The sequence below is a fragment of the Serratia sp. H1w genome (genome assembly GCF_000633355.1).
Lineage (GTDB): Bacteria > Pseudomonadota > Gammaproteobacteria > Enterobacterales > Enterobacteriaceae > Chania.
On record NZ_AYMQ01000019.1, the window covers coordinates 1 to 57,671 of the forward strand.

Here is a 57,671-nt window from a genome sequence, read left to right on the forward strand (position 1 = left end):
GTCCCCGGTCTGTACACTCCCAAAGGGAGAGGGAGCTGGTACGGTGTTGTGGTCAGGTACGGCAATAAAATTGTGGCACGATCGGTCCCCTCTCCCTGTGGGAGAGGAGCAATCCTTATTCGGATTCTGCGTCTTCCGGTAACTCCACCATTGGCACTAAAGACGCTAACGGCTGCGGTTTACCGATGAAATACCCCTGCATATAATCCACGCCCAGGCTTTTCAGCGCATCACGCTGCTCGGCCGACTCGACATATTCCGCCACAATCGACAGTCGTCTCATCAACGCCACCTTACAGATTGACGAAATGATCTGATAATCCACCTTGCTGGTCAGCATATCCTGCACAAAGCTGCCGTCGATCTTCAAGATATCCACATGCAGCTCTTTCATACGATCGTAGGTAGCATAGCCAGTGCCGAAATCGTCCAAGGCAATGCGGCAACCTAGCTGACGCAGCTCTTTCAGCGAGTTTTTGGCATATTTCACGTCCTGCACCAGATGAGACTCCGTCACCTCCAGCACCAGTTGATAAGGTTCAATCTGGTATTGGCGCAGAGCGTGGCGTATGTCTTGGCACAGGCTCGGACGACACAGCGAGGACGGCGACAGATTCACGGCAAAGCGTGCGCTAGGCATGGCTTCGCGGTGCTGTTCCATAAACTGCAACGTTTGGCGCAGTACCCACATGTCCAACTGATAAGCCAAACCAAACTCATGCACCACCGGAAAAAATTCGTTGGGGGGGATAACGTTGCCTTCATCATCCAGCATGCGCAGCAGGATCTCGTGGTAAGCATCGCCACGCACTCCGACAATCGGTTGAGCCATCAGCAGAAAACCGTCGTTATCCAGCGAGCGCTGTACCCAGTGCAACAGGGCGACCTTGCGCTTGATTTCATCCTGCACCACATGATGGTCGTTCTGCACGTTTTCAGGCCGCCCACTGGTCAGCGACATTTCCGCTAGCGAGCTTAATTCCCCCAGCAGCAGATGCAGATGTTCCACTTCCGAATAGACGCCACAGTAGCTAATCCCCAGCGGTGGGTGAATTGGCAGACCGTTCCACACCAGACGGAACTTCTCCAGCGTGCTTTGGATTTTGGCCACCCGGGCCTCACCATCGGAGCCATTCAGCCGCAGCACCAGATCGTACCCTGGCAGGTGGTAAACATCTTCGCCTTCCTCCAGCACCGTGCGCAGGCTACCCGCCAGCTTCTGTTTAAAACGGATCCGCAACTGCATACCATAGTTACGGCTGAGCAAATCCAGTTCGGAAATGCGCAGGAAGCACAGCGTTGAGCGCGGCACCTTGGCCAGATCGCGCTTCAATGCCCGCAGGTTCGGTAAACCAATGACCGGATCTTTCAGCGACGCGTTTTGTGCCTTGGCATGATCCATCCGCTGGCGAGTATGCACCGCAGAGGTCAGCAAAATACTGAGGGTAAACGCTAGCATCATTGACGAGATCATGGTCAGGTTATGCAGCAGACTATCCCACTGCACATAACCCGGATAGTTAAAGAACAGCACCAGCAGGGTTGCCGCCCAGATTATACAGTTGAACAAGTAGCCAAAGCGCATAGCGCTGTACAGCATGACCGGCAGCAACAACGTCAGGCTGTAATCGGGTACCTGCATCGCGTTGGTGTCTGCCGTGTGGTAGGCAAGTATTACCACCAAGACTATCAGTACCACCAACCACAGTTGCAACTCGCTCTTTTTGACCGAAGGCGCCATCTCACGGCTGATCCGCCCCCAGAGTACGCGGGCAAACTTGGGATTCTTCAGGATCCGCAAGGCAAAGTAGAACAACTGCATGGAGGACAGGCAGCCAATCAATATCGCCTGGAAGTTGATCAACGCATGCAGGCGATTACCGCTGCCGGAAAGCATACCGAGTTCGTCCGGCAACAGATCGAGACCAATAATCAACTGTAAGCCAAAGATAAACAGTACCGGCGGCATTAGCACCAGCCAGATCAAACGGTGTCTGCCCAGCTTCAGCTCGGTGAGCCCTACACACCAGCGGCGCTGCGACTGACAGCGATAACCCCACCAGCAAATGCTCAGACATCCGACATACAGCAACGTCATGATCACATCGACTTCGGTGCTTGAACGATTGGAGTAGCGGATAAGAATAGCCAAAGCGATGCCCGGCATTGCACGCCAGTCATACACCATCAGCAAGGAAAAGCAGACCACCAGCGGCAGATAGACCAGATACACTTTGCCATCGGGCAGCATCAGGCGCGGCGAAAGCCAGCCAGCAAGCGGCAACAGCAGCAGGCTCAGCACAATAGGCTGCCCCCACCAACGGTCACGTAAATTATTCCAGAACTTTAAAATACCCATCAAGACACTGTATCCGCTAAGGCGTGATTCACTTCGTCGCTTAAGCGTTTTAAATCGTAGAGAAGGCAGGATCCGATCCCGCCACAGAACCATTCAGGGAACCGGTTGAGGCAAGCGGTTCCAGCATCAAGAATGGCTGTGAATTCTATTCTCTGCGATAGCTTAAGATTTGACCACGATCAAGTAATTGAGAAAAGGCTAATAAAAATCCATAAGACACTTTATGGGCCGATAATAACCTATTAATACACAACAAAAAATCAGACAAAATCTATATCTTGTGGATTTTGAGAAACCGCCTAAAAAGCGACGTACCTAAACTCCAACTAAATAACTCGGCCAGGCTTTCGGAAATAAATGGACATCTTTTGTCATCAGAGCCTAGAATTCCATTTACAAATTTAATCAATGTTAGCCGTGGCTGACATTGGTAAGGCAACCGTAATCGCCGTCATCATTCCAGCGGCAGCACTAAGCTTGAACAATGCCAATGGGAAAATCCAACGGGCTCAATCAACCATGAGAAAGACCACGACCGGGCGCATGACCAAAGTAGTGCTACTGATCAGTTTTATCATTTTAGTCGGCCGTCTGCTGTATGCCGCCATTGCCGCTATCCCCCACCATCAGGAAAAAAGATCGCTGCCTGAGCCGCAGACCCAAGAGGCCCGCGTGGATAATCGGTGATTATCCTGACCGACCAAGCGTTCATCACCCTGAGTCACTGGCACGCCAAAGCTTCTGACCCTGCGCCATCAGATTGATAAAAATCACGCCAACCGCCGCTATGCTCTATCTTTTAAAGATAGTCTAAAAGGAACCCGGTGTGCCAAGTCAGCGTTAAGGAATTCCATGTCCGCCGCAACACATAACGTCAAAAAAGTCGCTGAATCTCGTCAGCGTATTCTGAGCCTGTTGTTAAATAACGCCCCTTTGATTGATGGCATTCTTGGCCGCTCAGGGGATGAAAAACAACTCAGCGAAGGCGAACTGCTTAATCATACCGCCGAAATCACCCACTTGCTGCAAGATATGCACGCTGCTGACCTCGCAGATCTGCTGGAGGCCTTGCCGCAAGACGAGCGCCTGGCGCTGTGGCGGCTGGTAGACAACACCAAACGCGGCCAAACCCTGGTCGAAGTGGCCGAACCCGTCTGGGATAGCCTGATCGAAGAGATGAGCGATAAGGACCTGCTCAAGGCGATCAAAACCCTGGATGTCGATGAACAGGCCTATCTGGCGCAGTACCTGCCACGTAACCTGATGGGCCGCCTGCTGACCTCACTGGATCCTGAACAGCGTGAGCAGGTCCGTGAGATGGTGCATTACGGTAAAGATACCGTCGGCTGGATGATGGATTTCGAACTGGTCTCGGTACGCCCGGACGTTTCTTTGGGGGCCGTACACCGTTTTCTGCGTCAACGCAAAACCATTCCGGATGCCACGGACAAAATCTTCGTCACCGATCGGAAAAATACTCTGCTAGGCGAACTGCCGCTGACCGCAATTCTGCTTAACGATCCGCAAACTCCGGTGTTTAAGGTGATGGACAGCGATCCCACCACCTTTCAGCCCGAAGACAAAGCCGAATCCGCGGCCAGCGCGTTCGAACGTTATGACCTGATCAGCGCCCCGGTAATTGATGCCAAAGGCAAACTGATGGGCCGGTTGACCATCGAAGAGATCGTTGACGTGGTTAACGAAGAGAGCGACACCACCCTGCGTCGTATGGGGGGGTTAAGCCCGGAAGAAGACGTGTTTGCCCCGGTCAGCAAGGCGGTGAAAACCCGTTGGGCCTGGCTGGCGATCAATCTGTGTACCGCGTTTGTCGCCTCCAGGGTGATTGGCCTGTTTGAACACACCATTTCACAATTGGTGGCACTGGCCGCGTTGATGCCGATCGTTGCCGGTATCGGCGGTAATACCGGTAACCAGACCATTACCATGATTGTGCGCGCTCTGGCGCTGCACCAGATCGAAGAAGGTAACATTTCACGCCTGTTGTTCAGAGAACTGGGTGTCGCCATCATCAACGGCGTGGTCTGGGGCGGCATCATGGGGTTCGTCACCTATCTGCTGTATGGCGATCTGGCGATGGGGGGCGTGATGACGCTGGCGATGATGCTCAACCTGCTGGTCGCGGCGCTGATGGGGGTGATCATACCGATGACCATGATCAAACTGGGGCGTGACCCTGCCGTGGGCTCCAGCGTACTGATCACCGCCCTGACCGATACCGGCGGCTTCTTTATCTTCCTGGGGCTGGCGACGATTTTCCTGCTTTAATAGATTGGTTAACCAAACGGTCGCAGCATGCTGCGACCCTACGTTTTGAGACTGATGAGAAATCTCAGTAAAGTACGGATGCCAATGGGTAACACGTTCGGCTCCCTCTTCCTGTGGGAGAGGGTTGGAGTGAGGTGTACCAAATCGAGCGCAATGGTGCGCCTTGTTAGAGGTTGAGTATATAATTGAATAGGTATTCCTCGCGCGCTGTACTACCCTCTGATTAGTCACATGCGGCAGGTTATTCGTAGTCAATAGCTCAGTGAAGGTTACCGATGGATCTCAGCGCAGCGCAGCCCCCAATCAAAGCAAAAGGTACCTTGTTCACTCACTCGTTGCTGAGCGCGATAGTGGTATTTCTGCTGGCCTACCTGTGCCTGACGCTGTCTGCGGAATCCAGCCATTTTACCCCGCTGTGGTTCCCGACGGCGGCGATCGTCATGGTGTTGTACCATCTACCTCCGCGCAATTGGCCGCTGCCCTTGCTCCTTAGCGGTATCGCCATCTGCTCCGCCAGTTTTGCGCTGTTCGGCCCCAGTTGGTTCCCCGTCAAACTGACGTTGATCAACTTGCTGGAAGCCAGCGTCTGTACCTTACTGCTGCGGCGGATCCTGCAACCCAACGATCCGCTAAACGGCTTGGCCAGTTGGGTGAAATTTGTCGTCTGCGCGGTGATCTTCACGCCCATGTTCAGCGCGTTGCTGGCTGCCACGCTGGTCCCGAGGCAGGTCAGGCGTTCTGGAAGCCGTTCAGTACCTGGTTTATTTCCGAAGCGATTGGCGTGCTGGCCCTGGCCCCGATAGGTCTGGTTTATCGCCGTTCGATGTTGGCCAACTTGAATCTGTTCGAGCTGCTGTTGGCGATGATGGGGACCCTGGCCTTCAGCTATCTGGCGCTAACCCATCTGCCCTTCCCCTTTACCTTCGTGATCCTGCCGTTATTGTGGGCCGCCATCGGCCTGCCACGGCTCGAAGCCTTTATCATCTGTTTTACCACTACGCTAATGATTACGGTGATGATCTCGCTCGGGCTGCTGCATTTTCTGGACCGCGGGCGGTTTTTAAGCGATGTGGAAATCTACCTGCCACTGATGTTGATCCTGATCCCGGCCCACGCCATGGCGATGGTGATGCATGCGTTCCGGGTGGAAAAAGGGCATATCGTGGAGAGCGAAGCGCGCTTTCGCAATGCCTTGGAGTATTCCGCCATCGGCATGGCCCTGGTGTCACCAGAAGGGAAATGGCTACAGGTCAATCAGGCCCTGTGCAAACTGCTGCGCTATGCCCCGGAAAACCTGCGCCGTCTGACGTTCCAGGAAATCACCCACCCCGATGATTTAAATGCCGACCTGACACAGTTACAAGATCTGCTTGATGGCCATATCAGCAGCTATACCATGGAAAAACGCTATATCCGCAGCGATGGTGAAAGCGTCTGGACGTTGCTGGCGGTTTCACTGGTGCGCGATCCCCAAGGCCAGCCGCTGTACTTTATTTCTCAAGTAGAAGACATCAACGAGCTAAAACGTACCGAGGCGGAAAACCGCAGCCTGGTGGAACGCATTACACTAGCCAATCAGGCTGGAGGGATCGGCGTATGGGAATGGATGCTCGACGGGGATAAGCTCACCTGGGACAAACGGATGTTTGAGCTGTACGAACTGACGCCGGACCAAACGCCCACCCTGGCATTGTGGAGTTCCTTGTTGTTGGAAGAGGATCGCGAGCGCATCGGGCGGCAAATGGCGACGCTCACCGACCGGCACCGGCCGTTTGTCATGGAGTTCCGCATCAAAACCCGGCTGGGGGGCATTCGCCATATTCGCGGCCAGGGTAATACCATTATGGATGAGCACGGTGAGCCGAAGCGCATGATCGGTACCAATATCGATATGACAGAAATCAAATCGCTGGCCGAAGCGCTGCATGAAGAGAAGGAACGCTTGCACATTACGCTGGACGCCATCGGCGAAGGGGTGATCTCCACCGATCGCGACATGCGCATCACCTTTATGAACCCGATAGCCGAACAGATGTGTGGTTGGACGCTGGAGTTGGCACTCGGAATGCCGATCAATGGTGTAGTACGGATGACCAATGGTAAAGACGGCCCAGAGGTGGAAAATCCAGTACAATCCTGCCTGCAAGAGGGCAAGCCCCTACCTGCAGAGTACGCACTGGTACTGCACAGCCGCGATGGCCGCCGCTTCGACGTCCAACAGTCGGTATCGCCACTGAAAACCATTGAGGGCGAGGTGATGGGGGCGGTGATGGTGTTGCAGGACGTCAGCGCCTCACGCGAACTGATGAAAAAGCTCAGCTACAACGCCTCTCACGATGCTTTGACCAACCTGCAAAACCGTACCAGCTTCGAGAAACGGCTGAAGGGTGCCATTGCCAGCGCGTCCGATCATCAACAACAGCATTCGCTGGTGTTCCTCGATCTCGATAGATTCAAGGCGGTTAACGACAGCGCCGGACACGCGGCGGGTGACGCATTACTCAGGGAAATAGGCCAGTTGATGCAACGCCAACTGCGTAACAGCGATTGCCTGGCAAGACTCGGTGGCGACGAATTCGGCCTGATCCTGTTCGACTGTTCGCTGGAACAGGCCAAGATACTTGTACAGCAGATGATCTCGCAGATTGGGGAGCATCCTTTCTACTGGGCAGGCAAAATTTATCATGTCGGTGCCAGTGCTGGCATTACGCAAATTGGCGCTACCAGCGGCAAGAGCAGCGAACTGTTGGCGCAGGCAGATATCGCCTGTTACACCGCCAAACATCACGGTCGCGGGCAGGTTTATATTTATGAAGCCCGGCAAAAACAGCAGATGGAACGCCAGCATGAATTGCTGACGCGCCAGGAAGTACTGAATATTATCGATAATCAGCAGCTGTTGTTACGTGTCAGGGCGGCTTCTCCACCTAGAACCCCCCAGGCGGTCTGTTTCTACCAGCTAAAAATGCATGTCACCCCGCCTGATGAGCGTATGTTGACCTCCGAGGCGTTCTTCGCCGCTGCCCAGCTTTACGGTCTGCTGCCAGACATCGATCGCTGGCTGGTAAATCAGGTGCTAACGAGGCACGCGGAGGCCCTGCTTCATAAAGGAACGGCCATCACTCTGCCACTAGCCACGGACAGCGTGCTCGATCTTGATTTTCAAAATTATTTGCGCGAGCAACTGGCAGCTTCGCGGCTACCGGCCAGTACGTTGTATCTGATGGTAGATGAAACCATCGTTCTCGATCATCCCGATGACGGGGGTGCCTTCATACGTAGTTTGCAGGCACAGGGCTGCAAGCTGATCGTCAATGGTTTTGGCCGTAATCTCAACGCCTTCGATCACTTGAACGGCCAGACCATTGATTACATTCGCATCGACGAACGCTTTATTACCGACGTGCACTGTAATCAGATGGATGAGTTGATGGTTTCCATGCTGCACGGTGCGGCACATCGGGTTCAGGCCCAAACGCTGGCAGGACCCGCGCATCAGCAAGTCACGCTGAGTGCGTTGACGGCGATCGGTATCGATCTGGTAGACGGCGACACGATTGCGCTCGAACTGCCGCTGAACGACCTACTCAGCGGCGGCTACTTCGGCGTCCGTTGAGGGTGCCCAACGATCGTTATGCCACAGATGCAAGGTGGCGTAAGAACGCCAAGGCCGCCAGCGTTCGGCATAGCGTTCAATCTGGCGTGGCGTCATGCCGGGAAAACGCTGTTTGATCAGATAGTCCCCCGCCAGAAAAACGTCCGGCCATGACCAGGCCCGCATGGCGATATAGTTGGCGGTCCAACTGCCTATCCCCGGCAATGCGGTCAGATCCTTGATGCCCTGTTCGATATCCAGCACGTTATCCAGCTGCAAACGCCCTTCTGTCACCCTGCGGGCTATTTCAATCAGCGCCGCCGCACGCTTCAGTTGAACCCCCAATGGACGCAGATCTTCCGGCTCCAGTTGGGCGACCCGCGCCGCCTGCGGAAACACATGAGTAATATCGCCATACGGTTGATCCAGTGCCGTTCCCCAACGCTCCGCCATCCGCCCGGCAAAGGTGGCCGCCATTTTGACGCTGACCAACTGCCCCAACACGGCACGAGTGGCCTGCTCAAAGCTGCTGACACAGCCTGGCAAGCGTAAACCGGGGGCATCCGCCGCCAGCTCGCCCAACGCCTCGCAAATACGGTCTGGTGCGGCATCCAGATCGAACAGTTGACGAATGCGTCGCAGCACTTCGGTCGTCACCCGGCTGAGTGACGGGGCAATTTCCACCCGCACCCGATTACGCGCCTCTTCCGGCTGGACGCTGACCCAACCGCAATAATCAACGCCAGCCTGATTCACCGCGATGGAACGGCAATACTGTTGCCCAACCACGCTTTCCACACCGCTGACCGCACGCGCCTGCAAGAAGCCCAACATGCGCGACCAGTCGTAAGGTGGCCGATAGCCCAGATGAAACACCAGCCCGCTGGTGGCGGCACGATCGCTGCGGCCAGTGGTACTACGTAAGGCCGAAGGGATCAGGCGATAGCGGGCTTTAAACAGCTCATTGAAACGCCGCAGGCTACCAAACCCGGCAGCAAATGCCACCTCGCTCAACGGCAGATCGGTATCCGCCAGCAGTCGTTTGGCCTGTAACAGGCGATGCGACTGGGCGTAATCGATGGGAGAGGCACCGAACTGCTCGGCAAAAATACGCCGCAGATGGCGATCTGAAATCCCCAGGCGAGTGGCGAGCTGTTCACAGCTGTGCTCGGAAAGATAACCCTGTTCTATCAGCTGCACTGCAACCTGAGCATAGCGATTTCCAAGATCGATCAACGCCAGTCCCGGAGCCAATTCGGGTCGGCATTTCAGGCAAGGGCGAAAACCAGCCAGTTCGGCGGCAGCGGCGCTGGGGTAAAACGTACAATTTTCGATTTTCGGCGTACGGGCGCTGCATACCGGCCTGCAATAGATACCGGTGGAGGAAACACCGACAAAAAATCGCCCGTCAAACTTGCGGTCACGTGCACTCAGTGCGCTATACAGCGCCTGTTGTTGATTGTTCATGGCATCGCTCGGAGTCAGTTTTTTGTTCATTATGGCGCTCGACCCTGTGGCTGACGTGCGGGAATCGGACATTAACCTGTTTGACAATACTCCAATCCGATTATCCCTGCTGCTGCGATTACCGCTAAATTTTTCGCCAGTTAGCGGCCCACTCGTTGCTCAGCAGGCCAGTCTCGGGTAAAGTCGCCCCCCTTCATCGGCATGGGGAATGAAAATGTTTATTGGCTTCGACTATGGCACCGCCAACTGTTCGGTCGCAGTTATGCGCGACAACGGCCCGGAATTACTGACGTTAGAAAATAACGAGCCGTACCTCCCTTCAATGCTGTGTGCGCCGACGCGTGAGGCGGTAAGTGAGTGCCTGCATCGTCACTGGCAAGTGCCCACCGGCAGCGAGGAAAACCAGCAGTTGCTGCGCCGCGCCATCACCTTCAACCGCGAAGAAGATATTCCGGTCAACGGCGATAGCGTGTTGTTCGGTCTACAGGCACTGGCCCACTACGTCGAAGATCCGGAAGAAGTGTATTTCGTCCGTTCGCCGAAATCCTTCCTGGGCGCTAACGGCCTGAAGCCGCAGCAGATTGCACTGTTTGAAGATCTGGTGTGCGCCATGATGTTCCACATCAAGCGCCAGGCGGAAGGCGTGTTACAGGCCAGTATCGATCAGGCCGTGATTGGCCGCCCGATCAACTTCCAGGGCACTGGCGGTGAAGATGCCAACCAGCAGGCGCAGGGAATTTTACACCGCGCTGCACAACGGGCAGGTTTCAAAGAGATCGAGTTCCAGTTCGAGCCGGTTGCCGCCGGGCTGGACTTTGAGGCGACGCTGAGCGAAGAGAAAACCGTGCTGGTGGTCGATATCGGCGGCGGTACCACCGACTGCTCGGTACTTCTGATGGGACCACAATGGCGCGATCGTGCCGATCGTCAACAGAGTCTGCTGGGACACAGCGGTTGCCGCGTGGGCGGTAACGATCTGGATATCATGCTGGCGTTCAAACAGCTGATGCCGCTGTTCGGCATGGGCGGCGAAACCGAGAAAGGCATCGCCATGCCTGCATTACCCTACTGGAATGCGGTGGCGACCAACGATGTTCCGGCGCAAATCGATTTCTACAGCACCGCCAATGGCCGTATGCTGCGCGATCTGATCCGTGACGCTGCCGAACCCGAAAAGGTCAAACGCCTGCTGAAAGTGCACCAGCAACGTTTGAGCTATCGGCTGGTGCGGGCGGCGGAAGAGAGTAAAATCGCCTTGTCTGGGCAGGAAAGCATCAGCGCCCAATTGGGCTTTGTGCAACCGGAGCTGGCCGAAATCATCAGCCAGACGCAGTTGGCCGACTCGATTGCCCAGCCATTGCTGCGCATTCAGGAACAAGTCACCGCCGCGTTGGCTACCAGCCAAAGTACGCCACAGGTTATTTACCTGACCGGCGGTAGCGCACGTTCACCGCTGCTGCGTACCGCTCTGCAACAGCAACTGCCGGGGATCCCGATCGTCGGCGGCAACGATTTTGGCTCGGTCACCGCCGGGTTGGCACGCTGGGCGCAGACGCTGTTTCGTTGATCCACACAGGGGCGGTCCACGTCCCTGACAATGGAGCTCTCATGACCCTGATCACTTTTGATACACCCCGATTGCTACTGCGTGGCTGGCAGGATAGCGATCTACCCGCTTTTGCCGCGCTGAATGCCGATCCCGAGGTGATGAAATACTTCCCGGCTCCCCTCAGCCGAGCGGAAAGTGACGCTCAAGCCAGCCGCATACGTCAATTTATGCAACAGCACGGTTGGGGGCTGTGGGCCGTTGAGGTGAAGCAGCAGGCAGCCTTTATCGGCTTTGTCGGGCTATCCGTTCCCGGTGACGATCTCCCCTGCTCACCCTGTGTGGAAATTGGCTGGCGGTTGGCGAAAGAGTATTGGGGTAAAGGCTATGCCAGTGAAGCAGCACATGGCGCGCTGGACGTGGCGTTCAATACGTTGAAACTGCCAGAGGTGGTGTCTTTTACCGCTGAAATCAATCTTCCTTCTCGCCGGGTGATGGAACGTATCGGGATGACCTTCAGCGGTGAAACCTTCGAGCATCCCCGCTTACCGCCGGGCGATCCGTTACGTACGCATGTATTGTATCGGAAATCTCGCTAACATTTGAATTAGCCACATTTTCCCCCTCACCCTAACCCTCTCCCGCAGGGAGAGGGGACCGATCGAGTATGTTTGAAATGATAGTGATCTACTTTGGATGAGGAGCAATCGGATTTACTGATGCGAACTCTTTACTTCCAAAAGAGCAGGGGCTAACAACTCCCTCTCCCTGTGGGAGAGGGTTGGGGTGAGGGGGATCGACTAGCCTTGTCCAGAAGAGAATTACCAGGCGCTCGCTTCATCCAACGCCTTGATATCCTCGGCAGTCAATTGCAGGCGTGTTGCACTCACCAGCTCATCCAACTGGGCTAGCGAGGTGGCACTGACGATCGGCGCGGTGATACTCGGGCGGGCGATCAGCCAGGCCAACGAGATCTGTGCGGGTGTGGTCTGGTGTTTCTCCGCCAGCAGATCGAGCGCCGCCAGAATGCGGAAACCGCGCGGGTTCAGATAACGTGACACGATAGTATCCCCACGCTGGCTTTTACCCACATCCTGCTCGCTGCGATATTTGCCGGTCAGGAAGCCGCTGGCCAACGAGAAGAAGTTGATCACTCCCAAGTCATGCTGCTGCGCCACCGCTTCCAGCGCTTGTTCGTAGCCTTCACGGGCATACAGATTGTATTCCGGTTGCAGGGTTTCATAACGCGCCAACCCGTTCTGCTCACTGACTTTCAACGCTTCCACCAGCCGATCCGCCTGATAGTTGGAAGCGCCAATGGCTCGCACTTTCCCGGCCTTGATCAGTTCATCGAACGCCGCCAGGGTTTCCGCCAGCGGAGTGTCCTGATCATCATCATGGGACTGATAAAGATCGATATAATCGGTTTGCAAACGGCGCAATGAAGCTTCGACCGCCTGACGAATATAGCGCGGTGACAGGCCTTGCTTGCCCTCACCCATCGGTTTGCCCACTTTGGTCGCAATGATCACCTGATCGCGCTTGCCGCTTTTCTTCAGCCAGTTACCGATCACCGTTTCCGATTCACCACCTTGATTGCCCGGCGCCCAACTCGAATAAACGTCGGCGGTATCGATAAAATTCAGCTGATTGGCCACCAGCGCATCCAGCAGGCTGAAAGATGTAGCAGCATCAGCCGTCCAACCAAATACGTTGCCGCCAAAAGTCAGCGGTGGAACCAGAATGCCGGAACGGCCCAGCTCTTTCTTGCTCATGATGTTGCTCCTGAGGGAAAAGGGAAAATGTCCCCTGAATTATTAGCGCGAAAACGGCCGGAATGCTAAAACCAATCGGTTATATGTCAGAAAATGTATAGATAAGCGTAGTTTCGGTTAAATAGACATTCTCCTCCGATAAACCTGACGTTTCCTCCATATTTCCTTCATTTTTACACCGCGCCTGCTCGCTAAACTAGTATCCTGTAAGGAGTATCACTTTTGGCAATTGATTGCCCGCACGACTGTCTCTGGAGAGAATGTTCAACGTCATGAATACAAAATCAAAACGCCGCTCACTGTTACTGCGCCTACTGGCCATCGTAATCGCGGTACTTGCCGCCATTCTGCTCTGGCGCCACTTTAGCGCGCCACAAGCTACCGACGCAGCGCCAGGTGCACACCAGGCGGGCTCAAGCCCAGCAGGTGCCGCAGGTAGGGCCGGTGGTAGACGAGGCGCCCCGATGTCTCCGGTACAGGCAGCCACCGCCGTAGAGCAAAGTGTGCCACGTTTCCTCTCTGGGTTAGGTACCGCCATCGCAGCCAATACCGTCACCGTGACCAGCCGTGTCGATGGCCAACTAATGGCCATCCACTTTACTGAAGGCCAGCAGGTCAAAGCTGGCGATTTGCTGGTTGAGATCGACCCACGTCCTTACGAAGTGCAATTAACCCAGGCACTGGGGCAGTTAGCCAAAGATCAGGCAACGTTGGCCAATGCCAAACGCGACCTAGCCCGTTACCAGCAGTTGGCAAAAACCAATCTGGTCTCACGCCAGGAGCTGGATACCCAGGAGTCGCTGGTACGCCAGACCGAAGGAGCGATCAAGGCCGATCAAGGCGCGGTCGACAGCGCCAAGCTGCAAATAACCTACAGCAAGATCACTGCGCCAATTGATGGCCGCGTGGGGCTGAAATTGGTGGATGTGGGCAATTACATCGCCAGCGGCAGCACCACCGGCATTGTGGTGATCACCCAAACGCATCCGATCGATGTGGTATTCACCCTGCCTGAGAGCAATATCGCCGATCTGGTCAAAGCACAGAAGGCGGGCACGGTAAGCGTTGAAGCCTGGGATCGCACCAATCAGCAACTGTTAACCACCGGGGAATTATTGAGCCTGGATAACCAGATCGATGTCGCGACGGGTACCATCAAACTGAAGGCTCGCTTCGCTAACCAAGACGATGCGCTGTTCCCCAATCAGTTCGTTAACGCCCGCCTGAAGGTCGCCACCCTGCAAAATGCGGTGGTGATCCCGACCGCTGCGCTGCAAATGGGCAACGAAGGCAACTTCGTCTGGATCCTGAGCGCAGACAACAAGGTCAGCAAACATCTGGTGACCGCCGGTATTCAGGATAGCCAGCAGGTGGTGATTAGCACCGGCGTCAATGTGGGCGACCGCGTCGTTACCGATGGTATCGATCGTCTGACCGACGGCATGCAGGTTGAGGTGGTGACGCCTCATAACACCGCTGCCGCACCAACCACGGAACCACCGAAACACCGCGGCAAACCTCAGGGGAATTCCTGATGCAGTCGATGCCTCCTCATAGCGGTGGCGGGCCTTCCCGCCTGTTTATTCTGCGTCCGGTTGCCACCACGCTATTTATGTTGGCGATCCTGTTGGCCGGGATTATCGGCTATCGTTCACTGCCGGTTTCCGCCTTACCGGAAGTGGATTACCCCACCATCCAGATCGTCACACTCTACCCTGGTGCCAGTCCAGACGTGGTCACTTCGGCGATCACCGCACCGCTGGAGCGCCAGTTCGGCCAGATGTCCGGCCTTAAGCAGATGGCTTCACAGAGTTCCGGCGGCGCATCGGTGATCACCCTGCAATTCCAGCTTGAACTGCCGCTGGACGTTGCCGAACAGGAAGTACAGGCGGCCATCAATGCCGCCACCAACCTGCTGCCCAGCGATCTGCCCTACCCGCCGATTTACAGCAAGGTTAACCCTGCCGATCCGCCTATTCTGACGCTGGCCGTCACCTCAACCGCCATGCCGATGACCCAGGTAGAAGACATGGTGGAAACTCGGGTGGCGCAAAAGATTTCTCAGGTCACCGGGGTCGGTCTGGTCACCATTTCCGGTGGTCAACGTCCGGCCGTGCGGGTGAAACTCAATGCCACGGCGGTCGCCGCCTATGGGCTCGATAGCGAAACCATTCGCACCGCCATCAGTAACGCCAACGTCAACTCAGCCAAAGGTAGCCTGGACGGCCCGACGCGTTCGGTCACGCTATCCGCCAACGATCAGATGAAAACCGCCGAGGATTACCGCCAGCTGATTATCGCCTATCAGAACGGCGCGGCTATCCGCCTGCAAGATATCGCCACCATTGAGCAAGGGGCTGAAAACAACCGTCTGGCGGCCTGGGCCAATAAAGAGCAGGCCATCGTGCTGAATATTCAGCGCCAGCCGGGCGTCAACGTAATCACCACCGCCGACAGCATCCGCGAGATGCTGCCAGAGCTGATCAAGAGCCTGCCAAAGTCGGTGGATGTGAAAGTGTTGACCGACCGCACTACCACCATCCGCGCCTCGGTCAACGACGTGCAGTTTGAGCTGTTACTGGCGATCGCCCTGGTGATCATGGTCATCTACGTCTTCCTGCGTAACGTTCCGGCCACCATTATCCCAAGCGTGGCGGTCCCGCTTTCCCTGGTGGGCACCTTTGCCGCCATGTATTTCCTCGATTTTTCCATCAACAACCTGACGTTGATGGCGCTGACCATCGCCACCGGCTTTGTAGTGGATGACGCCATCGTGGTGATCGAGAACATCTCCCGCTATATCGAAAAAGGCGAAAAGCCACTCGATGCGGCACTGAAAGGGGCCGGAGAGATCGGCTTTACCATTATCTCGCTGACCTTCTCGCTGGTGGCAGTGCTGATCCCGCTGCTGTTCATGGGCGATATCGTTGGCCGTCTGTTCCGCGAGTTTGCCGTGACGCTGGCTGTGGCGATCCTGATTTCCGCACTGGTCTCGCTGACGCTGACGCCGATGATGTGTGCCCGCATGCTCAGCCATGAGTCGCTGCGTAAGCAAAACCGTTTCTCTCGCGCCTCTGAGCGCTTCTTTGACCGGGTGATCGCCCAGTACGGCGTATGGCTGAAAGTGGTGCTGAACCATCAATGGCTGACGTTAGGCGTCGTCTTCGGCACCATGGCACTGACCGTGTTGCTGTACCTACTGATGCCGAAAGGCTTCTTCCCGGTGCAGGACAACGGCATCATCCAGGGCACGTTGGAAGCGCCGCAGAGCGTTTCATTCAGCAATATGGCCGAACGCCAGCAGCAGGTGGCAGCCGAAATCCTCAAGGATCCGGCGGTAGAAAGCCTGACCTCCTTTGTCGGTGTGGATGGCAGTAACGCTACGCTCAACAGTGGCCGTTTGCAGATCAACCTGAAGCCGCTGAGTGAACGTAGCGATCGCATCCCGGCGATCATTGCCCGCCTGCAACAACAGACAACACAGTTCCCCGGTGTGAAACTCTATCTGCAACCGGTGCAGGATCTGACTATCGATACCCAAGTGAGCCGTACTCAGTACCAGTTCACCCTACAGGCCATGTCGCTGGATGATCTCAGCCTGTGGGTACCGAAGCTAATGGCCGAATTGCAGCAGGCACCGCAACTGAGCGAAGTAACCAGCAACTGGCAGGATCAGGGGTTGGTGGCCTATGTGAATGTGGATCGAGACTCGGCCTCACGCCTTGGCATCACCATGAGCGATGTCGATAGCGCGCTGTATAATGCCTTCGGGCAGCGCCTGATCTCGACCATTTACACCCAGGCCAACCAATATCGGGTGGTGCTGGAACATGATGTCTCCACCACGCCGGGGCTTAGCGCGTTAAATAATATCCGGCTGACCAGCAGCAACGGCACCATCGTGCCACTGAACACCATTGCCAAAGTAGAAGAGCGCTTCGGTCCGCTGTCGATCAACCATCTCGATCAGTTCCCGTCCGCCACGGTGTCATTCAACGTGGCCGGTAATTACTCGCTCGGGGAAGCGGTGGAGGCGATCACTCAGGCAGAGAAAGACCTCAACATGCCGAAAGATATCACTACCCAGTTCCAGGGCGCCACGTTGGCGTTCCAGGCCGCGCTTGGTAGCACGCTATGGCTGATCCTGGCGGCGGTGGTGGCGATGTATATCGTGCTGGGCGTGCTGTATGAGAGCTTTATCCACCCGGTGACCATCCTTTCCACCCTGCCGACTGCCGGTGTCGGGGCGCTGCTGGCGCTTATGCTGTCCGGCCATGAACTGGATGTGATCGCCATTATCGGCATCATCTTGCTGATCGGCATCGTCAAAAAGAACGCCATCATGATGATCGACTTTGCGCTGGCCGCCGAGCGTGAACAAGGGATGACTCCGTACGACGCCATCTATCAGGCTTGCCTGCTGCGTTTCCGGCCAATACTGATGACCACGCTGGCCGCACTGCTGGGGGCATTGCCACTGATGCTGAGTACCGGCGTCGGGGCCGAACTACGCCGTCCGCTGGGCGTCTGTATGGTCGGTGGTCTGGTGATGAGCCAGATCCTGACGCTGTTCACCACGCCGGTGATTTACCTGCTGTTTGATAAATTGGCGCGCAACACTCGCCGCCAGCCAGAGCCGCAGGAGTTGCCGTGAAATTCTTCGCCCTGTTTATCTATCGGCCGGTCGCCACCACGCTGCTGACGCTGGCGATCGCTATCGCCGGGATAATTGGCTTTAAGCTGCTACCGGTGTCGCCATTGCCGCAGGTGGATTTCCCGGTGATCTCCATCAGTGCTTCCTTGCCGGGTGCCGATCCAGAGACCATGGCATCCTCAGTGGCTACGCCGTTGGAACGTGCATTAGGCCGCATCGCCGGGGTCAATGAGATGACCTCGATGAGCTCGCTCGGCAGCACACGGGTGATTTTGCAGTTCGATCTCGATCGCGATATCAACGGGGCAGCGCGTGACGTACAGGCGGCGATTAACGCCGCCCAAAGCCTGTTGCCTACCGGTATGCCAAGCCGCCCAACCTACCGCAAGGTCAATCCGTCCGACGCGCCGATCATGATCCTGACGCTGACTTCGGATACCTACAACCAAGGGCAGTTGTATGACTTCGCTTCGACGCAGCTGGCGCAGAAGATTGCCCAGACTGAGGGGGTGGGCGATGTCTCGGTCGGCGGCAGCTCCTTGCCTGCCGTTCGCGTGGAACTCAATCCCGGCGCTCTGTTTAATCAGGGGATCTCACTGGATGCGGTGCGGCAAACCATCGCCAACGCCAACGTGCGCCGCCCACAAGGCGCGGTAGATGACCCACAGCAACGCTGGCAGATCCAGGCCAACGACGAACTGAAAACCGCGGCGGCTTACCAGCCGTTGGTCATCCACTACAACAATGGTGCCGCGGTGCGCCTGAGTGACGTGGCCAACGTCATCGATTCGGTGCAGGACGTACGCAACGCCGGGATGACCAACGCCAAACCGGCCATCATTCTGGCCATCAGCCGCGCCCCCGACGCCAATATCATTGAAACCGTGGATCGTATCCGCGCCGAGTTGCCCGCGCTGCAAGAGAACATCCCCGCCTCGATCGAATTGAGTATCGCCCAGGATCGTTCACCAACGATCCGTGCCTCGTTGGCTGAGGTGGAGCAATCCCTGGTGATCGCCATCGGCCTGGTGATCCTGGTGGTGTTTATCTTCCTGCGTTCTGGCCGCGCGACGCTGATCCCTGCAGTGGCCGTGCCGGTATCCTTGATTGGTTCGTTTGCCGCCATGTACCTGTGCGGCTTCAGCCTGAATAACCTGTCGTTAATGGCGCTGACCATCGCCACCGGTTTTGTGGTGGATGACGCCATCGTGGTGCTGGAAAACATTTCGCGCCACGTCGAGGCCGGAATGAAACCGATCAAGGCCGCCCTGCAAGGGGTGCGAGAGGTTGGTTTCACCGTGCTTTCCATGAGCGTATCGCTGGTGGCGGTGTTTATACCATTACTGTTTATGGCCGGTTTGCCGGGGAGGCTATTCCGCGAATTTGCCGTGACGCTGTCGGTCTCGATCGGGCTTTCACTGCTGGTTTCACTGACGCTGACGCCGATGATGTGCGCCTACCTGCTGCGTTACCAGCCCGCGCGTGAACAGCGACGTATCCGGGGTTTTGGCCGCCTGTTGCTGGGGTTGCAACAGGGTTATGGACGTTCGCTCAACTGGGTGTTGGGCCATTCGCGCTGGGTATTGGCAGTGTTCCTGGCCACCATCGCCATCAACGTCTGGCTGTATATCAGTATTCCCAAAACCTTCTTCCCCGAGCAGGATACCGGACGCCTGATGGGCTTTATCCAGGCCGACCAGAGCATTTCGTTCCAGGCGATGAGCGTCAAACTGCAAGACTTTATGCGGATCGTCCGGGAAGACAAGGACGTGGATAACGTCACTGGTTTCACCGGCGGTTCACGCACCAACAGCGGCTCGATGTTTATTTCCCTCAAACCGCTGTCGGAACGTACCGATGACGCCCAGAAGGTGATTGCCCGCCTGCGTGCCAAGCTGGCGAAAGAGCCGGGAGCCAGCCTGTTCCTGATGGCGGTGCAGGATATCCGCGTCGGCGGCAGACAGGCCAACGCCAGTTACCAATACACGCTGTTGGCCGACGATCTGGGCGCACTGCGCGAATGGGAGCCGAAGATCCGGGTTGCACTGGCAGCACTGCCGGAGCTGGCGGACGTCAACTCCGATCAGCAGGACAAAGGCTCGGAAATGGATTTGACCTACGATCGCGAAACCATGTCGCGGCTGGGCATTTCAGTTAGTGACGCCAACAACCTGCTCAACAACGCTTTCGGCCAGCGCCAGATCTCCACCATTTATCAGCCGCTCAACCAGTACAAAGTGGTGATGGAAGTCGCTCCGCCGTATACCCAGGACGTCAGCTCGCTGGATAAAATGTTTGTGATTAACAGCACTGGCCAGGCGATCCCACTATCTTACTTTGCCCAATGGCGGCCAGCCAACGCTCCGCTGTCGGTCAACCATCAGGGTCTGTCGGCAGCTTCGACCATCTCGTTCAACTTGCCGGACGGCGGCAGTCTGTCCGAAGCGACGGCGGCCGTCGAACGCACCATGACCCAGTTGGGCGTACCTTCCACCGTGCGGGGTTCGTTTGCCGGTACCGCCCAGGTATTCCAGGAAACGCTGAAGTCACAGCTGTTCCTGATCGCGGCGGCTATCGCCACGGTGTATATCGTGCTGGGGATCCTGTATGAGAGCTACATCCATCCGCTGACCATTCTGTCCACGCTGCCTTCTGCCGGCGTCGGGGCATTGTTGGCGCTGGAGCTGTTTGGCGCGCCCTTTAGCCTGATTGCGCTAATAGGTATTATGCTGTTGATTGGTATCGTCAAAAAGAACGCCATCATGATGGTCGACTTTGCCCTGGATGCACAACGCAACGGTGGGATCAGTGCCCGTGAGGCGATCTTCCAGGCTTGCCTGCTGCGTTTTCGCCCCATCATGATGACGACGTTGGCAGCCCTGTTCGGGGCATTGCCGCTGGTGCTGTCGAGCGGTGACGGGGCAGAACTGCGCCAACCGCTGGGGATCACCATCGCCGGGGGCCTGATAATGAGCCAATTGTTGACGCTGTATACCACTCCGGTGATCTATCTGTATTTCGACCGCCTACAGATGAAGTTCCGTCGTGGCAAAAAACTGGCACCGCTGCCTCACTAACCGGCAGCAACATGAGAGATAAAGAGCCAATGAGATGAACATCAAACCAAGTGCCCCGATAGGCTCTACCTCGGTGCAATGGCAGCTGTGGATCGTGGCGTTTGGCTTCTTTATGCAGACGCTGGATACCACCATCGTCAATACCGCGTTGCCCTCCATGGCCGCCAGCCTGGGGGAAAACCCACTGCGCATGCAGTCGGTGATTGTCTCCTATGTGCTGACGGTGGCGGTGATGCTGCCTGCCAGCGGCTGGTTGGCGGATCGGGTAGGCGTCAAACGGGTGTTCTTCAGCGCCATCGTGCTGTTCACGCTCGGCTCAATCCTGTGTGCCCGTTCGGAAACCCTCAGCGAGCTGGTAGCCTCCCGCGTAATACAAGGTATCGGTGGCGCGATGATGGTACCGGTTGGCAGGCTGACGGTGATGAAAATCGTGCCACGCGAGCAGTATATGGCGGCGATGACCTTCGTCACCCTACCCGGCCAGATCGGCCCGTTGATGGGCCCGGCGCTGGGTGGCTTTTTGGTGCAATACGCCAGTTGGCACTGGATCTTCCTGATCAACATTCCCGTCGGTATCGCCGGAGCTATCGCCACCGCGCTGCTGATGCCCAATTACACTATGCAGACCCGACGCTTCGATATCAGCGGCTTTATCATGTTGGCGATCGGCATGGCCACGCTGACGCTGGCGCTCGACGGGCATAAAGGTATGGGGCTTTCTTCTGCCACCATCACCGGGCTGGTGGCGATGGGTTGCGCAGCGCTGGCTGGCTACTGGTGGCACGCCCGTGGTAACAGCCGGGCCCTGTTCTCCCTACGATTATTCAAGACGGAAACCTACCGCGTCGGCCTGACCGGTAGCCTGTTGGGGCGCATTGGCAGCGGTATGTTGCCGTTTATGACTCCGCTATTTCTACAGATCGGCATGGGATTCTCCCCGTTCCACGCCGGGCTGATGATGATCCCGATGATCATCGGCAGCATGGGCATGAAGCGCATCGTGGTACAGGTCGTTAACCGCTATGGCTACCGTAACGTGCTGGTAGCCGCCACGCTGATGCTGGCGCTGGTCACCCTGAGTTTCCCACTGGTAGCCATGCTGGGCTGGGTGTATCTGCTGCCGGTAGTGCTGTTCTTCCAGGGGATGGTAAACTCCCTGCGTTTCTCCGCCATGAATACCCTGACGCTGCAGGATCTGCCCGATCGGCTGGCCAGCAGCGGCAACAGCCTGCTGTCGATGGTAATGCAGCTTTCCATGAGCCTGGGCGTCAGTATTGCCGGGATCCTGATCGGCAGCTTTGCTCATCATCAGGTGGTGGCCGATAGCCCGGCCATCCACAGCGCCTTTATCTACAGCTACGGCTGTATGGCGCTGATTATCGCCCTGCCCGCACTGGCCTTCGCCCGGGTTCCGACCGACATCGCCCCCAACCGCACGTTGACCAAAGAGCCGGGCACCGGCTCGACGAGGATGCAATGAGAATTGGCATTACCGGCAAGCTGTTTATGGCGATCCTCGCCACCTGCATGTTGGTGTTAATCACCATGCACTGGGGCGTACGCGTCAGCTTTGAACGGGGTTTTATCGACTATATCAAGCACAGCAATGAGCAGCGCATCAGCATGCTCGGCGACGCATTGGAAGATCAGTATCGCCGCCATGGCAACTGGGAGTTTCTGCGTAACAACGATCAGGTGGTGTTTCAGATCATGCGCTCGTTTGAACAGAACAGCGACAGCAGCCACAATCTGCCGCCCAAAGGTTGGCGCACCCAGTTCTGGGTAGTGGATAGCCAGTATCACAAACTGGTCGGTTCTTCAGCCCCGATCCCCAGAGAGAATGAGAGCACCCGCCATCCCATTCATTTCAATAATCAGATCGTCGGCTGGGTGGTAGCTACCCCGCCGGAAAAACTGACGCGCAACGCGGATATCAACTTCGATCGCCAACAGCGGCGCACCAGTTGGATGATCGTCGCGCTCTCTACCTTGTTGGCCGCAGCGGTGACCTGGTTGATGTCGCGCGGACTGCTGGCACCGGTTAAGCGCCTGGTCGGCGGTACTCATCGCCTGGCGGCGGGTGATTTCAGCGCCCGGGTGGCGGTCAGCAGCCAGGATGAGCTGGGTAGACTGGCGCAGGATTTCAACCAACTTGCGACCTCGCTGGAAAAGAACGAACAGATGCGGCGGGCATTTATGGCGGATATCTCGCATGAGTTACGCACCCCACTGGCAGTACTGCGTGGTGAGCTGGAGGCGCTGCAAGACGGCGTTCGCCAGCCAACGCCAGCCTCGCTCAGTTCGCTACAGGCGGAAGTCTCGACCCTCACCAAGCTGGTAGACGACCTGCACCAGCTGTCACTTTCCGACCTCGGTGCCCTCGCCTACCGCAAATTACCAGTAGATTGCGTGCATCTGGTGCAGATTGCGGTAGCGGCCTTCCGTGAGCGTTTTCACGCTAAACAGTTGGAAATCGTCACTTATCTACCGGAACAGATGCCATTGTTTGGCGATCCCGATCGTTTAAACCAACTGTTCAACAATCTGTTGGAAAACAGCCTGCGCTATACCGATGCCGGGGGTCGGCTGGAGATTGGCATCGAGCGCCTGCCGGGAACGGTGAGAATTTATTGGCAAGACAGTGCCCCAGGCGTGAATGACGAACAGTTGGCGCGCATCTTCGAACGCTTTTATCGTACCGAAGGATCGCGTAACCGTGCCAGCGGCGGTTCAGGGTTAGGCTTGTCTATCTGCCAGAACATTGTTGAGGCACACGGCGGCGAGATCCGCGCACAACACTCGCCTTTCGGCGGCGTGCGCATTACAGTAGATTTCCCCACCTTTGGTGAATAACAAGGCGTTGTAATGGAAAACTCAAATCAGCCACTACAGATCATGATTGTGGAAGATGAACCCAAGCTGGGCCAACTGTTGGTGGATTATCTGCAAGCCGCTGGCTATGCCACCCGCTGGCTGAGCAACGGCAGCGAAGTGATCCCGGCGGTGCATGAGCATCCACCAGCGCTTATTTTGCTGGATCTGATGTTACCGGGCAGTGATGGCTTAACCGTTTGCCGCGAACTGCGCCGCTTTACCGATATTCCCATCATGATGGTGACCGCTAAAATCGAGGAGATCGACCGCCTGCTAGGGCTGGAGATCGGAGCAGATGACTACATCTGCAAGCCATATAGCCCGCGAGAAGTGGTGGCCAGGGTGAAAACCATATTGCGCCGTTGCTATCGGCCTTTAGAACATAGCGACGATGAGGCCCTGTTGCATATTGATGAGCCGCGCTTCCAAGCCAGCTATCAGGGTCATATTCTGGATCTGACGCCAGCGGAATTCCGTCTGCTGAAAACCCTGGCCTGCCAACCGGGCAACGTATTTTCGCGCGAGCAGTTGTTGAACAACCTGTACGACGATTACCGGGTGGTGACCGATCGCACCATCGATAGCCATATTAAAAACCTACGCCGCAAGTTAGAGCTGATCGATGGCGACAAGGCGTTTATTCGTTCTGTCTACGGGGTAGGCTACCGTTGGGAAGCGGAGCAGTGCCGGTTGGTCAATGGGCTATGACGCTTTAACCATGTAGAGACAACGGCTTAACGGGCGCAGCATGCAGCGCCCCTACGTACTGAGACCGACATCGGTTTGCCAGCAACCCCATCTGTTTTTTGTTCTTTTTATCAACACACATCTTAGCAACCCACTTATCCCGCTAAAAGCATCAGCACAAAAAGTCACCAATTTCTGTGCACTGGCGCGCAATACTTCCCTGTGGCAAAAACGCTTTTCAAAGCATTAGCTACACTTATCTCACTTATCAGAACCTACTGGAGAAATACCATGGCAACCGGACATTATGAACTGACAAAATCGAGCAACGGGCAGTATCACTTCAACCTGAAAGCCAGCAACGGCGAGATCATTCTCTCCAGCGAGATGTATGCCAGCAAAGCCTCGGCGGAAAACGGTATCGCCTCCGTGCAGATCAATTCGCCCCACGAGGCGCAGTTTGAAATGAAAACCAGCAGCAATAACAAACCCTATTTCGTGTTAAAAGCCAAAAACCATCAGGTGATTGGTACCAGCCAGATGTACAGTTCGGAAAGCGCGGCGAAAAACGGCATTCAGTCGGTGATTAAAAATGGCCCCACTACCGACGTGCGAGACTTGAGTGCCTGATCCCATCCCGCCTACGCGCGGTTCTGGCTGCCGCGCGATTTTTCTAATGATGAAGATCAATCTCCCCTGAAAATTTCCGGTTAATTGCTGATTTCTTGCCGGGCTGCCGTTACAATCCCCCGCTTTCACTGCGCCATTGGGTGGCGTGGTGCTGACCTGAAATCAGACCGAGAATCACTATGTTTACTCCAGAACTCCTTTCCCCAGCGGGAACGCTGAAAAACATGCGTTACGCCTTTGCCTATGGTGCCGATGCGGTTTACGCCGGCCAGCCACGTTATAGCCTGCGGGTACGCAACAACGAATTTAACCACGAGAACCTACAGCTGGGGATTAACGAAGCCCACACGCTAGGCAAGAAATTCTACGTAGTGGTTAACATCGCGCCGCACAATGCCAAACTGAAAACCTTCCTGCGTGACCTGAAACCCGTGATCGATATGGGCCCAGATGCGCTGATCATGTCCGACCCCGGTTTGATCATGATGGTACGCGAAGCCTTCCCGCAAATGGACATTCACCTCTCGGTGCAGGCCAACGCGGTCAACTGGGCAACGGTGAAGTTCTGGCAGCAGATGGGCCTGACCCGGGTGATCCTTTCCCGCGAGCTATCGTTGGATGAAGTGGCGGAAATCCGCAGCCAGGTGCCAGAAATGGAGCTGGAGATCTTCGTGCATGGCGCGCTGTGCATGGCCTACTCCGGCCGCTGCCTGCTTTCCGGCTACCTCAATAAGCGCGATCCTAACCAAGGGACTTGCACCAATGCCTGCCGCTGGCAGTACAAGGCGGAAGAAGGTAAAGAAGACGATACCGGCAACATCGTGCACATGCATGAGCCGATCCCGGTGCAAAACGTCGAGCCGACGCTGGGCCTTGGCGCACCGACCGATAAAGTGTTTATGCTTTCCGAAGCGCAGAAACCCGGCGAGTACATGAGCGCGTTCGAGGACGAGCACGGCACTTACATCATGAACTCCAAAGATCTGCGGGCCATCCAGCACGTGGAGCGCCTCACCCAGCTGGGTGTACACTCGCTTAAAATTGAAGGCCGTACCAAGTCTTTCTATTACTGCGCTCGTACCGCGCAGGTTTATCGTCGAGCCATTGACGATGCCGTTGCCGGTAAACCCTTCGATCCTAGCCTGTTAACCACGCTGGAAGGCCTGGCTCACCGTGGCTATACCGAGGGCTTCCTGCGTCGCCATACGCATGACTCTCACCAAAATTACGATTACGGTGCCTCTCTTTCCGAGCTGCAACAGTTTGTCGGGGAATTTACCGGCGTGCGCCGTAACGGCTGGGCGGAAGTGGATGTCAAAAACAAATTCCTGGTCGGCGACAGCGTAGAAATGATGACACCAGGTGGTAACGTGTTGTTTAATTTGGAAAGTCTGCAAAACAAGAAGGGCGAAGCGATCGATGTCGCGCCGGGTAATGGCCATATCGTTTATTTGCCAATCCCCGAGGATATCGACCTCGATTATGCGTTACTGATCCGTAATTTGCCGAAAGACGCTAGCCAGGCTGGCTAACTTTTTTATCGCCACCCGCCCGGGTGGCAATTTTTGGCAAAATATTAGAATCAGATCACATCAATTAGCGTGCGGCTTGGTTATTATCAGGCTGCTTAAAACTAACAACGAAAATATTTGCATAGCAATACTAGGAACCACCTCCTTAGCCAGCCCAATCTCCCTTGGGTTGGCCTTTTCTTTTTTTCCTGTTTAAATTCAATTAACTGAAATTCTATTGGCTATTTTTAGGATGTTTCTTGCAATGTAGCTATTGGCTAATCATTCCTGTTGCAATATATAAATTCTTCTATAGCGATTAATGAATTCGTTAATACGAACGCTTATCTCTCTCGCACAACAAAGATATTACTCCCATTGGGCATTGACGAAATAAATATCCTCCAGCGACTTCACCCGGCATTACCTGAATATTCTTATGGCCCACCACCAAGTTGTAGTTTATCGTTAACAGCCTACGTCAGGGTAAAACAACTGGGAAGCCTCACTTGGCCCCCCTTGAAGGCCGATTCGTTTTTCACCACAAGGATCAGGAATGCACCATTATTCACCAGCACTGCTTATCATCAACGGTAAAAGCTCCGGTAACGAGGAAGTTCGCGCAGCGGTGAACATGTTGCGCCATGAGGGCCAGACTCTACATGTTCGCGTTACCTGGGAACTGGGTGACGCAGCTCGCTACGTCAAAGAGGCCAGCCAGCTAAAGGTGGAAACCGTGATCGCCGGTGGCGGCGACGGCACGATCAACGAGGTTGCTGCCGCATTGGCACAACTCCCCGCAGAGGAACGCCCGATACTAGGCATCTTACCGCTGGGGACCGCCAACGATTTTGCTACCGCCTGCTCTATCCCGTTACAACCTGATTTAGCCTTGCAGTTGGCCATCAAGGGTCGGGCGGTACCGATCGATCTGGCCAAGGTGAACGACGAACGCTATTTCATCAACATGGCGACCGGCGGTTTTGGTACCCGCATCACCACCGAAACCCCGGAGAAACTGAAGGCCGCGCTGGGCGGCGTATCTTATTTCATCCACGGCCTGCTGCGCCTGGATGCGTTGAAAGCCGACAGCTGCGAGATCCGCGGGCCTGATTTCTATTGGGCCGGAGAAGCGCTGGTGATTGGGATCGGCAACGGCAGGCAGGCCGGAGGCGGCCAAAAACTCTGCCCTGGCGCACTGATCAACGATGGTTTATTGCAGGTGCGCCTGCTCACCGCCGAAGAGTTGCTGCCGACATTGGTGGGCATTCTGTTCAGCGGCGAGGAAAATTCCCACGTCGTCGATGCCTCATTGCCATGGCTGGAGATCACCGCACCGCATGACATCACCTTCAATCTTGATGGCGAGCCACTGAAGGGCCGCGATTTCCGCATCGAGGTGTTGCCTAATGCCATTGAGTGCCGTCTGCCGCCGAATTGTGACTTGCTGGAATAATCACGTTTCACCTCGGTGTAATTCCCCTCACCCTAACCCTCTCCCCAAGGAGAGGGGACTGTACGTGCCACAATTTAGCTCCTGCACCTGACCTCGGCTCGGAACCTGCCCCCTCTCCCAAAAACCAGTGCCCATGGGATCCCGCGCTATCTCGTGGGAGAGGGCTGGGGTGAGGGGCTCATACCGCTAATGGCCGACCACTCCTGAACACATCTGCGAACTAGGCTCCCTGTTTATCTACCGCCCTCAGCCTTCGATCCACGAATAATTGTGATCTCCCTCGGCAATTTCGCCAAATCATACTTGTATGGTAGTTAGTTCAAGGTTAATTTCCGCCCATACGTTATCAGCAAGAACAGGATGTGGAAGTCATGAAAATTGTTAAAGCCGAGGTGTTCGTCACCTGCCCAGGGCGAAATTTCGTCACCCTGAAGATCACTACCGATAGCGGGCTGACCGGGATCGGCGATGCGACCCTGAATGGTCGTGAACTGCCGGTAGCCTCTTACCTGGAAGATCACGTTTGCCCACAGTTGATCGGTCGTGATGCTCACCAGATCGAAGATATCTGGCAGTTCTTCTACAAAGGCGCGTACTGGCGTCGTGGCCCGGTGACCATGTCGGCCATCTCTGCTGTGGATACGGCGCTGTGGGATATCAAGGCCAAAGCGGCCAATATGCCGCTGTACCAACTGCTGGGCGGCGCTTCGCGTACCGGCGTCATGGTGTATTGCCACACCACTGGTCACTCGATTGACGAAGTGCTGGACGATTATGCCAAGCACAAAGAAATGGGCTTCAAAGCGATCCGCGCGCAATGTGGCGTGCCAGGGATGAAAACCACTTACGGCATGGCCAAGGGCAAAGGGTTGGCGTATGAGCCAGCCACCAAAGGCAACTGGCCGGAAGAGCAGTTATGGTCAACTGAGAAATACCTCGATTTCACCCCTAAACTGTTTGAAGCCGTGCGTAACAAATTCGGTTTCGACGAGCACCTGCTGCACGACATGCACCACCGCCTGACGCCGATCGAAGCCGCCCGCTTTGGCAAAAGCGTTGAGCAATACCGTCTGTTCTGGATGGAAGATCCAACCCCGACCGAGAACCAGGAATGCTTCCGCCTGATCCGCCAACATACCGTGACTCCGATTGCGGTGGGCGAAGTGTTCAACAGCATCTGGGATTGCAAACAGCTGATCGAAGAACAACTGATCGATTACATCCGCACCACCATCACCCACGCCGGGGGCATCACCGGGATGCGTCGTATCGCCGATTTCGCCTCGTTGTATCAGGTGCGTACCGGCTCACACGGCCCTTCCGATCTTTCGCCAATCTGCATGGCGGCGGCGTTGCACTTTGACCTGTGGGTGCCGAACTTCGGCGTGCAGGAATATATGGGCTACTCCGAACAGATGCTGGAAGTGTTCCCGCATAACTGGACGTTCGACAACGGCTATATGCATCCAGGCGAAAAACCAGGGTTAGGCATCGAGTTTGACGAGAAACTGGCTGCCAAATACCCCTACGATCCCGCCTACCTGCCGGTAGCACGCCTGGAAGACGGCACCCTGTGGAACTGGTAAACCGAGGAATTTCCATGAAAAGTATTACTGTTCAACAGCCTGGGCAATTAGTGATTGAAGAGCGCCCATTGCCATCGCCGCTGCCAGGTGAAGTCCGTATCCGCGTGGTTAGCGCTGGGATCTGCGGTTCCGACGTGCATATCCATCGCGGCCACAACCCGTTTGCCAAATATCCACGCGTGATCGGCCATGAATTCTTTGGCCATATCGACGCTATCGGCGAAGGCGTCGAGCCGTCGCGCATTGGCGAACGCGTCGTGGGCGATCCGGTAGTCAGCTGCGGCCATTGCTACCCTTGTTCGGTCGGCAGGCCCAACGTCTGCACCGAATTACAGGTCATTGGCGTACACCGTGACGGCGGTTTCAGCGAATATGTGACGCTACCGGCCAAAAATGCCCATCTTGTGCCGGACAGCATTCCCGACAACGAAGCCACGATGGTTGAACCCTTTACCATTGCCGCCAATATGTGCAGCCAGTTGCAACCCGGCCCGTTAGATGTCGCATTGGTGTATGGCGCGGGCCCGATGGGCCTCACCTCCATTCAGGCTCTGCGCGGCGTCTACGGCGTCAAAGAGATTATTGTCGCCGACCGTATCGATGAACGGCTGGCGATGGCTACCGCCAACGGCGCGGATCGGGTGATCAACAATACCCATCAGGATTTGGCCAGTGAGCTGCAAAAGCTCGGCATCCGGCCAACGCTGATCATCGATGCGGCCTGCCATCCGGCCATTCTGCCAGAAGCCATCGGCCTGGCGTCCCCAGCCGCGCGCATTGGCATTATGGGCTTCTCTGCCGAGCCTTGCGTGCTCAGCCAGCAAGCCATTACCAGTAAAGAGATCTCGATTTTCAGCTCACGCCTGAACAGCAACCGCTTCCCACAGGTGATTGCCTGGATGACGGAACACAAAATCCAGCCGGAAAAGCTGATCACCCATCAGTTTGGCTATACGCAGGTGCTCGAAGCGATGGAGATCTTCGAAAAAGACCAAAAACAGTGCTGTAAGGTTCTATTGAAATTCTGACCTGTTCCCTCCGGCGACAGCCCTGGTCGCTGGAGGGAGACCAGGGCTTCTGAACCTAATCTTTGCCGTACCTACAACAACAATTTGCAGAGAACAGAACAATGATGAACGCAAAAATTGACAACACTCAGCCGGAAAGAAGTACCTCGGACCTGATCAAGGCGGCCGTTTCCGGCTGGCTTGGTACTGCGCTGGAATTTATGGATTTTCAGCTTTATTCACTAGGCGCAGCGTTAGTTTTTCATGAAATATTTTTCCCGGAGCAGTCTGCCGCCATGGCATTGATTCTGGCGATGGGAACCTACGGCGCGGGATATATCGCCCGTATCGCCGGGGCCTTCTTCTTCGGGCGCATGGGGGATACCATTGGCCGTAAGCGGGTGCTGTTTATTACCATTACCATGATGGGGATTTGCACCACCTTAATCGGCGTACTGCCCACCTATGCGCAGATCGGTATTTTTGCTCCTTTACTGCTGGTGTTGCTGCGTATTATTCAAGGGCTGGGCGCGGGCGCGGAAATATCCGGTGCCGGTACCATGCTGGCCGAATATGCGCCTAAAGGTAAACGCGGCATTATCTCCTCGCTGGTTGCCATGGGCACCAACTGCGGCACGCTGTCGGCGACCGCTATCTGGGCGGTGATGTTCTTCTTCCTGTCAAAAGAAGAGCTGCTGGCATGGGGCTGGCGCGTCCCGTTCCTGGCTAGCGTAGTGGTCATGCTGTTCGCCATCTGGCTGCGTATGAACCTGAAAGAAAGCCCAGTTTTTGAAAAGGTTAACGACGATAGCACCACCGCAACTCCGGTTAACGCCGTGGCAGATAATACCCATTCGCTGGCGGCGATGTTCACCAGCAAATCCTTCTGGCTGGCTACCGGGCTGCGTTTTGGTCAGGCGGGCAACTCCGGTCTGATCCAGACTTTCCTGGCCGGTTATCTGGTGCAAACCCTGCTGTTTGAGAAGGCCATCCCAACCGATGCCCTGATGATCAGCTCCGCCATCGGCTTTATTACCATTCCGTTGCTGGGCTGGCTCTCCGATAAGATCGGCCGCCGGATACCTTATATTCTGGTCAATATCTCCGCCATCATTCTGGCTTATCCGATGATCTCGATGATTGTGGATAAGACCAATGAGGTGAACGTGATTATGGCCTCGATCATTATCATTCATAACGTTGCGGTGCTGGGGCTGTTTGCGCTGGAAAACATCACCATGGCGGAAATGTTTGGTTCCCGTAACCGCTTCACCCGCATGGCCATCTCCAAAGAGGCCGGTGGTTTGGTGGCGGTCGGCTTCGGCCCGGTATTAGCCGGTATCTTCTGCAATATGACCGACTCCTGGTGGCCCATCGCCGTCATGATGATCGTTTACTCCGTTATCGGCTTGCTGGCCGCCATTTTGATGCCTGAGGTGAAAGATCGCGACCTGAGCCTGGCAGAAGATGCAGCAGAGACCCCAGCGTTACCGGTGGCCCAACGCGTACGCAGTCATTAATTCCTCTTCGATTACCTGCCGCAGATAACGTTCTGCGGCAATCGATCCATCACACAGTGAGTTTTAACATGGATAGCAAGCTGTTGGCGGCCAACGCCATTGTTCCACAGTACGATCGCAGCAAACTGGTTCCGCGCCTGGTACATTTGGGCTTCGGGGCTTTTCATCGCGCCCATCAGGCGGTGTATGCCGATATCCTGGCACAGGAGCACGGCAGTGACTGGGGGTATTGTGAAATCAACCTGATCGGGGGCGAACAGCAAATCGCCGATCTCAAGCAGCAGGACATGCTGTACAGCGTGGCAGAGATGTCCGCCGATGCCTGGCAATGCCGGGTGGTAGGCGTAGTGAAACAGGCGCTGCATGCGCAAGTCGACGGGCTGGATGCAGTGTTCCGCGCCCTGGCTCAGCCTGAAGTGGCGATTGTCTCCATGACCATCACCGAAAAAGGCTATTGCCATTCCCCTGCCACCGGCCAGTTACAGCTGGAGCATCCGCTGATTGTACAAGACCTGGCTAATCCGCAGCGTCCACAAAGCGCCGTTGGGGTCATCGTCGAAGCCCTGGCACAGCGTAAGGCTGCCGGACAGCCAGCATTTAGCGTCATGTCTTGCGACAACATGCCGGAGAACGGCCATGTCACCCGCAACGTGATCACCGCCTATGCCAAAGCACTCGATCCAGCCTTGGCGGCGTGGATCGCAACCCAGGTCACCTTCCCTTCCACCATGGTCGATCGCATCGTGCCCGCCGTAACACCAGATACCCTAGCCCAGGTTGCACAGCAGACTGGCGTGCAGGATCCGGCCGCCGTAGCCTGCGAACCGTTCCGCCAATGGGTAATTGAGGATAATTTTGTCGCAGGCCGCCCGGCATGGGAAAAAGCCGGGGCCGAGCTGGTCAACGATGTCTTGCCGTTTGAAGAGATGAAACTACGCATGCTGAACGGCAGCCACTCGTTCCTGGCCTATCTGGGTTATCTGGCCGGTTATCCACACATCAGCGACTGCATGCAGGATGAGCATTATGTCAATGCCGCACGTCATCTGATGCTGGCAGAGCAGGCTCCAACACTGAACACTCCAGAAACCGATCTTGAGAAGTATGCCGATTCCCTGCTGGCACGCTATCGCAACACGGCGTTGAAACACCGCACCTGGCAGATCGCCATGGATGGCACGCAAAAGCTGCCGCAGCGGATGCTGGATTCAGTGCGCTGGCACCTGGCCAACGGCAGCGATTTTGACTGTTTGGCGCTGGGCGTGGCAGGTTGGATGCGTTACGTCGGGGGGAAGGATGAACAAGGCCAACCGATCGACATCAGCGATCCGTTGCGTAAGGAGATCGCCCAGCGTGTGGCCAACAGCGCTGAAGGTGAACCCCGCGTGATGGCGTTACTGCAAATGACCTCGGTATTCGGGCGCGACCTGCCGGATAATCAGCGCTTTGTCAATGCCGTGACCAGTGCTTATCTGGCGCTGTTGGCGCGGGGAGCCAAAGCGACGGTGGCACGCGTGCTGGCGCGTTAGCAACGCATTAAGAAACGGGCGGATTTATCCGCCCGCTTTCACAGCAGTAATCTGCTAGTATGGTGGCATTCGCTATCACTCATACTCATTGATTGTCGCCATGTCAGAATCCTACAGCCTCACGAATAACGTCCCGGTCAATCAGCAGATCTATCGTTTCCTGCGTAAGGATATCGTCGATTGCACCATCCCGCCGGGCACGCTGCTTTCCGAGAAAGAGATCTCCACCCGTTTCAGCGTCTCACGCCAGCCGGTGCGCGAAGCCTTTATCAAATTGGCAGAAGCGGGCCTGGTGCAGATCTTGCCGCAGCGTGGCACCTTCGTGATGAAAATCTCTGCCAAACGGGTGGCTGACGGGCGCTTTATCCGTCAGGCGGTGGAATGTGCCATCATTCGGCGCGCGGCCACCAGCATCACTCCCGAACAACTGATGACACTGGAACATAACCTGCACCGCCAGGAGCTGGCGGCACAGAATAATCAGATCCGTGAGTTTTTGGCGCTGGACGATGAATTTCACTATCTGCTGACGCAAATCGCCAACTGCGCCCTGGCCTGGGAAACTATTGAGACCATCAAGGCGACGATGGATCGGGTGCGCTTCCTCAGCCTGAGTGAAGTGTCACCGCCGGAAAACATGATCCAGCAGCATTACCGTATTTTTGAAGCGCTGAAAGCCCAGGATCCGGATGCCGCAGAATTGGCCATTCACGAACACTTGCAGGAAATGATCTATTCGATCACTCCGATTGCCCTGCAAAACACCGACTGGTTTGAAGCCGAGTGAAACCCAATGCCATTCCCTTTCCCACTAGAAAAGGGGAAGCACCCCACCCGCGCTAGCTCGCAAATTGTGCCTTCTAAATAGCATTTCTTCTCAATCGCATCTATTGTCTCTTCGCACCATCAGGTTTTGATTAGTATCTTTTGCCTAGCTTCAATCACCGCTTTTGACTACGCCGGTGGCTAAATACCCAGACTTGCCGGTGTATGAGGAAGCTTTAACGGGAGTGAATCATGACGGATATTGCACAATTGTTAGGTAAGGAAGCGGAAGATCTTTTGCAACATCGCTGTACCACCATCCCTGCCGAAAATCTGTATCTGCCCGGTGGCGACTTTGTCGATCGGGTGATGATCGATAACAACCGCCCGAACAGCGTACTGCGCTCGATGCAAACCCTGTTGAACCATGGCCGCCTGGCGGGCACCGGTTACCTGTCGATCCTGCCGGTCGATCAGGGTATTGAACACTCAGCCGGGGCCTCATTCGCCGCCAACCCACTCTACTTTGATCCGAAAAACATCGTTGAACTGGCGATCGAAGCTGGCTGTAACTGCGTGGCTTCCACTTACGGCGTGCTGGCTGCGGTCTCCCGCCGCTATGCCCATAAGATCCCGTTCCTGGTCAAACTGAACCACAACGAAACCCTGAGCTATCCAACGCAATACGACCAAACCCTGTACGCCAGCGTTGAGCAGGCTTTCAATATGGGGGCGGTGGCGGTGGGTGCGACCATTTACTTCGGTTCTGAACAGTCACGCCGCCAGATTGAAGAGATCTCGATTGCCTTTGAGCGCGCCCACGAGCTGGGCATGGTGACGGTGCTATGGGCCTACCTGCGTAACCCGGCGTTCAACAAAGACGGCGTTGATTATCACTCCAGCGCGGATCTCACCGGCCAGGCCAACCACATCGCGGCCACCATCGGTGCGGATATCGTCAAACAGAAGATGGCCGAGAACAATGGGGGCTACCGTGCGGTGAAATTCGGTTACACCGACGATCGCGTCTACAGCAAGCTGACCACCGACCATCCGATCGATCTGGTGCGCTACCAGTTGGCCAACTGCTATATGGGCCGCGCCGGATTGATCAACTCGGGTGGTGCCGCCGGGGAGAACGATCTGCAAGAGTCCGTGCGCACTGCGGTGATCAACAAACGGGCCGGTGGCATGGGCCTGATCTTGGGGCGTAAAGCGTTCAAGAAATCGATGAAAGATGGCATTGCCCTGATTAATGCCGTGCAGGATACCTATCTGGACAACAGCGTTACCATCGCTTAATCGTTATTTATCAAATCTTTATTTTCAAGGCTCAGCTCTGCTGGGCCTTTTTCATGTCCCTCATCCCATCCTTTCGTCATTAATTTTTTTTCTTTCAAACTAACCTTTCACAATAAAATATTTATCTTTCAAAATGTGATCTATTTAAAACAAAAGCCGAACCAAAGTGGTTACTGTATGACCCATGGCGACAGAGCCGCACTTCGCTCCAGGCCATAGCATCCATCACAGGAGAAAAAAATGATTGAGCTAATAACCCACGGAGCCGAATGGTTTATCGGCCTGTTCCAAAAAGGCGGGGAAGTGTTTGTCGGTATGGTAACCGGCATTTTACCGTTGTTGATCAGCTTGTTAGTTATCATGAACGCGTTGATCAAATTTGTTGGCCAGGAACGTATTGAACGTTTGGCGCAGCGCTGTGCCGGTAATCCGGTATCACGCTATCTGTTGCTGCCGCTGATCGGCACCTTTGTGTTCTGTAACCCCATGACCCTCAGCCTCGGGCGCTTTATGCCTGAGAAGTACAAACCGAGTTACTACGCCGCAGCCTCCTACAGCTGCCACTCGATGAACGGCCTGTTCCCACATATCAACCCCGGCGAACTGTTTGTTTACCTCGGCATCGCCAGCGGGCTGACCACGCTTGGCCTACCGCTGGGGCCTTTGGCAGTGAGCTATTTCCTGGTGGGGTTGTTCACCAACTTCTTCCGGGGCTGGATCACCGATCTCACCACCAGCGTGTTTGAACGCAAGATGGGCATCCAACTGGATCGTCAGGTTCAACTTTAATTTGTGGAGTGCAGCATGTGTGCATATATCCGTATCGAGAAAGGTGCCAGCGGCTGGGGTGGCCCACTGCAATTACCCATCGAGCCTGGCAAAAAGATTGTCTATATCACCGCCGGTACCCGCCCGGCGATCGTCGATAAACTCAGTGAGCTGACCGGCTGGCCTGCGGTTGACGGCTTCAAGGAAGGTGAGCCGCCAACGGAAGAGATCGGCCTGGCGATTATCGATTGTGGCGGTACCTTACGTTGTGGCATCTACCCTAAACGCCGCATCCCGACCATCAATATCCACGCGACCGGCAAGTCCGGCCCGCTGGCACAATTTATTCTGGAAGATATCTACGTTTCCGGTGTGAGGGAAAACAACATCAGCCTGGTCGAGGTTGCCGAGAGTTCTGCGGCCCCCCAACCCCAGGCTCAGCCGAAAGCCCGCGACTACGACACCAGCAAGAAAATTACTGAGCAAAGCGATGGCCTGCTGGCCAAGGTTGGCATGGGTATGGGCTCGGTGGTGGCCGTGTTCTTCCAGGCCGGGCGTGACACCATCGACACCGTGCTGAAAACCATTCTGCCGTTTATGGCCTTCGTCTCGGCGCTGATCGGCATCATCATGGCCTCTGGTCTCGGTGACTTTATCGCCCATGGCCTGACACCGCTGGCCAGTAGCCCAATCGGCTTGGTGACATTGGCATTGATCTGCTCCTTCCCGCTGCTTTCACCGTTCCTCGGCCCTGGTGCCGTTATCGCTCAGGTCATCGGCGTGTTGGTGGGCGTACAAATTGGCCTGGGTCACATCCCCCCTCAGTTGGCACTCCCGGCCCTGTTCGCCATTAATGCTCAGGCTGCCTGCGACTTTATCCCGGTAGGCTTGTCCCTGGCAGAAGCCAAACAAGATACGGTGCGGGTCGGTGTCCCTTCGGTGTTAGTCGGTCGTTTCCTTACTGGCGCACCAACGGTGCTGATTGCCTGGGCCGCCTCGGCCTTTATTTACCAATAAATTGCACGGAGGAGAACCATGAACACTATTTTCCAGACCACCATCACCCAGATTGGCGGCTGCGCCCGTGACGCCCTGTTGGACAACATGCTGATCACCTTCCGCGAAGGCGCCCCGGCAGATATTGAAGAGTATTGCTTTATTCACCAGCACGGCGATACCGCCGGGGAATTACAAACCGGGGGCGTGATGGAGCTTGGCGATCGGCGCTACCCGATCACCGCCGTCGGTGAAGTTGCCACCCAGAATCTGCGTGAGCTGGGCCATATCACAGTGCGTTTTGACGGCGAAACGCAGGCCGAATTCCCAGGCACGATCCACGTTACCGGCAGCACGCCCGCGGATATCCCGTTAGGCAGCACGTTAAAATTTATCGCATAAGGAGTAGATCATGTCTGAAGTAGCTGTAGTGATTGGCGGTGGCCAAACGTTGGGAGCTTTCCTGTGCCATGGCCTGGCACAGGCGGGTTATCGCGTCGCGGTGGCCGATCTGAATGCCGACAACGCCAATCTGGTGGCACAGCAAATCAATCAGGAATTCGGCGCCGATCGCGCTATCGGTTTCCAGGCCGATGCTACCGATGAAGCTAGCGTTATCGCGCTGGCGGAGGCGGTCGACCGGGCCTTCGGTCAGACAAACCTGTTGGTATACAGCGCCGGGATTGCCAAAGCAGCCCCCATCACCGATTTCCCACTAGGGGATTTTGACCGCTCCTTACAGGTGAATCTGGTGGGCTATTTCCTGTGCGCCCGCGAGTTCTCCCGCCTGATGATCCGCGATGGTATCGCCGGGCGCATCATTCAAATCAACTCCAAATCCGGCAAGGTCGGCAGCAAGCACAACTCTGGTTACAGCGCCGCCAAGTTCGGTGGCGTTGGGCTGACACAGTCGCTGGCACTCGATCTGGCCGATTACGGTATTACTGTGCACTCGTTGATGCTCGGTAACTTGTTGAAGTCACCGATGTTCCAATCGCTGCTGCCGCAATATGCGCAGAAGCTGGGCATCAAGCCGGAGGAGGTCGAGAAGTATTACACCGATAAGGTGCCGCTGAAACGCGGCTGTGACTATCAGGACGTGCTGAATACGCTGCTGTTTTATGCCAGCGATAAAGCCTCTTACTGCACCGGCCAGTCGATCAACATTACCGGTGGCCAGGTGATGTTCTGAGGTTTACGGGCTGGTTTTCCAGCCCCTCACCCCCACCCTCTCCCAATGTATAGACCGGGATCTACAAAAACACTGGCTTGGGGAGAGGGAGCTAGTCCAGAGTCGCAGTAAGCATCGGAGTTAATCTGCAACTGGGTTGATGCTGAAGGCAAATACCGTAATCAAATTGTGGCACATTCGGTCCCCTCTCCCTGTGGGAGAGAATTAGGGTGAGGGGAAATTCACTAGACTCTCACCCTTCATTTCACACAGGAGAACAACAACATGACCAGCGCATTAATTACCTTCGCCGTTATCGCCTGGCTGATGCAGATCGCCCTCGGTTGGTGGCAAATCCAACGCTTTAACCGCGCTTTCGAGCGTTTATGTCAACAAGGCACCGTCGGCGTTGGCCGCTCCGGCGGGCGGTTCAAGCCCCGCGTGGTATTGGCACTGGCCTTTGACGCCCAACAACGGGTGTGCGGCAGTATGCTGATGCGCGGTCTGACCATTTTTGCCCAGCCTAAACAACTCAGGCACTTACATGGCATGCATCAACAACAACTCTGCCCTGATGTGATCTTCCCTGAGGATCGGGCATGCCAAACTGCACTATCGTTAGCGATCGCACCGAAATCATGATATTTTCACATTAAAAGACATTACCTTTCATAGTGAACTATCTCACCGAGAGGAATGGTCAACTCTTGTGAATAGGGAATCGCTATGAAACCAAAGCAGCGGCAAGCCGCTATCCTAGAATACTTGCAGCGGCATGGTAAAACGGCAGTGGATGCCCTGGCAGAGCATTTTTCCACGACCGGCACCACCATCCGTAAAGATCTCACCTTGCTGGAAGAAGAAGGCGAAGTGATCCGCACCTACGGCGGCGTGGTTCTTAGCCGCGATGATGGCGATCAGCCCATCGATCGTAAAACCCATATCAACACTGAAAAGAAACGGCAGATCGCCTATGCCGCCATCAAACTGATCGATGATGGTGACTCACTAATCTTTGACGCGGGCAGCACCGTGCTGCAAATGGTGCCACATCTGGCGCAATTCAATAACATCACCGTGATGACCAATAGCCTGACCATCGTCAACGCGCTGGTAGAACTGGATAACGATCAAACCATCCTGATGCCCGGTGGCACCTACCGTAAAAAATCAGCCTCCTTCCACGGCAGCCTGGCTGAATCGGCATTCCAGCAGTTCAGCTTCGATAAGCTGTTTATTGGTGCCGACGGTGTCGATCTCAATGCGGGTGTCACCACCTTTAACGAGGTGCATAATGTCAGCAAGGCGATGTGTGAAGCCGCCAGCCGTATCGTATTGCTGGTAGATTCCTCGAAATTTGGCCGCAAAAGCCCTAATGTGGTGTGCGATCTGAGCGTCGTGGATACCCTGATCACCGATAATGGCATCAATCCGGATTACCTGACTGCGCTACGCGCCAAAGGTATCAATATCATTCTGGTAGGAGACCCCCTTGATGAGTAACGCCACTGCCCTGCTCAATTTTGCCCGTGAAACGCTGGAAATTGAGCTGACCGAAGCACAACGCCTGCTGACGCGCCTGGATGACAACTTCGTTCACGCCTGCGAATTGCTGCTTAACTGCCGTGGCAAGGCGGTGATTTCCGGTATCGGTAAATCCGGTCATATCGGCAAGAAGATTGCCGCTTCTCTGGCAAGTACCGGCACCCCCTCGTTTTTCGTTCATCCTGCGGAAGCCTTACATGGCGATCTGGGGATGATCGGTGCCGATGACGTGGTGATCTTTATCTCCTATTCCGGGCGCGCCAAAGAGTTGGATCTGATCCTGCTGCTGTTGGCGGAAAGCAAGATCCCCGTCATTGCCATGACCGGCGGCAAAGAGTCGCCACTGGCGCTAGGAGCTGCCTGTACTCTGGATATCAGCGTTGAACGCGAAGCCTGCCCGATGGGCTTGGCACCGACCTCCAGCGGGGTGACTACGCTGATGATGGGAGATGCGTTGGCGATGGCATTGATGCGCCAGCGCGGTTTTAATGCCGAGGACTTCGCCCGCTCACATCCAGGCGGCAGCCTGGGCGCACGCCTGTTGAATCGCGTACACCATTTGATGCGTACCGGCGATCGCCTGCCGGTGGTGCAGGAAAGCGCCAACGTGATGGAAGCGATGCTGGAACTGAGCCGCACCGGGCTAGGCCTGGTAGCCGTATGCGATGCGCAGCAAAAAGTGGTGGGGGTATTCACCGACGGTGACTTGCGCCGCTGGTTGGTGAAGGGCAATAGCCTCAATGATGACCTGGGCCCGGCTATCACCCGTCCTGGCTATCGCTTACCTGAACAGTGGCGGGCGGGTGAGGCTTTGGAAGCCTTGCACGAACAACACATCAGTGCCGCACCGGTTGTGGATCTTGATGGCGTGCTGGTAGGTGCCATCAACCTACATGACCTGCATCAGGCCGGGATCGGCTGATTGGCCAAAACGGCAGGGCGTGTCAAATACGCCCTGCATGCATTATTTCCAGTCTGGATTACCCTCAAACTGCTTTTTCAGCAGCGCTTTCATCGCGTCATCCGGCTTGCCCAGCCATTGGTATTTGGCGTATTTCTTCGGATGATCAATTGCCTGCGGCTTATTAGGCACTTCGACCCGCACGCCCCATGCCTGAGATTTGTCGGCCTTGAAAGCGACAATCATAAAGTTATTGGCACAGTCATGCGGCTTGCAGATATTGCCGATCTGATAGCTCTGGTCTTTCCAACTGACAGTTTCGGCTGGCGTAGAGGTGCCGACCCCTTTGCGCGCCCACCCCGGCAACTGCGCCTGGCCCTTCACCATATTTTTCCAACTGGTTTGGTAGCCCGGCTGTTGGATCAAATCGGAGGTAGTGACGATCTGTTCGGCATAACTGCCAGCGCTAAAACCAAGCAGGGCCGCAACCATGGCTCCCTGCAACCTCTTTTTTCCGATCATGGCATTCTCCCTCGGTAAATCAAAAACGTAGTTCCAAGTAACTCAGACCACAATTAAACGAGAAAGTTGGCTTAGCACTTTTCGTCAGGCAATCGGCCAATACCCAATGTTCTCATTATCACGCGATCTTCCTAAAATGCAGCAGTTTCCTTCTGGAAAATATCTATTTCTTTCCCAGGTAATTAAACTGGGCAACCAGCAGCAGCCTTTAGTTTGGGTGTCTAGCGTTGGTCTAAAAGACATTGGACGCGAAGTGGAATAAAGGACTTATTATGAAACAGGTAGTTACAGCAATTAATCTGATGTTCGTGGCAATATTTTCACTTCCAGCCAGTGCCGACATGGAGCAGACGTTAGCCGAGATGAGTGCGGTGACACAGCAACAACAGCAGCAGATACAGATGCAGCAGGGCCAATACCAACAACAACAAGAAGAACAGGAACGCTATCGCGAACAGCATCAGCAATACACACCTGCCGTACCGCCGCCGGTATATTATAGTGCCTTTGCCGTCGATCCAGAATCAAGAAAGTATGGTGGGGCATGGAACTACACGGACTCCAGTTCAGCATTAGCCGCAGCGGAAGATAGCTGTGCCCAGGAAAGCCACTCTAACCAATGTGTCAGCCGCTGGACGCGCGACCGTTTTATTGCGGTTGCCATTTCCACTGATAACCGAATAGTAAGGATGGCAACCTCCAACTCATTCCCCGAGGCAGATGAAACGGCCATAAAAGATTGCAGTAAAGCCGGAGGAAATGATTGCGAAACCGTGTTGGTTTTAGACAACACCACCGGGCCAGTCGAATTGAAGTGGGGTGCCCTAGCCTATGATCCAGATACGCAAAAAATGGCGGCAGTACGCAATCACAATACCAGAGTAAAAGCCCTGGCTGCCGTTGAGCAATCTTGTAACAGCAAAAATTGCTGGACCATCGCCTTCCAGCAAAGATATGCCGCAATGGCGGTGGGACCAGACAAAAAAGTGTCTTACGCAACCTCAAATATTAGTATGAACGATGCAGAAAATGAAGCGCAGAAGGTATGCCATCGGTTATCAAACTCGAAAACCTGCCCTGTTGTCGTGAAAGGTACGGCCAGCGGTGAATAAAGTGCTCTGTCAGTTCCTGATCCTTCAAGATTAATTGAAACGCCAATAAGTTTTATCGCTGTATTTATTGATGACCACCAGCATCGGATTAAAGTTTTAAAAAGACCATGTCGAATACTCGGAACTCACCGCACCGCAATGTCTGAGTATCGCTCATTATACTAATTATCGTTAAATGGAGTTCACGATCTAGATGACACCTATCACAAGAAACGTGCTTGCCGCACTACTGTGTACCCCCATGCTGTTATCAACAGCACTGTCGGTTCATGCTGAAGACGTGGAGGGTTCCAAGGATCATCCATTATTGACACGCTTCGCCGGTGCCGAAATACGGGACTACCAGCAATTGGATTACGATGAAGCGCTCATGCCTGATCGACCTATTCCTGAGGAGTCAACCGCCAAGGCGCTGGAACTTGAAGGAAAGATCACGCGTATTGCCTACACCATCGACGGCAAAAAATCAGCGCTAGAGGTTTACCGGAATTATCAAAATGCGTTACAGGCTAGCGGCTTCAAGACCGTGTTTGAGTGCAAGAACAACGAGCAGTGTGGTGAGCGCTTTCAGTCCTTCGTCAGCGATAGCGGTAAAATCTGCCGAACCAGCCGGGGAGATTTCAGCTTTGGTGGCAAATATAACGTAGTGCTTGCCAAGAAAGAAGCTCCGACGGGTGACGTCTATGTCTTCCTGGACATAATGCAGGATGAGTCTAAAAAGATCACACCTGTCTGCCTGCAAGTTGTTGAGACTACGCCCATGCAAACCGACCAGGTTAAAGTCAATGTATTGGACGTATCGGCTATGCAAAAGGCACTGAACGAATCAGGCAAAGTTGCGGTCTATGGCGTGTATTTCGACACAGACAAGGCCGAAATCAAAACCGAATCTAAACCCGCACTAGACGAGATGGGTAAATTACTTCGTGACAACCCCAAACTTAAGGTCTATGTCGTCGGGCACACCGATAATCAGGGCAACCTGGCAAGCAACATTGATTTATCGCAAATGCGTGCGGATGCGGTAGTCAAAACCTTGGTTTCATCGTACCAAATTTCTGCCGACCGCTTATCAGCCAAAAGCGTAGGACCGCTATCACCCTTGACATCTAACGACACCGAAGAAGGCCGGGCCAAGAACCGACGAGTAGAGTTGGTTAATCAATAGGACAGTAAACGGGCAGACCGAGCAGGATAGAAGTGATATGAGAGGTCTGGTTCAGGCTGCAAGGTATGGTTGAAGGTTAGCAACTGGCATAGTCTCTTGATCAAAAGATCTGCTCAAGAGACAGGGCTGTGGGAAAGGAGGAGGAAATTGGCTCGGTGCTTTTCGTCAAACAACCCGCCAATACCCTTTTTTGGTTGCGCCAACCCTGATTAACCGCTTTCCTTCCTGGAGCACTTTGAGGTTACGTTCAATGGTACGGCTGCTTATCGCCAAGATTTCAGCCAGTTGGGCAATAGTGACGGAGGGATTGCCAGCAATAATGACCAAGATACGTGCACTCGTGGAGCTAAGCGGTGACAAGTTTTCTTCCGACATTTCTTCCGACGTTTCTTCCGACATTGTGGCATGGCCTCTGTCCTTGGCACCAATCCCTTCGGTCAATGCTGCCACCAGCTTCTCCAGCATGAACTCAATAAATGCGGTGCAATCACTAGCCCGATCGCAGACACCCAAGACTCGGTAATAGTCCTGTTGCTGATTATGGATCAGCGTTTCAACCGGCAGCCATGCCAGTTCTGAACGCCATTCGCTCAGGATCAACGTTTGCCATAAACGCCCCATTCGCCCATTGCCATCGGCAAACGGATGTATAAATTCGAATTCGTAGTGAAAGATAGAGCTGGCAATCAGTGGATGAATATCGGTGTGCTTTAACCACACCAGCAGATCGTTAACCAAACGCGATAGTTGATTGGCTGGTGGTGCCATATGGATAAGTTGTTTATCCCGATAGACTCCAACATTGCCGCTGCGTAGCCGCCCTGGAGCATCGACCAACCCACTCATTAATGAGTAATGTGCGGCTAGCAGATCCTCTAGCCGATGGCTTTGCCAGCTCGGCAATCTTTCATAGGTAACAATAGCGTTACGGACTTCCTGTATATCTTTTGCCGGTGCCAATACCCTTTTGCCGTCCATGATCGCCGTCACCTGCTCGGTAGACAAGCTGTTATGCTCGATGGCTAATGACGCCTGAATGGTGCGAATACGGTTCTCTTTGCGTAACAAAGGTGAGGATTGCCCGGCCTGTGCTGCCCAATGCCCCAATAGCTCACCAACCTCAATCACCCGATTCAGGATAGCCGATGTAATGGTATAAGGTGGTTGATAACCCGCCATCTTGCTTCCCTTTATTATTAAAAAAACCGTATTGGGGCTTCGTTCTAGATCATGAAGTGCCGAGGGCCAAATATCAAGCGATTGGCCAGCGAACAGGTTTACATCATTGATAAGTTGGCTCACCACCAGGCATGAAAATGGTGTACCGGCCCAATCCCCTGCCCCACCTCCAGGCTATCGGCCTGCTGTAAGGCTTGTTGCAGATAGTTTTTGGCCGCAGCCACGGTGTCTGCCCAATTGGGGTGACGCGGGCGCAGAGCAGCTAACGCCGCAGACAAGGTACAGCCAGTGCCATGCGTGTGTCTGGTCGCTATGCGTGGTGCACTAAAGCGCTGCTCAAAATCAGGCGTGAACAACCAGTCCGGGCTTTCGCCATCACTTAAATGGCCACCCTTCATCAATACCGCCTGACAGCCCATCGCCAACAGAGCCTGGCCCTGCTCACGCATTTGCGATTCATTTTCTGCCGGAGAACAGGCCAACAAGGCAGCGGCCTCGGGCAAGTTGGGCGTGATAATAGAAACCAGCGGCATTAGCTCACGGCGTATTGACTCCACCGCTTCTGGAGCCAACAACGGATCGCCGCTCTTCGCCAGCATCACCGTATCCAGCACCACATAAGGCAGTTGGTAATGGCGCAGACGTTCTGCCACAACCCGAACGATATCAGCATTGGCCAACATGCCAATTTTAGCGCTATCGATACGTACGTCGCTGAGCACCGAATCCAGTTGCGCCGCAACAAACGCCGGATCGATGTGATACACCGATTGCACGCCCCGGGTATTTTGCGCCACCAGTGCAGTGATCACGCTGGTGCCGTAAGCCCCCAATGCGGAGAAAGCCTTCAGATCGGCCTGAATACCGGCCCCACCGCTAGGATCGGTGCCTGCGATAGTTAACGCATTGATTCTCTTCATTGTAGATCCTCCATACGTAACTGATAGAGGGCATCCAGGAAGGCAGGGGTAAAGCTGCCGGGGCCGGAACATTTCGCCGTTGCCCTTTCACCACACATCGCCATCACCCGACAAGCGGTGGCAACATTATCCAACCGATCGCCCGGCAAACTGCAAAATGCCGCCACGACGGCCGATAGCGCGCAGCCCGTTCCCACCACTCGCGTCATCAATACATCCCCGCCGGTGACGGCCCAGTCTCTCTCACCATCGGTGATGTAATCGGTCTCACCGGTGACCGCCACAATTGCCCCGCAGTTACGTGCCAATACACGTGCCGCAGGTAGCGCCACCAGCGAATCATCCAGGCTATCCACGCCACGAGCGCTGGTTTGCAGGCCGCTCAACGCAATGATTTCCGACGCGTTGCCACGGATCGCCGCAGGCCGCAAGGTGAGCAAGCGGCGGGCAAAGGTAGCGCGATATTCCAATCCTCCAACGGCAACCGGGTCCAGTAACCAGGGGGTTTCCGCCAAATTGGCAGCCTCGATGGCGGCTAACATGGCTTCGGCCCGCGCTGCGTGTAAAGTGCCGATATTAATCAACAGCGCATCGGCCAAGCGGCTGAACTGTGCCGCTTCTTCCGGCTCTACCACCATGGCAGGGGAAGCGCCTAGCGCCAGCAGCACGTTAGCCGTCAGTTCCTGTACCACTTCGTTGGTCAGGCAATGGACCAGTGGAGGTTGGCGTTTAAATTGGTTAAAGCAGGCCGCGGCACGGGTGCCGGGGAGTACATCAGGTCGAGTGGACATATTGCTCCCAACCGGCGTTCAAGAAGGCGGGTACCGGCTGAGATACCGAGACTTCCCTACGCTGGTATTATCCAGATCAGGTAATACGGGTGATTTCTCAGCCCCAAAGGGCACCCCGAGTCAACGTCTTGCCATTATTGGGGTAACGGCCGGTAAGGTCAATCTTGCTGTTTGAGACTGATAACCCTTACAGTTCAAAGTGGTATAAAAAGTTATTTAGCATCGAGGGATAAAAATCGTTTTTTATGATAGGCTGTTTTTTGATATAAGGAGATATCATGAAATCATACAGATACACATTATCCTTTTTAACTTTGTTTTGTAATTTGTCGCTCGCTCAGGACATCACGTGCGCATCACCAGAAGTGCTGGATACATTAAATGCAAATGTTCATGACGCTGCATTAATCAGAAATACTAAATTACCCCCTAAAAGTATATTAGATGTTTCCGTTAGTTTTTCTCATATTTCAGATTCCGTTGCTCGTGATGGATGGCTGCCCTGTTGGGCATACGGTGAGCTGGAAATAGATAGCTATTTGGGTGAGTTATTAGTGGGTGAAGATTTGAAATTTTCAAAAGCAGCCAAGGAGACTGCTGCTGACTACCTGCCTAACATTTACTCCCAACCTGTTGATGAAAGTAGAAAAGTGTTAACCGTAAAAGGTTTTCATTATAACGTTTACATGACCCCTGACGGAGCGTTAAAAAACATCAAGCTTGATGGTAATGATCAGGTTTCACTCTCAATATATGGCGTGGCTTGGTTTAAACAAAATATTGACGCTGTGAAAGCTGAAATAGCTCAGAATTCGTACATTGATGCATATAGTAACTTCACTAATAAAGATAGAGATATAAACGAGATCTATAATCACCTCCCAAGCCTCATTCAGGAAAGAGTCAGAGGTGACATGCGCCAGTGGATAAAAGAAAAAAATGATAAGTGTGGTAAAATCGAGTCTTTATCTCATAACGACGTATCAACCACTGAAAAAATTAAAGTATACAAATGTCAGACTGAGATGACAGAGAAACAAATTGAAGTTTTAACCCAGTAAGCCAAGAAGTTCAGTGGCAAAGCCCTATCGGTATGCTGTTTTCATTGAAAATGCTTGATTTTGTTCACCCGGCATCTTGTCGCCTACAAAGCGGCACTTCAGTGATGAGTAGGTTTTTGTTTCCTTACGCGGTTCGCAATGCATCCCTGGTGAGGTATAGTTTGCGTTTTACGGGGTAACCATGCTGATAAACTCATCCATTCGCCTTAACAAATACATTAGCGACAGCGGCATTTGTTCTCGTCGCGCTGCCGATCGCCACATCAGGCAAGGCAACGTTTTCATCAACGACAGCTTAGCTTCCGTGGGCGCTCAGGTATTTGTCGGGGATGTGGTGAAAATTAACGGCCAGCCGATCGAACCGCGCGATGTGGACGACCTGGTGCTTATCGCGCTGAACAAGCCGGTTGGTATCATCACCAGCATGGGAAAGCACGTGCGGGATAACATAGGTGATTATGTTAATCACAGCAGGCGCATCTTTCCCATCGGGCGGCTGGATAAGGACTCTCAGGGGCTGATTTTCCTGACCAATGATGGCGAACTGTTCAATAAGATCCTCCGTGCTGGCAATAATCATCAAAAAGAGTACCTGGTCACCGTCAACAAACCGCTGACGGAGGAGTTTATTCAGGGCATGGGCGCAGGCGTCCCCATACTGGATACGGTGACTCAACAATGCCTGGTGGAGCAAGAAGCCCCGCAGATGTTTTCGCATCACGCTGGTGCAGGGGCTTAACCGCCAAATCCGCCGTATGTGCACATATTTTGGTTATCATGTCACCAAACTTGAGCGCCAGCGTATTATGAACATCACACTGCAAGAGTTGCCGCTGGGCGAATGGCGGGATCTGACCGATGATGAGCGGATCGAGCTATTTAAACTGCTTGAAAACTCCTCGTCCGAAGCTATTTCCTCCCCGCTTCAATAAGGTGATAGCTGCGTGATGACCCTGGGATAAAATGCTCATTGTTACCTCCAAAAAAGGGGCGTGTGGATAGCGATCCCCCCTCACAGAAGGTAACAACTTGTTGCTGCAATTTTCTGAAAATTCACACCTTGCCACTTTGCTTCTAATTCCTTGCCGAATTGTTATCAACCTCTCAAAACAACCTTTACTTATCGGTTGATATTGTCTGCATTCAGCACTATCTTCTCGCATCCGGGTACATGAAGCGGCTCGCTGGATGTGGTCTATCCCTCCTCCCCTTTCCGTCTACCAAACGGATTAATGACTCTGGTGTTGTCAGAGTTACCACATAGCCTTTAATAACTTTCGGTAAACATGAACTCAACGGTTAAAGATACCCTGGCAGCCCGTGACGTCACCCTCACCCCGTGGACAGGCTTTTATTTCCTGCAATCGCTGCTGATTAACTTCGCGCTCGGCTATCCCTTCAGCCTGCTTTATGCCGTGGCGTTTAGCTGTGTTTTACTGCTGCTGTGGCGTACCAGCCCACGCCTGCAAAAGGGTGTGATTGTGCTGTGTAGCATCATCGCCGCCATGTATTTCCCGTTCTCTCAGGCTTACGGTTCTCCCAATTTCAATACCCTGCTGGCGTTGCACTCGACGACGCTGGAAGAATCCAGCGAGATAATGACCATATTCCCGTGGTACAGCTATCTGGTGTCGCTGTTTATTCTGGCACTTGGTATTATCGCGTTGCGCCGTAAGCCAACGCCAAAAGGTGTCTGGAACACTCTCAACAGCCTGTGTCTCACCATCAGCGTGGTGTGTTTTTTTGTCACGCCAGTGCAGAATCTGGTTTATGGCGGCGTGTTTAAAGTTGGCGATGCTGGCTATCCCGTCTTCCGCTTCGTTAAAGATGTGATCGTCAATAATCAGGAAGTCATTGATGAGCAAGCCCGTATGCAGGCGTACTCGCAAATGAAAGACTCCTGGAGCGTGCTGGCAGTGAAACCGAAATACCACATCTACGTAGTGGTCATTGGTGAAAGCGCGCGGCGAGATGCCTTGGGGGCATTTGGAGGACACTGGGACAATACCCCCTTTGCCAGCCAGGTAAACGGCACCCTGTTGCTGGATTATATTGCTGCCAGTGGTTCAACACAGAAGTCACTCGGTATGACGTTAACCCGTGTCGTCAACGGCAAACCGCAGTATCAGGATAACTTCGTCACGATGGCCAACCGGGCCGGTTTTCAAACCTGGTGGTTCTCAAACCAGGGGCAGATTGGTGAATATGACACCGCGATCGCCAGCATTGCCAAGCGTGCCGATGAAGTCCAGTTCCTGAAAAGCGGTGATTTTGAGGCGGATAAAAATACCAATGATGAAACGCTGCTCAAGATGACCGCCCAGGTTTTTGCCGCCCCGCGCACTACGGCCCCGCAGTTGATTGTCTTGCACCTGATGGGTTCACATCCGCAAGCCTGTGACCGGACTCAGGGCAAATACGTGGACTTTGTGCAATCCAAAGAAACCTCCTGCTATCTTTACACCATGACGCAAACCGACAACCTGCTGAAACAGCTCTATCAGCAATTGCAAAACACCGGTGAAAGTTTCTCGATGGCTTATTTCTCCGATCACGGTCTGGCGTTTAAAGAGCGCGGTACCAAAGTGCAATATCTGGCGCACGATGATCAGTTTCAACAAAATTTCCAGGTGCCCTTTATGGTGCTTTCCAGCGATGACACCAAACACCGCCTGATTAAAGCACGCCGTTCAGCCAATGATTTCCTGACCTTTTTCGCTTCGTGGACCGGGATAAAAACCAAAGAGCTGACGCCGAAATACCCATTCCTCTCAGAGCATAAAGCCAGCCCCGTCTACATCACCAACTTTAAGCTCAAACAGGTGGACTACTCTCATTTACCGACGGATATCTTTGAAACCCAAACGCGCTGAGGAGTAACCAGGTAGCCTTTGCATCTCGGGCCACTTTATTTGTAGTATGAGGCAGTTAAATTGAAAAAGAGCCTATTGAACGATGAAAAAACTCATTTTCCTGCCTCTGATATTCCTGACTTTGGCGCTGGCAGGATGTACCAGTGACTACATTATCACCACCAAATCTGGCGATATCTTGCAGGCTCACGGCGAGCCGGACACTGACCGCGATAGCGGTATGACCAGCTATACCGGCATGAACGGCGATTATCATCTGATTAATACCAATGATATTTCAGGCATAGTCAAAAAATAACCGTTTCTGCGCCAGGGTAAATTATAAGGATCGTAGCAACACCAAACGTCAAAAGTCCGCATTCGCACTCATCAAGTGGCTGTTCTACTATAAATAGAGAGCCCACCTGATAAGCGAATTTAGATGGCAACTGCAATCACTCCAACTATGCATAAAGCTTTGCCATGGATTGCAGCGATTGCTTATTTTATGCAAGCGCTAGATACCTCCATTCTCAATACCGCGCTTCCCAAAATGGCAGCAGACCTCCATGAATCACCGTTGAATATGGAGTCTGCGGTGATTTGCTATGCTCTCAGCCTGGCCCTGTTCATTCCTGCCAGCGGGTTTCTCTCCGATAAGTTCGGTACCAGAAACGTGTTTATATTTGCCCTGACGTTCTTTTCCATCGGCTCCTTGTGTAGTGCGAGCTCACCATCGTTGTTCTGGCTGGACGTGTCCCGAGTCATTCAAGGGGTCGGGGGGGCCATGATGGTACCGGTCTCCAGGCTGACGCTGATCAAGTCGTTTGACAGAAAAGATTTTCTCAAGGCCTTGAACACATCGACGCTGTTAGGGTTGGCAGGTCCCTTTCTTGGCCCCGTGCTGGGTGGGTTCCTGGTTGAAAAATTCACCTGGCACTGGATCTTCCTGATCAACGTCCCCATAGGTATTCTGGGGATCTTCTTCAGCCTGAAATTCATGCCGAATATCCGCGGTAAATCAACAGACCTGGATGTGAAGGGACTGGTTCTGGTTTCCCTGGCTTTTATTATTACCACCTTGAGCCTCGAAATGATGAGCGATGGGGATGGCCTGCACTATCCGATATTATTGTTTATCCCAGGGGGGCTCCTGCTGTATGTCTACGTCACTCACGCCAGAAAAAACCTTAACATTTTTCATAAAAGCTCTATCTTTCCCCTCGAGTTATTTCAGGTAAAAACCTTTAGCATCGGCCTGGCAGGCAACTTTGCCTCACGTCTAGGCGCTCAGGCCATACCTTTCCTGCTTCCGTTGATGCTACAACTGGCATTAGGGTATTCAGCCATTCACTCTGGCTTGATGCTCATACCTCTGGCCCTGGCAGCCATGATCATGAAGGAACTGGTCACCCCAATCCTCCGTCATTATGGATATCGCAACGTGCTGATATTGAGTACGTTCTTTGTCGGTATAGCCATAATAGCCCTAGGACTGTTTGACCAGAACACGCCAATATATTTACTGGCGATCAACCTGTTCCTGATCGGCTTCGTCAACTCGCTGCGATTTACCGCCATGAGCAGTATTACCCTTGCCGACCTGTACGATGAGAAGGCCAGTAGCGGCAACAGTTTGATGTCCGTCAGCCAGCAACTCGCCACAACGTTCGGAGTGGCATTCAGCGCGGTTCTCTTGAGGATATTTCAAAAACCAGACAAATTTATTCAGTTGGATCTGGTTGATTCATTCAGAGTGACTTTCGTTATTCTCGGGATATTAACCCTGGTCTCAGGATTGATTTTCTTCAGACTATCGGCACAAGACGGGGCCAATCTGACCGCCAGGCATGAAAAGTAAATTACACTACGCTTTGTAAAGAGCCGTTGGTCCTAGCCGTACAAAAAATCCCGTACCACCTGGGATTTATCTTTACTCACAGGAACCCACGGCCCGTTGATGATTAACGGCCCCGAAAAAGGTTATATCCCAGCTGTTGGGCAACCGACGCAGCCAACTTTTGCCCGCGTACGCTATTACCAACCGGATCGAGAGGGGGAGAAAACGCGGCAATCCCCATGACTCCAGGCACCACGGCCAGGATACCGCCCCCCACTCCGCTCTTACCGGGCAGGCCTACGGTGTAGGCCCAATCGCCGGAACTGCCGTACATCCCCTCCATCGTCATTTCGGCCAAAATATAGGGAGTATTAGACTCGCTCAGCACTCGTTTTTGGCTGACCGGGTTGACACCACCAGCAGCAAGCGTAGCCCCGATGGTGGCCAGTTCAATGGTATTTAGCAGCGTTGAACATTGGCGAGTATAGACATCGCAGGCTTCCATCGGGTCGCAATACATTGCCCCCGCTGAATAAAGTAGCCAAGCGATAGCTCGATTATGGAAATTGGTGGTTTGTTCTGAATCGTTCACTTCATCGGAGAGTGCGATCTGCGCTCCAGTTAACTGCTGTTGCATGGCAAGAATACGTAACCAACGGTCTTCACGGCCACTCGCTTTAACCAGACTCACCGTTGACATTGCCCCCGCATTCACCAGTGGCGAAAGAGGTTTGCCATTATGCAACTCCAAGGCAATCACCGAATTAAAAGGTAAACCGGTGGGATCGGCGCCAATCTTGTCCTGTACCTCCTGTGGGCCAACGTCTTCTAGCGCCAGGGCAAGCGAACACACTTTTGAAATAGACTCCAGCGCAAAGCGAAACTCCGCATCGCCCTGAGAAATGATGTCTCCATCGACAGTCACAATCGCCAAAGCGGCTAAATGGCTTGGCACACTGGCTAAAAAGGGAATATAGCTGGCATTTTCGCCGCCGCTCAAGGTTGAATACTGGGAATAGGCATCCGCTGCCACCTGCTGAAGACGCTGCACATCGATAGTCATGCTATTAACCCCCAAGCTGGGTTTGATGGACCGGGAGACAATGATCCCTTGAAAGAACCATTACGCTTTGGCAACGGAGCACTTGAGATAGAAGGCGCAATAGCTTTCACCACATCGGTAGTGTGGGGACAGACGAAGGTATGTCAGCAGTCTCAACATCCTCTTTGTCAGCCATCAAATGACTTCCAGACGCGTGCTAATTTAAACACTAGCCCAACCCTATAAATCCCACCAGTCTCGTGAGCAATGCTTGGCTGAATGCTTTCGCAATCAGCCAAATACCTCCCTCCTTATTTAGCCGCCAGCTTACACAGCGTTAACGCCACGTTATAAGAAGCCTCAAACGATTTCAGCGGTAAAAACTCAAACCGTGAATGGAAGTTGTGCGCACCGGTAAAGAAGTTTGGCGTTAATAACCCTTTGGCGGATAGCGCTGCACCGTCTGTGCCGCCGCGCATTGGGATCACTTTTGGCTCAATGTTTAACTCGTCCAAAGCGGCAAAAATCAAATCAATCGCCCGACGATCTTCGGTGATGGCGTTGCTGATATTGCTGTAGGTATCGCTGATGTGATACTCCACCCGGGCCGTTGGATACTGCGCGGCAATCTTATCGGCCACTTCGCCAATCTGTTGCTTACGGCGCTCAAAATTCGCCAAATCGAAATCACGGATATTGGCCTTCAACAGCGCTTCGCTTTGTGATGCCTGCATACCGTTAAACCAGATGTAACCTTCTCGCCCTTCGGTATGTTCAGGGGTCTGCTGACGATCGAAGTGACTGATGTAATCCATCGCCATCAACAGCGGGTTCACCAGCACGCCTTTGGAGGACATCGGGTGGCTGGTCACGCCAGTGAAGCGCAGCTCGGCGCTCGCGGCGTTGAAGTTTTCATACACCACTTCACCCAATTCGCAGCAGTCGATGGTCCAGGCAAAGTCGACATCAAAACGCGCCAGATCCAGCGCTTTGGCACCACACAGGCCAATCTCCTCGTCCGGTACAAACGCCACCACGATATCCCCGTGTTGGTGCTCTGCGGTGAGGTTCTCCAGCACGGTCATCACTACTGTGACGGCCGCTTTGTTATCCGCGCCCAGCACACTGGTACCGTCGCTGAAAATGATCTCTTCCCCTGGATAGGCTTTGATTTCCGGGTGTTCAGCAGTACGTAACCAGATATCTTGCTGCACATTCAGGCACAAATCCTCACCGGTAAAGCGCAAAATTTGCGGGTGAATGTCCGGAGATAAACCCACATCAACGGTATCGATGTGGGTGATAAAGCCGATGCGTGGCGCACCGGGTACGTTGCCCTTTTTCACCGCGGTGACGGTGGCATGTTGATCAATGACGATATTTTCCAGGCCAAGTTGGCGTAGTTCTTCTGCCAGCATTTCCGCCATTTCAAACTGGCCGGGAGTGCTGGGCAAAGTGCTGACAGCTGGGTTGCTCTGGCTGGTAACGGCCAGGTAGCGGAAGAAACGTTGGGTCAACTGCGTGGCGAGCGGTGAAGACATAATGTTGTATATGAACGCATCCCGTTTGCAAGGCTTCCATGGTTGGGTTACCAGAGCAATCTTTCAGAATTCACCCTTTCGTTAGAGTTTATCTTTGCCAACTACCGCCTTTACCGAGGCTAGCGTTGACCTCATTGTTATCGTTCGATGTTGTTTGCTGGCAATGTAAATTTAATGTTATTTATTAAGCGCTTTAGTACAAGCTTTATTTTTCAGTGGTAGGTTCACCAACAGGAAGATAGTGATGATAATTAAAATTACAAAGCTTGCGCTGACCATAGCAGCGCTCTCAATAAGCTCTGGGGTAGCAGCAAAAACGTTGGTTTATTGTTCAGAAGGTTCACCAGAAAACTTTAACCCGCAACTCTACACCTCCGGGACCAGCGTGGATGCCAGCGCGGTGCCGATCTATAACCGTCTGGTAGATTTCAAAGTAGGTACCACCGAGCTGCAACCTAGCCTGGCGGAAAGCTGGGACGTGAGCGAAGACGGCAAGGTGTATACCTTCCATCTGCGCCAAGGGGTGAAGTTCCAGAGCAACAAATATTTCAAACCAACGCGCGATTTTAACGCCGACGATGTGATCTTCTCGTTTATGCGCCAGAAGGATGCCAATCATCCCTATCACAACGTGTCCAACGGTAATTACTCCAATTTCGAAAGCCTGGAGTTTGGCAAGTTAATCACCGCCATCGACAAAGTTGATGACCATACGGTACGGTTCACGCTGGCCCATCCGGAAGCGCCGTTTGTCGCCGACTTAGGCTGGTATTTCGCCTCCATTCTCTCTGCGGAATACGCCAATAGCATGTTGAAAGCGGGCACGCCCGAACGTGTGGATATGGATCCGATTGGTACCGGGCCGTTTGAACTGAAGCAATACCAGAAAGACTCGCGCATCCTGTTTGCCGCGTTCCCAGACTACTGGCAGGGCAAGGCGAAAATCGACCGTCTGGTGTTCTCCATCACGCCGGACGCGTCGATCCGCTACGCCAAGCTGGAAAAAAATGAATGTCAGGTGATGCCGTTCCCTAACCCGGCCGATCTGCCGCGCATGAAGGAAAATAAAGACATCAACCTGATGCAAAAAGCGGGTTTGAACACCGGATTCCTGGCGTTTAACACCCAGAAAGCTCCGCTGGATAACGTGAAGGTTCGTCAGGCGCTGGCGCTGGCCATCAATAAACCGGCGATCATCGAGGCGGTGTTCCACGGTACCGGAACCGCGGCGAAAAACCTGCTGCCTCCGGGCGTGTGGAGTGCCGACGCCGATTTGAAAGATTACGACTATGACCCGGAGCAAGCCAAAGCGTTGCTGAAAGAAGCCGGCTTCGCCAACGGCATGACCATCGATCTGTGGGCGATGCCGGTACAACGTCCGTATAACCCGAACGCCAAACGCATGGCCGAGATGATCCAGGCCGACTGGGCGAAAGTGGGCGTGACGGCGAAAGTGGTGACTTATGAATGGGGCGAGTATTTGACCCGTGTGAAAAACGGTGAGCATCAGGCCGCACTGATGGGCTGGACCACGGCAACCGGCGATCCGGACAACTTCTTTGGCCCGCTGTATAGCTGCACGTCCGCGAATGGCGGTTCCAACTCGTCAAAATGGTGTTACCAGCCGTTTGACAAGCTGATCCTGGAAGCGCGTGCCGAGAGCAATCACGAGAAACGCGTGGCACTCTACAAAGAGGCCCAGCAGATGATGCACGACCAGATGCCTGCGGTGATGATTGCCCACTCAACCATTTTCGAACCGGTGCGCAAAGAAGTGACCGGGTACGAAATCGATCCGTTCGGCAAACACATTTTCTATCAGGTCGACGTGAAGTAAATACTGACGCATGATCGATGGTTCAAGGTTTCAGACCGAGAGGGATGAGGCCTTTTTTATCTCTTTACCAAGTCGTGAAAGCCGTGAAAAAACCACAATAATTTGAATATGTTGATGTTTTCAACGTTGCTAAATTAAACCGCTATCGTCTGTGATCCAGAACCTATATTTAATGATGAGGGCAGCCTTTTCTGGCTCTGCGTCCACTGGGAGAAGATTATCAACCCGTTATTCGGCCATAAATGGCTACTGGCAATGGTTTTGATCACCAGCGCCAATGCCTCTCCCATAATACCATTGCCAGCGGATCCGTTTATTCTGGCACAAGAGCAGTTGGCGCAGATTAGTACATACCAGTTCAGAATCGACTCCCGATCGTCCCAAGGCGATCGCACACAGGTGCGTTACAGTTACCGCAAGTCGGGCTATGCGCGGATGGATTTCACCGAGCCTCATCGCGGTGCCGTGCTGATCTACGATCCCGGTAGCGATAAGGTTCGCGTATGGCCATTCGGTATTGGCACGCTTCCGGTGGTGAGCCTGTCGCCAAGTAATTCATTGATACAAGGGCCCAACGGCCATCGCGTAGACCAAGCAGACGTCGGCACCTTGCTACGTAATATTCGCTACCTCCAGCATGGGGGGAAAACTACCGTGGTAGGCCAGGAAAATCTGGCAGGACAAACCGTTTTGCATGTTGCCATCGTTGGCCCGGCAGGGATTAGTATCCTCGGCGTGCATCGTTATGAGGTTTGGTTAGAGGCTAGTCATGGCTTCCCAGCCAAAGTCATCAGCTATG

Annotated in this window: 44 protein-coding genes, 2 pseudogenes and 1 riboswitch (1 of these 47 running past the window's edge); of the genes and pseudogenes, 36 read left to right on the top strand and 10 right to left on the bottom strand. The window is 54.2% G+C overall.

Translation table 11 applies throughout. The features are described from left to right. Positions 1-115: 115 nt before the first annotated feature. The gene (locus tag U869_RS0103585; RefSeq protein WP_025121933.1) at positions 116-2,359 is read right to left on the bottom strand and encodes an EAL domain-containing protein; all 2,244 of its coding nucleotides are present in this window, start codon (positions 2,357-2,359) and stop codon (positions 116-118) included. A gap of 519 nt (positions 2,360-2,878) precedes the next feature. Between U869_RS0103585 and U869_RS30420 the strand changes: the two genes are divergently transcribed. The 3 genes and pseudogenes from U869_RS30420 to U869_RS29175 all read left to right on the top strand — a co-directional run bounded on the left by U869_RS30420 (position 2,879) and on the right by U869_RS29175 (position 8,261). Next, on the top strand, positions 2,879-3,046 hold the full coding sequence (locus U869_RS30420) for a YfgG family protein (protein WP_065686557.1): 168 nt from the start codon (positions 2,879-2,881) through the stop codon (positions 3,044-3,046). Positions 3,047-3,211: 165 nt separating this feature from the next. After that, positions 3,212-4,645 carry a magnesium transporter gene (mgtE, locus tag U869_RS0103595; protein ID WP_025121934.1) on the top strand — a complete coding sequence of 478 codons (1,434 nt, stop codon included), beginning with the start codon at positions 3,212-3,214 and terminating at the stop codon, positions 4,643-4,645. 275 nt (positions 4,646-4,920) lie between these two features. Further along, a pseudogene (locus tag U869_RS29175) lies at positions 4,921-8,261 on the top strand (diguanylate cyclase). On the opposite strand, the gene alkA reads toward U869_RS29175, so the two are convergent. Then, the gene (gene alkA / locus U869_RS0103605; RefSeq protein ID WP_025121935.1) at positions 8,229-9,737 is read right to left on the bottom strand and encodes a DNA-3-methyladenine glycosylase 2; all 1,509 of its coding nucleotides are present in this window, start codon (positions 9,735-9,737) and stop codon (positions 8,229-8,231) included. The pseudogene U869_RS29175 and the gene alkA sit on opposite strands and share 33 nt — an antisense overlap. Positions 9,738-9,921: 184 nt before the next feature. On the opposite strand from alkA, the gene yegD reads away from it, so the two are divergent. Beyond that, positions 9,922-11,274, top strand: coding sequence for a molecular chaperone (yegD, locus tag U869_RS0103610; RefSeq protein ID WP_025121936.1), 1,353 nt, complete (start codon positions 9,922-9,924; stop codon positions 11,272-11,274). Between the two features lie 41 nt (positions 11,275-11,315). Further along, positions 11,316-11,852, top strand: coding sequence for a GNAT family N-acetyltransferase (locus tag U869_RS0103615; RefSeq protein WP_029987863.1), 537 nt, complete (start codon positions 11,316-11,318; stop codon positions 11,850-11,852). Between the two features lie 222 nt (positions 11,853-12,074). Here the strand turns inward: U869_RS0103615 and U869_RS0103620 are convergent, their stop codons facing one another. Then, positions 12,075-13,028: an aldo/keto reductase gene (locus U869_RS0103620; RefSeq protein WP_025121937.1), complete on the bottom strand. Its 954-nt coding sequence runs from the start codon at positions 13,026-13,028 to the stop codon at positions 12,075-12,077. A 272-nt stretch (positions 13,029-13,300) separates the two neighbouring features. Here U869_RS0103620 and U869_RS0103625 point away from each other — a divergent pair, with 272 nt between their 5' ends. From U869_RS0103625 to gutQ, 22 genes are all read left to right on the top strand, one after another. Beyond that, positions 13,301-14,563: an MdtA/MuxA family multidrug efflux RND transporter periplasmic adaptor subunit gene (locus U869_RS0103625; RefSeq protein ID WP_025121938.1), complete on the top strand. Its 1,263-nt coding sequence runs from the start codon at positions 13,301-13,303 to the stop codon at positions 14,561-14,563. Continuing rightward, positions 14,563-17,682 (top strand): MdtB/MuxB family multidrug efflux RND transporter permease subunit, encoded by a 3,120-nt coding sequence (locus tag U869_RS0103630; RefSeq protein ID WP_025121939.1) that lies wholly within the window; start codon positions 14,563-14,565, stop codon positions 17,680-17,682. Before U869_RS0103625 ends, U869_RS0103630 begins: the two co-directional genes overlap by 1 nt. Then, on the top strand, positions 17,679-20,759 hold the full coding sequence (mdtC, locus tag U869_RS0103635; protein WP_025121940.1) for a multidrug efflux RND transporter permease subunit MdtC: 3,081 nt from the start codon (positions 17,679-17,681) through the stop codon (positions 20,757-20,759). The genes U869_RS0103630 and mdtC overlap by 4 nt, the downstream gene beginning before the upstream one ends. A gap of 34 nt (positions 20,760-20,793) precedes the next feature. Beyond that, positions 20,794-22,239 carry an MFS transporter gene (locus tag U869_RS0103640; RefSeq protein WP_025121941.1) on the top strand — a complete coding sequence of 482 codons (1,446 nt, stop codon included), beginning with the start codon at positions 20,794-20,796 and terminating at the stop codon, positions 22,237-22,239. Next, positions 22,236-23,612, top strand: coding sequence for a two-component system sensor histidine kinase BaeS (gene baeS, locus U869_RS0103645; RefSeq protein ID WP_025121942.1), 1,377 nt, complete (start codon positions 22,236-22,238; stop codon positions 23,610-23,612). The genes U869_RS0103640 and baeS overlap by 4 nt, the downstream gene beginning before the upstream one ends. A gap of 12 nt (positions 23,613-23,624) precedes the next feature. Continuing rightward, positions 23,625-24,341, top strand: coding sequence for a two-component system response regulator BaeR (baeR, locus tag U869_RS0103650; RefSeq protein WP_025121943.1), 717 nt, complete (start codon positions 23,625-23,627; stop codon positions 24,339-24,341). Between the two features lie 270 nt (positions 24,342-24,611). Then, on the top strand, positions 24,612-24,950 hold the full coding sequence (locus U869_RS0103655; RefSeq protein ID WP_025121944.1) for a YegP family protein: 339 nt from the start codon (positions 24,612-24,614) through the stop codon (positions 24,948-24,950). A 179-nt stretch (positions 24,951-25,129) separates the two neighbouring features. Continuing rightward, positions 25,130-26,482, top strand: a complete 1,353-nt coding sequence (gene yegQ, locus U869_RS0103660; RefSeq protein ID WP_025121945.1) for a tRNA 5-hydroxyuridine modification protein YegQ — start codon at positions 25,130-25,132, stop codon at positions 26,480-26,482. Positions 26,483-27,017: 535 nt separating this feature from the next. Then, positions 27,018-27,917: a lipid kinase YegS gene (gene yegS, locus U869_RS0103665; protein ID WP_025121946.1), complete on the top strand. Its 900-nt coding sequence runs from the start codon at positions 27,018-27,020 to the stop codon at positions 27,915-27,917. A 371-nt stretch (positions 27,918-28,288) separates the two neighbouring features. Then, entirely contained in the window at positions 28,289-29,503 is a 1,215-nt protein-coding gene (manD, locus tag U869_RS0103670; protein ID WP_025121947.1) for a D-mannonate dehydratase ManD, read from the top strand. 14 nt (positions 29,504-29,517) lie between these two features. After that, positions 29,518-30,531: a Zn-dependent oxidoreductase gene (locus U869_RS0103675; RefSeq protein ID WP_025121948.1), complete on the top strand. Its 1,014-nt coding sequence runs from the start codon at positions 29,518-29,520 to the stop codon at positions 30,529-30,531. Positions 30,532-30,635: 104 nt separating this feature from the next. Further along, the gene (locus U869_RS0103680) at positions 30,636-32,030 is read left to right on the top strand and encodes an MFS transporter (protein WP_029987867.1); all 1,395 of its coding nucleotides are present in this window, start codon (positions 30,636-30,638) and stop codon (positions 32,028-32,030) included. Positions 32,031-32,098: 68 nt separating this feature from the next. Then, positions 32,099-33,559, top strand: a complete 1,461-nt coding sequence (locus tag U869_RS0103685) for a mannitol dehydrogenase family protein (protein ID WP_025121950.1) — start codon at positions 32,099-32,101, stop codon at positions 33,557-33,559. Between the two features lie 100 nt (positions 33,560-33,659). Then, the gene (locus tag U869_RS0103690; RefSeq protein ID WP_025121951.1) at positions 33,660-34,346 is read left to right on the top strand and encodes a GntR family transcriptional regulator; all 687 of its coding nucleotides are present in this window, start codon (positions 33,660-33,662) and stop codon (positions 34,344-34,346) included. A gap of 230 nt (positions 34,347-34,576) precedes the next feature. Next, positions 34,577-35,626, top strand: coding sequence for a class I fructose-bisphosphate aldolase (gene fbaB / locus U869_RS0103695; protein ID WP_025121952.1), 1,050 nt, complete (start codon positions 34,577-34,579; stop codon positions 35,624-35,626). 240 nt (positions 35,627-35,866) lie between these two features. After that, the gene (locus U869_RS0103700) at positions 35,867-36,415 is read left to right on the top strand and encodes a PTS glucitol/sorbitol transporter subunit IIC (protein WP_025121953.1); all 549 of its coding nucleotides are present in this window, start codon (positions 35,867-35,869) and stop codon (positions 36,413-36,415) included. Positions 36,416-36,430: 15 nt separating this feature from the next. Then, on the top strand, positions 36,431-37,411 hold the full coding sequence (locus U869_RS0103705) for a PTS glucitol/sorbitol transporter subunit IIB (RefSeq protein WP_025121954.1): 981 nt from the start codon (positions 36,431-36,433) through the stop codon (positions 37,409-37,411). A gap of 18 nt (positions 37,412-37,429) precedes the next feature. Further along, the gene (srlB, locus tag U869_RS0103710; protein WP_025121955.1) at positions 37,430-37,792 is read left to right on the top strand and encodes a PTS glucitol/sorbitol transporter subunit IIA; all 363 of its coding nucleotides are present in this window, start codon (positions 37,430-37,432) and stop codon (positions 37,790-37,792) included. Between the two features lie 10 nt (positions 37,793-37,802). Continuing rightward, on the top strand, positions 37,803-38,582 hold the full coding sequence (gene srlD, locus U869_RS0103715; protein ID WP_025121956.1) for a sorbitol-6-phosphate dehydrogenase: 780 nt from the start codon (positions 37,803-37,805) through the stop codon (positions 38,580-38,582). Positions 38,583-38,846: 264 nt separating this feature from the next. Beyond that, on the top strand, positions 38,847-39,203 hold the full coding sequence (gutM, locus tag U869_RS0103720; RefSeq protein WP_025121957.1) for a transcriptional regulator GutM: 357 nt from the start codon (positions 38,847-38,849) through the stop codon (positions 39,201-39,203). 84 nt (positions 39,204-39,287) lie between these two features. Continuing rightward, the gene (locus tag U869_RS0103725) at positions 39,288-40,064 is read left to right on the top strand and encodes a DNA-binding transcriptional repressor (protein ID WP_025121958.1); all 777 of its coding nucleotides are present in this window, start codon (positions 39,288-39,290) and stop codon (positions 40,062-40,064) included. Continuing rightward, positions 40,057-41,028 (top strand): arabinose-5-phosphate isomerase GutQ, encoded by a 972-nt coding sequence (gene gutQ, locus U869_RS0103730; protein ID WP_025121959.1) that lies wholly within the window; start codon positions 40,057-40,059, stop codon positions 41,026-41,028. The genes U869_RS0103725 and gutQ overlap by 8 nt, the downstream gene beginning before the upstream one ends. A 42-nt stretch (positions 41,029-41,070) precedes the next feature. Here the strand turns inward: gutQ and U869_RS0103735 are convergent, their stop codons facing one another. Further along, entirely contained in the window at positions 41,071-41,529 is a 459-nt protein-coding gene (locus tag U869_RS0103735) for an inhibitor of vertebrate lysozyme family protein (protein WP_025121960.1), read from the bottom strand. Between the two features lie 272 nt (positions 41,530-41,801). On the opposite strand from U869_RS0103735, the gene U869_RS0103740 reads away from it, so the two are divergent. Together U869_RS0103740 and U869_RS0103745 are read left to right on the top strand one after the other, a co-directional pair. After that, positions 41,802-42,641 carry a DUF4189 domain-containing protein gene (locus tag U869_RS0103740; RefSeq protein WP_025121961.1) on the top strand — a complete coding sequence of 280 codons (840 nt, stop codon included), beginning with the start codon at positions 41,802-41,804 and terminating at the stop codon, positions 42,639-42,641. 193 nt (positions 42,642-42,834) lie between these two features. Beyond that, a complete protein-coding gene (locus tag U869_RS0103745; protein ID WP_029987870.1) occupies positions 42,835-43,809 on the top strand; it encodes an OmpA family protein in 975 nt (324 codons plus the stop codon). Between the two features lie 165 nt (positions 43,810-43,974). On the opposite strand, the gene U869_RS0103750 is transcribed toward U869_RS0103745, so the two are convergent. From U869_RS0103750 to thiM, 3 genes are all read right to left on the bottom strand, one after another. Further along, positions 43,975-44,988, bottom strand: coding sequence for a Fic family protein (locus U869_RS0103750; RefSeq protein ID WP_025121963.1), 1,014 nt, complete (start codon positions 44,986-44,988; stop codon positions 43,975-43,977). 119 nt (positions 44,989-45,107) lie between these two features. Beyond that, positions 45,108-45,908: a bifunctional hydroxymethylpyrimidine kinase/phosphomethylpyrimidine kinase gene (gene thiD / locus U869_RS0103755; protein ID WP_025121964.1), complete on the bottom strand. Its 801-nt coding sequence runs from the start codon at positions 45,906-45,908 to the stop codon at positions 45,108-45,110. Next, positions 45,905-46,699 carry a hydroxyethylthiazole kinase gene (gene thiM, locus U869_RS0103760; protein WP_025121965.1) on the bottom strand — a complete coding sequence of 265 codons (795 nt, stop codon included), beginning with the start codon at positions 46,697-46,699 and terminating at the stop codon, positions 45,905-45,907. The genes thiD and thiM overlap by 4 nt, the downstream gene beginning before the upstream one ends. Positions 46,700-46,735: 36 nt before the next feature. Beyond that, positions 46,736-46,827, bottom strand: a riboswitch (TPP riboswitch). Between the two features lie 150 nt (positions 46,828-46,977). On the opposite strand from thiM, the gene U869_RS0103765 reads away from it, so the two are divergent. Both U869_RS0103765 and rluF read left to right on the top strand, forming a co-directional pair. After that, positions 46,978-47,760, top strand: a complete 783-nt coding sequence (locus tag U869_RS0103765) for a lysozyme inhibitor LprI family protein (RefSeq protein WP_025121966.1) — start codon at positions 46,978-46,980, stop codon at positions 47,758-47,760. 181 nt (positions 47,761-47,941) lie between these two features. Continuing rightward, positions 47,942-48,692: pseudogene (gene rluF, locus U869_RS29180) on the top strand (23S rRNA pseudouridine(2604) synthase RluF). Positions 48,693-49,193: 501 nt separating this feature from the next. On the opposite strand, the gene U869_RS32820 reads toward rluF, so the two are convergent. Further along, positions 49,194-49,757, bottom strand: coding sequence for an FAD/NAD(P)-binding protein (locus tag U869_RS32820; RefSeq protein WP_369795076.1), 564 nt, complete (start codon positions 49,755-49,757; stop codon positions 49,194-49,196). On the opposite strand from U869_RS32820, the gene U869_RS32825 reads away from it, so the two are divergent. The 3 genes from U869_RS32825 to U869_RS0103785 all read left to right on the top strand — a co-directional run bounded on the left by U869_RS32825 (position 49,650) and on the right by U869_RS0103785 (position 52,473). Beyond that, the gene (locus tag U869_RS32825) at positions 49,650-50,633 is read left to right on the top strand and encodes a phosphoethanolamine transferase (RefSeq protein ID WP_369795077.1); all 984 of its coding nucleotides are present in this window, start codon (positions 49,650-49,652) and stop codon (positions 50,631-50,633) included. The two genes, U869_RS32820 and U869_RS32825, sit on opposite strands and share 108 nt — an antisense overlap. A gap of 82 nt (positions 50,634-50,715) precedes the next feature. Next, positions 50,716-50,931: a YgdI/YgdR family lipoprotein gene (locus U869_RS0103780; RefSeq protein WP_025121968.1), complete on the top strand. Its 216-nt coding sequence runs from the start codon at positions 50,716-50,718 to the stop codon at positions 50,929-50,931. Between the two features lie 123 nt (positions 50,932-51,054). Beyond that, a complete protein-coding gene (locus tag U869_RS0103785) occupies positions 51,055-52,473 on the top strand; it encodes an MFS transporter (protein ID WP_025121969.1) in 1,419 nt (472 codons plus the stop codon). A gap of 103 nt (positions 52,474-52,576) precedes the next feature. Here U869_RS0103785 and glsA read toward each other — a convergent pair whose 3' ends face one another. Next, positions 52,577-53,515 (bottom strand): glutaminase A, encoded by a 939-nt coding sequence (gene glsA, locus U869_RS0103790; RefSeq protein WP_025121970.1) that lies wholly within the window; start codon positions 53,513-53,515, stop codon positions 52,577-52,579. Positions 53,516-53,805: 290 nt separating this feature from the next. Then, entirely contained in the window at positions 53,806-55,035 is a 1,230-nt protein-coding gene (pepT, locus tag U869_RS0103795; RefSeq protein WP_025121971.1) for a peptidase T, read from the bottom strand. A gap of 244 nt (positions 55,036-55,279) precedes the next feature. Here pepT and U869_RS0103800 point away from each other — a divergent pair, with 244 nt between their 5' ends. After that, positions 55,280-56,872, top strand: a complete 1,593-nt coding sequence (locus tag U869_RS0103800) for an ABC transporter substrate-binding protein (protein ID WP_025121972.1) — start codon at positions 55,280-55,282, stop codon at positions 56,870-56,872. A gap of 255 nt (positions 56,873-57,127) precedes the next feature. Next, on the top strand, positions 57,128-57,671 hold the 5' portion of the coding sequence (locus U869_RS0103805; protein WP_051588678.1) for a hypothetical protein. Its footprint extends 86 nt past the window's final position; the window shows 544 of its 630 coding nt (coding positions 1-544); the start codon lies at positions 57,128-57,130; its stop codon lies off the right edge, out of view.

What these genes read in the sequence shown, in the direction of transcription:
- U869_RS0103585 (WP_025121933.1), bottom strand. Translation starts at nt 2,359, where the DNA reads ATGGGTATTTTAAAGTTCTGGAATAATTTACGTGACCGTTGGTGGGGG.
- U869_RS30420 (WP_065686557.1), top strand. Translation starts at nt 2,879, where the DNA reads ATGAGAAAGACCACGACCGGGCGCATGACCAAAGTAGTGCTACTGATC.
- mgtE (WP_025121934.1), top strand. Translation starts at nt 3,212, where the DNA reads ATGTCCGCCGCAACACATAACGTCAAAAAAGTCGCTGAATCTCGTCAG.
- alkA (WP_025121935.1), bottom strand. Translation starts at nt 9,737, where the DNA reads ATGAACAAAAAACTGACTCCGAGCGATGCCATGAACAATCAACAACAG.
- yegD (WP_025121936.1), top strand. Translation starts at nt 9,922, where the DNA reads ATGTTTATTGGCTTCGACTATGGCACCGCCAACTGTTCGGTCGCAGTT.
- U869_RS0103615 (WP_029987863.1), top strand. Translation starts at nt 11,316, where the DNA reads ATGACCCTGATCACTTTTGATACACCCCGATTGCTACTGCGTGGCTGG.
- U869_RS0103620 (WP_025121937.1), bottom strand. Translation starts at nt 13,028, where the DNA reads ATGAGCAAGAAAGAGCTGGGCCGTTCCGGCATTCTGGTTCCACCGCTG.
- U869_RS0103625 (WP_025121938.1), top strand. Translation starts at nt 13,301, where the DNA reads ATGAATACAAAATCAAAACGCCGCTCACTGTTACTGCGCCTACTGGCC.
- U869_RS0103630 (WP_025121939.1), top strand. Translation starts at nt 14,563, where the DNA reads ATGCAGTCGATGCCTCCTCATAGCGGTGGCGGGCCTTCCCGCCTGTTT.
- U869_RS0103640 (WP_025121941.1), top strand. Translation starts at nt 20,794, where the DNA reads ATGAACATCAAACCAAGTGCCCCGATAGGCTCTACCTCGGTGCAATGG.
- baeS (WP_025121942.1), top strand. Translation starts at nt 22,236, where the DNA reads ATGAGAATTGGCATTACCGGCAAGCTGTTTATGGCGATCCTCGCCACC.
- baeR (WP_025121943.1), top strand. Translation starts at nt 23,625, where the DNA reads ATGGAAAACTCAAATCAGCCACTACAGATCATGATTGTGGAAGATGAA.
- U869_RS0103655 (WP_025121944.1), top strand. Translation starts at nt 24,612, where the DNA reads ATGGCAACCGGACATTATGAACTGACAAAATCGAGCAACGGGCAGTAT.
- yegQ (WP_025121945.1), top strand. Translation starts at nt 25,130, where the DNA reads ATGTTTACTCCAGAACTCCTTTCCCCAGCGGGAACGCTGAAAAACATG.
- yegS (WP_025121946.1), top strand. Translation starts at nt 27,018, where the DNA reads ATGCACCATTATTCACCAGCACTGCTTATCATCAACGGTAAAAGCTCC.
- manD (WP_025121947.1), top strand. Translation starts at nt 28,289, where the DNA reads ATGAAAATTGTTAAAGCCGAGGTGTTCGTCACCTGCCCAGGGCGAAAT.
- U869_RS0103675 (WP_025121948.1), top strand. Translation starts at nt 29,518, where the DNA reads ATGAAAAGTATTACTGTTCAACAGCCTGGGCAATTAGTGATTGAAGAG.
- U869_RS0103680 (WP_029987867.1), top strand. Translation starts at nt 30,636, where the DNA reads ATGAACGCAAAAATTGACAACACTCAGCCGGAAAGAAGTACCTCGGAC.
- U869_RS0103685 (WP_025121950.1), top strand. Translation starts at nt 32,099, where the DNA reads ATGGATAGCAAGCTGTTGGCGGCCAACGCCATTGTTCCACAGTACGAT.
- U869_RS0103690 (WP_025121951.1), top strand. Translation starts at nt 33,660, where the DNA reads ATGTCAGAATCCTACAGCCTCACGAATAACGTCCCGGTCAATCAGCAG.
- fbaB (WP_025121952.1), top strand. Translation starts at nt 34,577, where the DNA reads ATGACGGATATTGCACAATTGTTAGGTAAGGAAGCGGAAGATCTTTTG.
- U869_RS0103700 (WP_025121953.1), top strand. Translation starts at nt 35,867, where the DNA reads ATGATTGAGCTAATAACCCACGGAGCCGAATGGTTTATCGGCCTGTTC.
- U869_RS0103705 (WP_025121954.1), top strand. Translation starts at nt 36,431, where the DNA reads ATGTGTGCATATATCCGTATCGAGAAAGGTGCCAGCGGCTGGGGTGGC.
- srlB (WP_025121955.1), top strand. Translation starts at nt 37,430, where the DNA reads ATGAACACTATTTTCCAGACCACCATCACCCAGATTGGCGGCTGCGCC.
- srlD (WP_025121956.1), top strand. Translation starts at nt 37,803, where the DNA reads ATGTCTGAAGTAGCTGTAGTGATTGGCGGTGGCCAAACGTTGGGAGCT.
- gutM (WP_025121957.1), top strand. Translation starts at nt 38,847, where the DNA reads ATGACCAGCGCATTAATTACCTTCGCCGTTATCGCCTGGCTGATGCAG.
- U869_RS0103725 (WP_025121958.1), top strand. Translation starts at nt 39,288, where the DNA reads ATGAAACCAAAGCAGCGGCAAGCCGCTATCCTAGAATACTTGCAGCGG.
- gutQ (WP_025121959.1), top strand. Translation starts at nt 40,057, where the DNA reads ATGAGTAACGCCACTGCCCTGCTCAATTTTGCCCGTGAAACGCTGGAA.
- U869_RS0103735 (WP_025121960.1), bottom strand. Translation starts at nt 41,529, where the DNA reads ATGATCGGAAAAAAGAGGTTGCAGGGAGCCATGGTTGCGGCCCTGCTT.
- U869_RS0103740 (WP_025121961.1), top strand. Translation starts at nt 41,802, where the DNA reads ATGAAACAGGTAGTTACAGCAATTAATCTGATGTTCGTGGCAATATTT.
- U869_RS0103745 (WP_029987870.1), top strand. Translation starts at nt 42,835, where the DNA reads ATGACACCTATCACAAGAAACGTGCTTGCCGCACTACTGTGTACCCCC.
- U869_RS0103750 (WP_025121963.1), bottom strand. Translation starts at nt 44,988, where the DNA reads ATGGCGGGTTATCAACCACCTTATACCATTACATCGGCTATCCTGAAT.
- thiD (WP_025121964.1), bottom strand. Translation starts at nt 45,908, where the DNA reads ATGAAGAGAATCAATGCGTTAACTATCGCAGGCACCGATCCTAGCGGT.
- thiM (WP_025121965.1), bottom strand. Translation starts at nt 46,699, where the DNA reads ATGTCCACTCGACCTGATGTACTCCCCGGCACCCGTGCCGCGGCCTGC.
- U869_RS0103765 (WP_025121966.1), top strand. Translation starts at nt 46,978, where the DNA reads ATGAAATCATACAGATACACATTATCCTTTTTAACTTTGTTTTGTAAT.
- U869_RS32825 (WP_369795077.1), top strand. Translation starts at nt 49,650, where the DNA reads ATGAAAGACTCCTGGAGCGTGCTGGCAGTGAAACCGAAATACCACATC.
- U869_RS0103780 (WP_025121968.1), top strand. Translation starts at nt 50,716, where the DNA reads ATGAAAAAACTCATTTTCCTGCCTCTGATATTCCTGACTTTGGCGCTG.
- U869_RS0103785 (WP_025121969.1), top strand. Translation starts at nt 51,055, where the DNA reads ATGGCAACTGCAATCACTCCAACTATGCATAAAGCTTTGCCATGGATT.
- glsA (WP_025121970.1), bottom strand. Translation starts at nt 53,515, where the DNA reads ATGACTATCGATGTGCAGCGTCTTCAGCAGGTGGCAGCGGATGCCTAT.
- pepT (WP_025121971.1), bottom strand. Translation starts at nt 55,035, where the DNA reads ATGTCTTCACCGCTCGCCACGCAGTTGACCCAACGTTTCTTCCGCTAC.
- U869_RS0103800 (WP_025121972.1), top strand. Translation starts at nt 55,280, where the DNA reads ATGATAATTAAAATTACAAAGCTTGCGCTGACCATAGCAGCGCTCTCA.